Here is a 57671-nt window from a genome sequence, read left to right on the forward strand (position 1 = left end):
CAGCGACTTTCACTCTTCGTTCTAGTGCTTTGAAAGGGGGTAGCCATTCCTGCAGGACTACGCCTCGATTGAAAGTCGCTGGTGTTCTCTGAGTGACTAATTGATAAGATGAATTGGTATTAAAGTAAAATAAACACCACACAACCTATAACGCCCAATAAATTTGGGCGTTTTCCATAAGATGTTGGCTTAGGTTGTGACTTTAAATCAAAACTATTTGAGCTATAGCTCGTTAATCTACCAGTAACCTATGAGTGTAAATTGAGCTTTCTATATGCTGTGTTTGCAACCAATTAGTAAGCTTGGTTTGGGTGAGTTGTTGTGGTTTGGGCATGGTTTCGCGGTAAAGCCTTAACGATTCGATTTTTTCTTCACTAAGGGCATCAGCAAGTGTCACCAAAAAATAATTGCGGTTAGATAAGCGGTGTTTGGGTAGAGGGATTCGCCAACCTTTAGTTGTTTGAAAAAGTGGTAATACAGTGTAGGCATCTTGCGCTATAAGCAGCACCTGAACCTGAGATGGTGGTGCAACTAGGTACAATTCACAGAGCTGTTTTAATTCTAAATTAGCAAAGCTTTTATTAGAGGAAGGCAGTGTTTTGCTGGTGGTTGTTTCACAGCTTTTATTCTGTCTGAGCAAGGCTTGCAATTGTATTTGGAGAGAGTTTGTTCCTCGGGATGTCTGTGCGAGGTTAATGGTATCTTGATGTTGGGTATCTTCAGGCAATATGACTGCTTTGAATCCGTATAACAAAACACAAAATAAAATTATGCTTAAAATTATAATAGTATGTCGATAGTAGGTACTTACTAATTTTTTTGTGCTTGTAGTGGGTTTCGATTGTGGTGTTGCGGTACTAGGCAGAGCTAAGGCTGCATCTTCGAGATTGTTTACAACCATTGTATAGTCATTTTTACCCAGTTGCTCTTGATTCCCTTGGGGCACTAAAAATTGTACTTTGGCTCCTAATGCCTTCCATTGTTGTAACTCGGGTAATGCTAGCTTAAATTTAAGTGCGACTTTGTTAACGGCTAATACTTGATGGTTAGTTGTATTCACTTCACCCGTTGCACAAATGACGTTGTCGCCAGATGCCACTTCGCCATTGCCAAGCATACCTTTTGACTGCGCTAAATGACCTAAATACATGGCCAATTGCCAACTATTTCCTTGGTCGATACGGGCACTGATATCAACACGGTAACTACATGCACCGAACGTTTGTTGAATTATCCCCACTCCTTTTTTCACAAAGTTGTGATAACTGCTGCTGATATTGGCTGTGGTAGAGGTGCCATTAATCGATACCACTGAACTGATATCTTCATCATCAATGGCGGCGATATTTTGTATGGCCACTAAGCCTTGGGTAGTTGCAATAAAAACGTGAGTTTTCATCTAAGGCGCGCCCATGTCATCACTATAGAAACAAAGCGTAAAGATGTTGCAACGCTAAAATTGGGGTTATGAAAGGTATATCGCAAACTCAGTATCAAACATGTTTATAAATTTCTGGTCTGATTCTTCCATTAATAGCTGCGTTTTACCATCCACAATAGGAGGGAAGTGTAACGACGAGATTAATTTTTCAGAGCAACAATTGACGCGTACTCCCTTATTGTGGTGATTTTGGGCTGAATGAGGAATTTTAAGAATCACATATACTTGCCCAGAAAATTGTTTGTCGCGTTTAAAAAGCAGCTCAAATTGTGGCGTTTTACGGCTACTGATTTGGGTATCGGAACTGGCAGCTGCTTGCACTGGGCTGATGGCAAACGCAATGCTTTGCAGTAATAGCATATATTGACGTCGCAAAGTCAGAGACTGATTAACTTGACGCATTATCGATTTTTCATCAATCTTAGGATTGCCTTGGGCGAGCTGCACAAGATCGTTAAATACCAATGAGTTAGTTTCTTGATTAACTTCTGATAAAGGCTGATGTAACTCACGATACAAGTTTTTGGCAGTAAATATTTGCTCCTTTAGGTGATCGAGATGTTCAGGCATTAGACGCTCCATAAATTTGCTTAAATCTATTACTGAATATGCATAGGTCAGAGCGAAAAATCGCCTCGAGTTCAGTATTTTTGTGATTTAATTTTTCTAATCTCAATAAATAACCAGCCACTATCTGTTGGCACTGTTGTAGCGCGTCGCTGCCGTCTTGGTAGGTTTCTAATTCAGTTTTAGAGGGCAGTGTTTTAAATCCGTCCTTGTTATTAAGGGTAAATGCTCTGTTTGCCTCAGCTAACCATGTCTGAGTACTTCCGTATTGAGATAACCAATGTTGGATCTCAGTAAACATATTGCCCTTGAAGTTATCTGATTCTTGGATTTTTTCTCGCATCCAAATTTTGAGTATTTGTTGCAGTTCTACCGGTATTTGTTTCAACATGATACCAACAAACAACGGGCTTTTTAGCGCGTAAAATATATGGCCTATGGCTTTTTGTACTTGTTTACATTGGGTTTCAGAATCATTTAATTGTTCGACAAAAGTTTGATAATCATGCTCGGGGCGTTGCTCTAATTTGTCTGCCAACACCTGAGGGGATTTTCGTTTGGCTTGCACTAGCACCGACTGCCATCCAGAAAATACCTTTAACCGTAAAAATGATAAAGGTAACTGCCTTGCTAACTTACTATGACTCAAAATTGCACTCATAGCGTGATATTGTGCCAATGATAAAAATTTGGGGGATTGGCACAACCAACTTAAATCTGTGTCACTTTGAGTCTGTTCAAACACAGTGTTTTGCACCCAATCTGCGGGAATTTCTCCAGACTCACCATTAGAATCATTAACTAAGCTCAACCCATGCTCTGCATTAAAGGCGTTTTCTACCACTTCCATGGCGCTGATAGCATCGAGTAAGTCATCTAATACTGTGGAAAACTTGATATAGCTAGGCTGTTCTGGAGGATGTAGCCAAAAATTGAGTACGTCTTGATCGGATATATTTTTGGTGCTTAAACCATGCTGTTTTAACCAACTGCTTATTGCCCGAAAACGTTCTTGGGTACTGGCTTCAGGTAGATGCTGTTTTAAGTAGGCGTATATGAGTCTTTGTAACTTAGACGATATCTTTTTTACGGTTTGTGCGTTGGCATTCAACAAGTTTTTTTCAATATTATCCAACTGGGCCGGATCAATGCTGGCGATCAATTCTAACATCACCGCTAATACACCTACTCGGGTAGGGGAAATGCTAAATTCTATGTCGCCTAGTTGCAGCGTTAAATACTCCTTACCCATAGAGGCTTTACCTGAAGTTGTTTGCAACGGCTCTGCAAATGCTTGCCGGAAACGTTTAGGTTGGATGTTTTCTTGTAACCAAAAAAAGCTCAGTAGGGGAGAAGAAGAATATTGTGGATGGTTGACAACTGCCCAACAAAGAAAGCTCAGTTCGTAACACACTGAGCCATAGTTGCGACAAATAATATGTCTGGAAAGTAGCTCAACATCTTTATGATGATATTTGTAGCCGTTAAGGCCCGGGGTTTCTTTTAGTTGTGCAAATAGCGCCTTTAAGGTTTCACTAATTCCATAGTTAATAATACTGGTCATTCGGCCTGACTAAGGTTGCTACTGATATAGTTATGAGGCTAATTTAACGGATTAGCAGACTCTAATCTAGATAAATAGATTCCCACTGTCTGACCTTGGCTATTTTTGCATCGCGAGAAACATCATTACGCTGAGAATTGACTGACCCAGTGTTTTTTTTGTATCTCGGAGTGTTTGTTTTACTTTGGTAGTTGCGGGTTATGTTGTGCAATCGTAATGCCCGTAAGGTTTCAATTTGTGGATTTTCGGTAGGCGTATCAGCCATAGACAGGTCCATTGCTACATTAGTATCGAATAATTCAGATTTTACATAACGAGAGCGTTCATCATCTATATAACTCGCTTCTAAAAACAACTGTGACTTGTCATAATTTAAAAATGATTGTTGGGTACTTAATACTTTTTCCACATAATTTTTTGTGGAGGGCATCACCCTTAGTTTGCCATCTCGGCTTTTTACACCAGAGCCACCATTGTAGTGCGATAGCGCAATGTCGACTCGATTTTCATAGCGATCCAGTAATTTTTTAATAAATTTAATCCCTAGCTTTATATTAATATCAGGTTCAAATAATCGCTCTCTGGATACTCCGAATGTTTGTTCCGCGGTACGTGGCATAATTTGCATGACACCTTTGGCTCCAGAGAGACTTAGTGCTTCAGGGTTAAAGTTCGACTCGACCTTAGCAATGGCTAAAACCAATGACGGCGCAATGTTTTGGTGTTTCGCTTCTGCAATGATCCGTTGCTGAATATCTTCGACGTGGTAGTCATAGCTCGCAAAAGCCTGTGGCGATAAAAATATCACTAAAAAGCTTAACAACTTAAAAATTACATAGGATTTCATTGCATTTTCTCCAACTGATTTTGCCAGCTTTGATTGAGCATAGTGATGGAAAGGTCAGGGTGATCGATTTGTTGGCGCAACGCCATAACTTGCATTAAGGGTAAGGTATCTTGCACGGCAAGTATCAATGGTTGCGTAGCTTCAAATCCAAGAAGTTGACGGTTAGCTAACGGATTGAGTTGCTGGTCGTAAAATTTTCCATTGAAATAAAAAGCATATTGCTGGTGTTGATTGGCAGCTGTTTTATTGGATGGTGCTTTACCGCTACTATTCGCCAGTTTCAGTTGTTGCTCGATGTCTAACGATAGTGGGGTTGGTTTCACCGCTTCGACCTTTTGTTGTTCGGGCAGACCAATAGAAAATAAAGCCAAAATTAACAAAGAAAAAAACGCCATTGAGAGCCCTAAGGCAACTTCTGTCATGGCTTGGGTGCTAGTGTCGTGATTGTTATGTTGATGCATAAATACCTCCACTAGAGGTTATGCAACACTTAGAGAGATTAAATGTTTAGTGCTTTAACATTTGCAAATTAATACGAGCGATTTGATTGCCTTGGTCTGCAGCTTGTTGGTATAGGCTTTTAGCTTTAGTTAAGTTTTTATTTACGCCTAAGCCTCTTTCATAGAGTTTACCTAAACTATTCTGCGCATCCGCGTCACCCTGGATAGCGGCTTTGTCATACCAGTACGCGGCTTGTTGATAGTTTTTTACTATGCCCTGGCCGTATGTATATTGATAAGCCAAATTGCGTTGTGCTTCCTTATGTCCTTGTTCTGCAGCTTTTTTGTACCAAAAGGCTGCCTGTGCATAATTCTGATTGATACCCTTACCTGTTGAGTACATCAACCCAAGAGTCGCTTGCGCTTTTATGTGGCCTTGCTCGCCCGCCAAAGCATACCAATTGGCTGCTTGGCGCAGGTTTTTTTGTGTACCTTTGGCATTTTCATACATTTTTCCTAATAAGTATTGTGAACTAGCGTCACCTAAGTTCGCCCCTTGTTCGTAGTAATATAGCGCCTCAGGATAATTTTGATGTTGATGATAATAATCATCTGCTAAGGCTTTGTTTTCTTGCTGTTTAAGGAGTAATTGTTGCCGTTGCCTTAGCCGCGTTAATTGCTGTTTCGCTTGGTTTCTATATTTGCCGTTGGGTTTGCCCCCTAGGTACTGCTGAAAACCTTGAATAGTGTTAAGAGTTAATGTTTGTTGCCAACTATTTTCATCATCTTGAAAGCCTTTAATGGCTGCCTGCGCTTCCATAAAGTGTTGTCCTTGAGGCCATAGATTCAGGTATTGTTGGTAACTTTCGAGGGTGTTGACTCCTTTGGCTTGGACCCACGTTTGTTGGTCTAGTCTCGCCTGTTTTTCCTCATCAGTTTCGAGCTGAGGTTCCTCTAGAGCATCGGGCTCTGCTTTAGCTGAGTCAGACTCAGGTAGTTGCGGCTCTTGCTGTGGTGGCTGATTAAACAGCCCACTGAAAAACTCATTGAGTGTATCCCATGAGTCAGAGTGCTCTTTAGGCGAGATAGTAAACTGGCGCTGCAGATTATTGTATTCAAACTGAAGTGCGAGGGTAGCGTGGTTATCTAAGTTAGCCAGTTGCGTTCCAAGTTCCGATGCGCTCAATTCAGAGGTATATTGGTAGGAGCGATTAATATTTAGAGCGACTTCTTGATTGAGGTCTTGGTTTTCACTGGGTATATCTCCTAATAAAACGTCAGCCACGTAACCCTGAAGATTTTTTAAATAATCATCGATTTGTTGCAACTGCGCACTAGTGAAGTGGTTTAGATTTAGCTGATAGTCAAATCGTCTTGGCAAAGCCGCTAGTTTTTCACTGAGTACCGCGCCAAGATCCTGCGCTAATAATCCTAAGTTTTGCTGCAACCAACTGCTTAGACAATCCGCAATACAGTTTTTAGCAGGAGTCATTACCCAAATATCCACCGCAAACGCATCCTGTTGTGCGCCACTTTGTAAGTCTAATAAACGTCCAGACAAACTAAAGTACCATTTTTGTGTTATTGCCTGACGTTGTTTAAATGCATTGAGTTGATATAACAAAGCGAGATTGACTTCTTTACCTGAACGTTTTGCACCTTGTCTGATGGCACGATCGGTTAAGGTGGAGCAGTCTTCTAACATACAATTAGGTAAGTCTAAATAATGTAAATTAAGCACATCAAAGTCAGCATTTCCAAGGGCGGTAGTCAGTGCCTGGGAAATTGTACTGTGAATATTAGCCGTTCTAGGTAATTCGGTCGGCGTATGGTAGGTTTTGTCGGGTAACACCACAATTTTCCAACGTTCAGCGGCAAAACTTGTCTGCCCACACAAGTACATAAGGCCAAAAACGTAACCTATCAGTGATTGTATTGTGCTTTTTTTAAAGAAGTTGGGCATAGGTGTTTTTTATTACTTATGTAAGCTAAGTTGTTTCAAATTGCTTTATTTTTGTCAGGCATAATTAAAGTAAAAATAAAGCAAATATCTTACCAACCTTCAGCAATATCTCGATTAGGGTTCTCACCTCTAAAAGTAATACGTTTTACGTTAAAGTTATTATCATAAAAATTAATGGTGGCGCGCATTGTTAATTCTTCAAGCAATTTTAGAATATTTCTACTCAGTTTTGCCGTGCCAGAAGTAGATCGATACAACAAGGTTGTGCGGGTATGGCGCTGTTGCGTGGGGCGATGCGATATGTAACCTGAAAAGAGTAATAAGTACTCTTCAATATTTGCCATGTCTTGAGGGCTAAAACCGTCAAATTCTAAATAGTAGTCATTCACTATTAGGGTGTCATCCGTTGTTTTTTGAACGGGCGTATCACCATTAATTAACCAGTTTAATTTTTCAGCTAAAACTAACCCTAGTTCGTCTCCTAACACTTTTGCTTCATCACCTATTTCTTCAAGGATACAACTTTGTTTATTACATGCGTAAGGAATGGACCAAGTGCGAGGGCTTTGCACTTCAAAATTATCTAAAAGCTGTCCAGACTTGGGGTTTAATATTTTAGCCGCGACCCGAGCCCGAGCATTCTTAGCATACTGGTTTGTTGTGACCGATGCATAAGTATTCAACACCACGACTAAGTCTATGGGAGGGCGAGTAATTGAGCGAGCAATATCGATAAGTTCAGCATCAGTTCGATACTTGCGACTCTGCTTAAGGTTGCCTAGGGTAAGGCTCGTTTCGTCATAAACATCAGCAACTTGATTGAGTTGCTGGCTAATGCTTGCATGGACTCGCTTATTAATTTGACTATTTCTGGGGATCGAATTTTTATCAGCGTCTTCTATCATTATCAACAGATTAACACTGTCTGCCCCTTGAGCACTGGCAAGCACGGCAAAGGTTAAACAAAACACCACAATTTTTAGTAACCCACTCATGGACAGTTCCTTGGTTTATAGCAGTTAACTATGATTGCTATAGGTTATGCAAAACTTTGGGATTGTTTTACAACGAATTCAGGAAAGAGTCTCATTTAAACATATTTTTAAAAATCGGTGTAATCCCAAAATACACCGGCTAGTGGTTGATGCTGTAGATTCAGGGATCTCAAAATGCTGTTTATTAGGCACTATGATTCACCGTTAGAGATCTAGCAACATAGTAAACTACAAAACTGGTTCTGAGTTGCGCCTTTGACATTGCCAAATATCAAACAAACCACTAACACAAATTTGTTTCACTTCAATATGTTGTGTCATTTGCTAAAGTAATCAAAATTTAATAACTGAGTCGTCATCATGAGTGCCTATTTGATAATCCAAGCGACGGTTCACGATTGGGAAAAGTTCACTGTGTACACCCAAGTCGTTCCACCTTTAATTAAAAAATTTGGTGGGGAATATATCGCTATGGGTGCGCCAGAGTTAATTGAAGGGGAGAGCGCGCCTAAGAGCCTAGTCATTTCACAATGGCCAAATACACAAGCAGCCCATGCGTTTTGGGATTCAGCTGAATACGCCGCCGCCAAAAAACATCGCGAAGGCACAGGCCAATTTAATATCATGCTTATTGACGGCATGACACAGACCCCTTTGGAGTAAATTATGTCAATAGCCTATACCGCAGTTGCACTGCAAACTCGTTGTTTTGCCGTTAATAAATTAAATGTAGCCGATGCTCGGCAAAAAATTTATGACAATATTCTCCGCATCGGTGGCCAAGTACAAGGCACTAAGGGGTTTGTAGGACCCAGTGTAAAAATGGTGGTATTGCCAGAATATTTTTTAACGAGTTTTCCTATGGGAGAATCGTTTGCTCAATGGAAAGAAAAAGCCGCGATAGCCCAAGACGGTAAAGAATATGAAATGCTCGGTGAAATTGCCCAGAAAAATCAAATTTATCTGTCTGGCAATGTCTACGAACTAGATCCGCATTTCAGTGATCTGTATTTTCAAACGTCTTTTATATTAGGTCCAAGTGGTGACTGCATTTTACGTTACCGACGTTTGGTATCGATGTTTGCACCTACGCCCCATGATGTATTGGATAAATATTTAGATGTATATGGAGCGGATTCTTTATTTCCTGTGGTTAAAACTGAGTTAGGTAATTTAGCCTGTGTGGCATCAGAAGAAATACTTTACCCAGAAATTAGTCGCTGTTTGGTGATGAATGGAGCAGAAGTGTTGTTACACAGTAGTTCTGAAGTGGGTTCAGTTGAATTAACCCCTAAGGACATAGCTAAACGCGCTCGCGCTATTGAAAATTTAGCGTATGTAGTTTCGGCCAACTCGGCTGGAATAGCCGATATCGATTTCCCCGCCGAGTCGACCGATGGCATGTCTAAGCTAGTAGATTTTAAGGGCCGCGTGATGGCTGAAGCTGGCATGGGAGAAACCATGGTGGCTAATGCCGAACTAGACATTACCGCACTGCGCCGCTATCGCAATAAACCTGGTATGGGCAATATATTATCGCGGCAACGTAATGAGTTATTCAGTGCTCATTACAATCAAACTGTGTATCCCGCCAATACTATGCTCAACGAAAACAAAGAGGTCAATTTGCCAGATCGTAGTCACTTTATTGCCACGCAAATGCAAACCATCAAGAACCTACAAACAACTGGGGTGATTGCAGCGGAGCAAAGCGATGAATAATTCTCAGCAAACTATGGCAATAGTTAATCCCCGCAACGGAATCGAAGATTTCGAATTAACACTTTCTAGTGCTTCACAAGTGACAGACTTAGCGTCAAGTTTGAAACAACAGCAAGCTCACTGGTGGGACATAGGTTTACAAAGCCGAATCGCGACTTTGCAAGAACTGGCAAACAGTATCGCACAACATAAACCCCAATTACTTGATGCTTTGGTAAATGATACGGGGCGCTACAATGAGTCTGAATTAGAAATTGATGTCACTATTAACAGTATTCATCGTTGGTGCAAGCAAGCACCAGATTTACTGACCAATAAGGAGGCGTGGAAAGCAGAAATTCCTTTCATCGAGTTGCAGCAGGATTACTTGCCTTACCCGCTCGTGGGCGTGATTAGTCCATGGAATTTTCCGTTATTGTTATCCTTAGTTGACGCAATACCCGCTCTTTTGGCTGGTAGCGCAGTATTGATTAAACCCAGTGAAGTCACGTCTCGTTTTGTTGTGCCTTTTAATCAGATACTTAAAACCGTACCGCAATTAGACAAGGTGTTGGCATTAGTCAGTGGGGCGGGTGAAACCGGCCAAGGGGTTATTAATGCGGTTGATTCATTATGTTTTACTGGCAGCGTGGCAACAGGGCGCCAAGTAGGACAACTATGTGCACAACGATTTATTCCTGCATTCTTAGAGTTGGGTGGTAAGGATGCAGCCCTGGTTTGCCAAGACGCAGATCCACAACTTGCCGCGAAATCCCTGTGTTGGGGCAGTATGGTCAACGCTGGGCAGTCCTGTATGTCAATAGAACGGGTATACGTGCATAGTGATATTGCCGCTGCGTTTTTAACCAAGTTGGTGGAAAACGTCAAGGAACTTGAACATAACTATCCGGATATTCAACAGGGCCAAATAGGTCCGATTATTTCTGCCAAACAAGTGACTATTGTAGAGACACAGCTACAAGATGCTAAAGACAAAGGAGCAAAAATTTTATGTGGTGGTGAAGTACTCAATTTAGGTGGTGGCCGCTATTGTATGCCTACAGTGTTGACCGATGTTACCGCTGACATGAAGATTATTAGCCAAGAAACCTTTGCCGCAATTTTGCCTGTGACTGTAGTCGACAGCGATGAGCAAGCTATTGCGCTGGCTAACGATTCAGAATTTGGTTTATCGGCAGCAGTATTCAGTCAAAATATTGAACACGCTCAAAAGGTTGCTAGCCGATTGGAAGCGGGGGCCATTAGCATTAATGATTCGTCGTTAACTGCGCTCATTCACGAAGCTGAGAAACAATCCTTTAAATATTCTGGATTAGGCGGTTCGCGTATGGGCGCAGAGTCAATTCGACGCTTTATTCGTAAAAAAGCTTATATCCGTAACACTGGCGTGCCGTCACCTTGGTGGTTCTAAAGCTTTCATTCTTTGGCTAACCGCCAAAGAATCTGGGGTCTAAAAAATACAAAACGAGTCTTTAGGGCTCGTTTCGTGTTTTAGGTGTGGGTTAATTTAAGTGTTTGGGAGATAACCAATGAATATCAACTGTGAGCTTATTTAAGTCATTTGCTTAAGATTTGCTATAGATGGAATAGACGGGTTGATATAGGTGACTGGCTATAACCGCCTTGATAAAAGCAAGGAGATACTGCACGCAGCCTTAATAACCCAAGGCTGCGTGTTAATGGGTATTAAACGTGTTTTTTCACTTGAGTTATTAGAACCACAGATAAGGTAACCAACACGCAGAATATTAAAAAGGCATTGTTGTAACTACCGTAGGCATCATAAATGGCACTAGTCGCCCAAATACCTAACCCACCACCAAAGGCATCTAATACCGTAATCGTACCCAGTAATTTGCCTGAGGCTTTTAAACCAAAGTTATTGACTGCATTGATTTGCAATAGGGTGTAAAAGCCGCCCCACATAAATCCAACTAATCCAATGGGAATGAGCACGTTGTCTTTGTCGGCGACTAACATGCCAGCTAAGCCTATTAACATCAGGATTAGGTTGCTGTACAACACACGTTTGCCTGAAATTTTATCGGCGATTAAACCAAACAAAAATTTGCCAATTAGTGCAGGAATAAACAACACGCTCAAGCCGGCTGCGGCAGATTGTAAGTCAAATCCTAGATCCATTAGGTGTAATACTAAATTGGCTTGAAAACCCATGATGGTATAAAACGTAAACATGGCGATAAAGGCAATTGACCAAAATGAGCGGGTTTTTATTGCTTGTTTATAGGTTAATCCATGTTGTGATAAATCAGCACTCGATTCTTCGGCGTTATCGTCAAATCCATAGGGTTTAAGTTTCATATCGGTAGGGCGATTGCGCAGTAAAAACAAGGCGAGTAAAAACAATACCGAGGGGATCACTGCCCCTAATTGCATGGCATCGCGCCAATCCATGCCGTCTGCTAACCAAGAGGCAAACAAAGGGGCTAACACAGCGCCACCTAGTGAGGTACCTACCACAGCAATACCTATAGCTGTACCTCGTAACTTTACAAACCAATTAGAAACTAAAATTACCGCCACATTAAGACCACAAGCGAGTAGCACAATTGCGAATGCTGCATGGATCATATACAGGTCAGAAAGATCATTGATATTGCCATAAGCATAAAAACTTACGCCAAGTACCACTGAGCCAACCACCACTAAAAATTTCACCCCAATTTTGTCAATTAATATGCCAAATAGGGGCGCCATTAATCCCGTAAGTGCAAGCGTAATTAATCCCCGCAGTTTTAAGTCTCCCCGAGACCAATCACTAAATTCTGCAAGTATTGCGCTGTCAAATGCGGTGATCCCGGTAATCACCATGCCGTTTGAAACTAACAAACACATCATGGCGATAAACACCGTTATCCAGTGCATAGGATGCCCCATATTTTTGCCCGCTTTGGATGCTGGGCTTTCACTTGTTGCTGATACTGATTGCATGGGGTACTCCTGGTTTTATTGTTGTTTTAGGAAAACTAATTAGAAGCTTGGGTAGGCCAATTTTTACCACCGACCCAACTTCCTGCGTAAGCGTTAAATTCAAATATGTCTATTGACGCCCAAATATTTGCTGTGTAATAAGGGTCACTGTGCAATAAGCTCTCTGCCTGTTTCACATCTTCGGCCTCAATAATGTAAAGAGAGCCAATGATTTTGGCGTTATCTTTAAGAGGCCCTGCCACACAAATATGTGTCATATGTTCTTCCACCCACGCTAGGTGCGCAGCCAAATGTTGCATTCGTACATCTTGCATACTGGGGTGTTTATCAAGGCAGTTAAATTGCACTAACATGACATTCCTGACTATTTACTGGGATACAAAACAGAGCTAAAACTAAAACGTTTGGCTGGATAAGTGCTTTCTGCAGCTAGGATCAAGTCGTCATCCTTGAGTCCAAAATAACGACGTGTAATCTTCATTGCCGCTGAATTAACCGGTGCGTCTAACTGAGCTGCCAAGGCTTCTGTGAGTAAGCAGGCTGATATCTGTTGTTCAATCTTGCCTATTTTTCTATCGTCAAGGGCTTCGATAACAGCGTAAATCGCAGTTTTGGTATCTTTAAGTTTTTCGTCTACCTCATCTTGGTGGGGCCGACGGTAAATATTGGAGTAACAAATCGTTTTTTTATCATGGGGTTCAAATCTTACTCCGCCTACGTGAATGCACTCTTGGCCTTTAGTGGCATTGAGTAATGCAGCGATTGATTCATCAGGGATGATCATATCGCTGACTTGCACTTCAAAACGAGTATTTTGTCCAAAGGCCAATAGATCTTTAACTGAGTTAATAAACTGATTAATTTGTTCTGGCATAGTGTTGCGTTTAACCAAGGTGCCAGACCCTTGTTTACGTTCTACTAAGCCTGTTTTATCCACATAACGCAGCGCTTCACGGGCGGTATGGCGACTAATTGAAAATTGTTCACATAACTGTTTTTCGGTCGGCAACAACGTATTGACTGCAAAATCACCAGATAGTATCTGGGTAATCAGCGTTTCACCAATGTCCTGATATTTAGGGAGCGGGTGTTTAGTTGATAACAATTTGATTTTAGTCATTTATGCTCAATGCTTAGTCGAATAACAGAAAAATACCTGTTATAAATATGTCCGGACAAATTAAAGAGTATAGGAATAAAGTTAAGTTGCCAACTAGTCATTCACTTACCAAACAGTTGTTAATTGACATTAATCAAATGCCTATTACCCAAGCTGACCTAACTCGCGCGGGCCAACATGTACTCGATTGGGTAGCCTGTGCTAGCGCGGCGAAATTATCAGAGGCAGAGCGTGCCTACCAAGCCTTGTTGTTGCTTGATGACGCAGGTAAATGTACTGCGATTGATGGCCAGAAAGTTAACATGCAAAACGCCGCTCAGTACAATGGTGCCCTAGGCAATGTGTTAGAGATGGACGATATACATCGTACCTCTATCTTACATCCAGGGCCTGTGGTGATCCCAGCGGCCTTGGCAGCGGCTGAGCAATCTGAGTGCTCTTTGGAAGCTTTTCTAACCGCAATCATCAAAGGTTATGAAGTCACTATTCGAATGGGGGAAGCGATTGGGCGTAGTCATTATCGCTATTTCCACAACACAGCAACTTGTGGGGTTTTAGGTTCAGCAATGGCCGCGGCGTCGGTGTTTGAGTTGTCACTGCAGCAAACAGTTTCGGCATTAGGCAACGCCGGTAGTACAACCGGTGGGCTATGGCAAATGCGTAACGAAAAAGTCTTAACCAAACAATGGCATAACGCAGAAGCCAGTCGCTCGGGTTTGATGGCGGCTTTTATGAGCAAACAAAACTTAACCGGGCCAGAATATATTCTAGAAGGGCCACAGGGCATATTTAACGCACTGTCAGACGACCCTTCAATTGAAAACTTTATTAAAGCACACCCTATCTGGCGTATTTACGATTGTAGTTTTAAACCTTGGCCGGCTTGTCGTCATGCCCATGGGGCCATGGATGTGTTGTTAGAAATACTAAACAAACATAGCATTGACGCAGATGACATCGAACGTATTGAAGTAGGGGTTTATCAAGATGCCCAATTGTTCTGTGATCGCGTCACACCAGAAACGAGTTTGGAGGCTAAATTTAGTATTCAACATGCTCTTGCCGCCATTTTACTTTGGGGCGAACCTCTACTCGAACACTACGCAGTGAATGCAATTGTAGAAGCCGCGTCTTTCGAGTTACGTCAACGTATTCATGTTTATATTGATGAGGATATCGAGTCTCAATACCCGCAACATTTTGGTGCTAAATGTTCAGTGGTGCTAAAAAACGGCCAGCGTATTGAACATCAGCAACAAGATACCTTAGGGGATCCAGAAAAACCTCTGTCTCAAAAACAACGGCATCATAAAGCGCAGATGTTGTTAAGACATGGAGGCATGAGCCAACACAAGATTGAGCAATTGTGTGCGTTTGATTGGTTGCAAACGGCACCTATTTCCACATTTTCAGGCTTACTTAGCCCAGAACTGAGCATTTAATTTATGAGTCATTCACCCGACGCCATCAAGTTGTTGATAGAACACATTGAAAATAGTACCTATGAAGGTTTACCCGAGTCGGCAGTGAGCGCTTGCAAAACCTTTATTCTTGATTCAATAGGCGTAGGCATCAGCGGTTCGCGCGTGCCCAATGTCGCTAAAATTAAACAAGCGATAAGTCAGTGGGGAGAAGCACATCAAGCCCAAGTTTGGGTAACCGGCGAATGGATGCCTGCAGTATCGGCTGCGGCGATAAACGGCTATCAAATACATAATCAAGAATGGGATTGTGTACACGAACCCGCCGTAGTGCACCCAATGGCAGTAATTTTGTCGTCTTTAGTCGCTTATGCCCAGCAACATAATTTATCGGGCCAGCAACTGATATTAGGAGTGGTGATTGCGGTGGATGTGGCGACGTTAATTGGTCAGTGTGTCACTTCTAGTTTAAAGTTTTTTCGGCCTTCAATTTGTGGCTGCTTAGGTGCAACCGCTGGTATATGTGCGATGCAATCAATACAAGGCGAAACCCTACACAACGCCTTAGGTATCGCCTATAGCCAACTTAGCGGCACCATGCAATCTCATGTAGAAGGATCGCCAATGTTAGCCATGCAAATAGGTATTAATTCCTCGGCGGGTATTCGCGCGGTAGATATGGCAGTAGCCGGCTTCGCTGGCCCTAAAGACATACTGCAAGGACCTTACGGTTATTTTCAGTTATTCGAAGACAGCTTTGATCTCACGCCATTAGTGCAAAAAATTGGTATTGAATATCAAATAGAACAAGTGAGCCATAAACCTTTTCCTACCGGTCGAGCCGGCCACGGCACGGTTGATGGTTTACAGCAATTGCAAACACAACATGGCTTTAGTGCGCAAGACATCGCCAGAATCGATGTGTATGCAACGCCATTAATCAATAAATTGGTAGGGCGGCCTATTAAAGACGACATGGACGCCAGTTATGCCAAGTTGTGCAATGGTTACATTGCAGCCAGTGTGTTGTTGGCAGGTAGTGTTGCAGTGGCTGATTTTGAACAGGAATTTTTAAGCGATAACACGCGCCTAGAACTGGGCGCTAAAGTGTTTACTCATTTAAATGATACTCAAGATTTGAATGCCCTAGCACCAGTGACTGTGATGGTTACCTTAAACTCAGGGGAAGAATTAACAGTTAATTTGCAACATGTCTTGGGCAGTCCACAAAATCCTCTTAGTCGCGAGGCACAACTTGCTAAGTTTAAAGCGGCTTATCACAGCGCAATTTTAGCATTTGATGAGTTTAACCTTGAGCATTTGATAAATAGCATAGACCAACTCGAGCAAATCCCGAATATTAATAGTCTAGTAGCAGCACTTGTCAGAAGTAGGTAAAACAATGGAAAATTTGGTCGATATGCCATCAAACACACCCAGTAAATCAAAAAAGACAACCACATACCCGACCTATTTCGAGTCCTTTGACTATGAGCAGATGTTAAAAGACTATCCATTAGGTGATGATGTATTTGAGCAGTTTGCGGGCATGAGCCGCAGAACCTTAGAAGAATTGCAGAATGTACGTTTTATGCAAGTCGTAAAACGAGCGTGGGACATTCCTTTCTATCAGCGTATCTGGGGTAAGGCTGGAGTCAAACCAGAAGATATTCAAAGCCTTAAGGATATTGAAAAACTGCCGTTGATTTCAAAGTCAGATATCATGGAAAGTGTTGAGCAATATCCACCCATAGGTGATTTTCACGGCCTTGACGGTATTCCACCTGAGCAACGCCCGCCTTTAGTGTTTCATACCACTAGTGGAACCACTGGCACGCCGCAACCCTTATTATTCGGTCCTAAAAGTCGCGAAGTACAATCCTTGCTGGTGGCGCGTTCGTATCGATTTATGGGGCTAAAACCTGCAGCGACTATTCAGTCTTGCTATGGCCACGGTATGATTAACGGTGGACATTATATTCGTGAAGCTGTGACTAAATATACTAACTCGATGTTTTTGTCGGCAGGTACTGGGGTAGAAACTCGCTCGGTGCAGCAAGTGAATTTGATGAAAACCTTTGGGGTTAATGTACTGGTTGGTTTTGTGGACTATATCAAGCGTCTTGCCGATGTTGCCAAAGAAGAAGGTTTAGTACCGGGTCAAGACATTAAAATCGATATGATCATTGGTCACTTAGGCATGGAAAGCCGCGAAAGCATTGCCAAAACCTGGGGTAATCCAGAATTATTCGATTGGTATGGCGTAGGTGATACCGGCACCATTGCCGCTGAAGGCCCCGACCATAATGGCATGTATGTATGGGAAGACGCACAATTTTTAGAATTACTGGATACCGATACTAACGAACGAGTCACTCCCGGAACCACAGGAAATATGGTGGTGACCTGTTTATACAAAGATGATGTGTACCCGATTATTCGTTTTAACACCCATGATATTAGCCAAGAAGTGTTAGGCGACAATTCCCTAAATATGCCTTTTAAACGTATCAAAGGTTTTATGGGGCGTTCTGACAACATGGTCAAACTCCGCGGCATCAACATTTATCCTCAAGGAATCGGTCCTATGCTCGACGAGCGCAGCGAATTCTTGGGTGAATTTATCTGTGAAGCGGTGCGCGAAGCAAACGGACGCGACGAAATGATAGTGCGGGTCGAAGTATCAACACCAGAAGCAGATCGCGATAACTTGTTACCAGCCTATATCGAATTGTTAAAACGTAAGATAGGCATAGAAGTTAAAGTGGTGTTGGTGGGTGAAGGTGAATTAACACCTTTGACACAAGTAGACATTAGGCAGAAACCAATTCGCTTGATAGACAAAAGGTTTAAATAATGGATATCGCGCTGCTAAGCCAAGATGTGAGCACACATATTGCGCTAATTAAGGATAAACAAATTTCGGCTAAAGAGTTGGCTACTGAGCAATTTGCATTGATTGAATCGCTCAATCCGACAATTAATGCTTTTATTGAATACCAAATGCCAGCGTTTTCATCTAAGGAATCTTTTTCGGGGTCTACCACATCTTTAAAGTCGTTGTTCCAAGGAATATGTTTTGGAGTCAAAGACAATATTGATGTATTGGGGTTTGCTACCACCGCAGGCATGGCCACCCGAGTAGGACGCCAAGCGGTTCAGGACGCATTTGTGGTTAACCGTTTGCGCCAGACTGGGGCGCAGTTTATGGGTAAACTCAATATGCACGAAGGTGCACTGGGTGCCACCAATCAAAATGAACATTTTGGTAATTGCCATAATCCATATAAACAAGGATTTACCCCAGGAGGTTCATCCGGCGGATCAGCGGCCGCGGTTGCCTCGGGTATGGTAGGTTTGGCGCTAGGTACCGATACTATGGGCTCGGTTCGTATTCCGGCCGCATATTGCGGTATTTTTGGTTTCAAACCCAGCCGAGGAGCAGTGAGTAATAGCGGTTCGGTCACTTGTAGTCGCGTTATGGACTGTATTGGTCCAATGGCCCGCTCGGCAAAAGATTTAACCTTAGCCATGAATGTACTGAAGGCATTTGACCAAGACTCGGCTGCTTCATTCGATTTTGGTGTCTTTGATAGTTATTCCTACCCAGATAATAAAATACTCTTGGTACCACGAAATTTAGAACAGTTAGGCGTAGCGGCAGATATAGTCGCTGACTTTAATGCCAATTTAAGTGCGTTTACAGACCTTGGTTTTACATTGCAGTATTTTGATTTTTCCGAGTACAACTTTGCTGCGGCGCGGCGCGCGGGATTATTACTATGTGAAGCCGATATGCGTATTGAGCACCAAGCTGACTGGCAAGATAACCAGCATTTATTCTCGGACTATATGCGCGGTATGTTGTCGTATATCGAACGTAAATCCCCTATGGATATTATGGGATCCGAACGCGTATTGGATAAGGCCAAAGTGTTAGCGCGGCAGCTATTTAAGCAAGGTAATGCGATTCTTATGCCCACTAACTTACAGCGGGCATTTTCTTTTGATGATCCAGTACCAGCCAACCAAGCTGACTTAACAAGTTTTGCCAATCAAGCAGGATTACCAGCAGTGTCATTACCGATGTTAAGCACTCAGTCGTTACCAGCAGGTATGCAAATTGTTGGACCCTTAGGCAGCGATAACTACTTATTAGATTTAGCAGAAAGTTGGCAACAACACACTGAGTTTAAATGTGAGTTGCCAAAGAGCATGCTCTAACACTGCATCTGCATCTGCATCTGCATCCATACAGTTAATTTCCCGACCCCCTTCGAGCTAGATACTCTTTTTCAATAGCAAAAAAGAGTATCTAGACAATGCCGCTCGCCAATGCTCTTTATAGGAAATTATCTGAGAATTTAAACTTTTATCTGACATTTATACTCACTTCGATCATAACCCTAAGTTACACCTGATACCTGAAAAACTACAAATGCTTACCGGTCGCATTTAATCCCAGGGTAGGTGTTTATAACATTGAAAATACTTTGGGCCTAGTTTGTCTCAAGTGAATTTATCGGATAATCCCTATTAATATTGTGCGTCTGGCAAGGTACCAAGTTTAGGTTTTGTGGTGTAGACAACGATTACAGGCAAATAGGGGCAAAAAGCTGCGTATTGTTGATTATGGTTGGCGAGTATTTCAGATACTGAACTACGACTAATTACCCCACAAATTTAGTTCTACATAGACATGTTAGATATTAAGTTATTTGCCACCACACAAGCCAAAATTGAATGAAGCGATAAATAAAGTGTGATACTGCTATGCCAATTAATATAACCATCGACTTTAAAGCGCTGAGCAATATGGTGTTTTGGTACATTTGAACTTGAAAAAAAAAGCTATAAACATAATAACTTGTCAGTAACAGGCCTAAACCAGTGATCCCAAACGGCGATAAATCAATGGACGACCAACTAAGTAGCGACATAATTCCGCCGAGTATAATTGGCCAAACTAAAACAAATGAGTATAAATAAAGAGCGCTGACACAGTGATCTAGTAGGTAATACTTTCTACTTGGATTAACGATCCATATAAAAGGAACCAAAAACGGAATGCTCAGTATGACCAATGATTTCGCCAATGCTGAGCTAATCGCATCATACTGTATGGCCAGTTTTTCAAAGGTTATTTCTGTATTGGCTAGATAGCTATCAATAGTTGGCTGAACCCACTCACTATAAGGTTGCATCGCTTGATTATGCAGTGGCAAAGCAAAATCGGTCATGGGTGAAAAAAGAAAATAAATGACGTTGATGATTAAGAAAAAAGACACTGGCGACATATAAGACATGCGCACACCACGCCAATGTTGATATGCTAAATAGCCAGGTTTAGTTATAAACAGCCGAATTGACGTTAAGAGTTTACCGTCGACATTGAAGAGTGATTCGATAAGGTTTGTGGCTAACACCGAAATCTGCCGCTGTTTATTGTCAAATAATCGTTCGCCACACCAATTGCAATAATAGCCTTGATATTGTTTACCGCAATTTTGGCATGTATGAATCTGTGACATGAGACTTTGCTAAGATGTAAAACTTATCATTAGCATAGGATTTTCATTTGCCTACGTCCACGGCAAACATAGTCAAATAACTGGTTAATCTATTAATGTATGGGTAACTTTTTCCTATGGAGACTATCTGATTTTGTTCTCCAACAGGTTATAAGGGGCTACCAAAATAAACTAGCGCTCCCTACTTTTGTTCAAATTGCCATCGCCATTGCTTTGATGCTGGTGGATTTAAAGTACATAACATCTACAAATTGATATTCATCATTCTGCATTAAAAGACCCTAGCGTAAAGTTTTACTCAGGGTGGTAATCAAGTACCAAGCAGGTAAACAGGTAGCGATTACCCCAGCTAAAAATAATTAAATATAACAAGGGTCAATTTATGTCTTTTATTGAAATGTATCAGTTACCCATTCTAAGGTGGTTGCACATTGTGGCAATGGTGTATTGGTTAGGTGGTGAGTGGGGAGTGTTTCAAACTTCGTTCAATGTTATCAACCGAAAATTGTCGATGGATGAACGTCGACGCCACATGGAAACGGCGTATCGTATCGATATTCTGGCACGTACTGGCATCATCATGTTATTGCCGCTTGGCTTACACATGGGGCACTTTTGGGGAGTTCAACCCCTTGGCGGAAACTGGTTAGTTGGTATGTGGATTGTATTCGCTATGTGGTTAGGCTTGTGTTGGTCTGCTTATTATTATCGCGATACAGAAAAGGGTATTCGTTTAACTAAGTTCGACGAGAGTATTCGTTTTGTCGTGATACCTGCATTGTTAATCACTAGCCTTTGGTCATTATTTGGTGATGGACCTTTGATGGCTGAAACCGGACAAAAATGGTTTTCAATTAAGATGTTCTTTTATGGTTGTACCTTGATGATTGGCCTTAAGTTGCGCTTTATCATGCGAGAGTGGAGTGAGTTGTTTATTGTTTTGGCAAAAGGAGAAAATGCTGAGGTGGAAGCCACATTGGATCGCTCAATTCGTTTCGGGCGTAAACTTGCTTACCTATACTGGGTATTGATTCTAACTGTTGCTTTCTTTGGGGCAGTTAAACCATTGTAATTTACCGAAAGGTTGATTGAATCAAAAGAAAACGCCATTTTAAATGGCGTTTTTTTATGGAACGCCAGTCAGTCTATTTAACATTGGATTCCCGATAAAAACATTCGGGAATGACAAGAGGGACTACGGTCATTCCGGCAGCCGTTACTGCCATCCCTCAGCTTCGTCATTCCGGCGATCTTTTGGCCGGAATCCACTTTTATTGTTTTACATCAATAGATTACCAATCGAGTATTAAAAGTTTTCTCTACTAATTGGCATTGACTTTAAATGGCGTTTTTTTATGGAACGCCAGTCAGTCTATTTAACATTGGATTCCCGATAAAAGCATTCGGGAATGACAAGAGGGACTACGGTCATTCCGGCAGCCGTTACTGCCATCCCTCAGCTTCGTCATTCCGGCGATCTTTTGGCCGGAATCCACTTTTATTGTTTTACATCAATAAATTACCAATCGAGTATTAAAAGTTTTCTCTACTAATTGGCATGGATTTTAAATGGCGTTTTTTTATGTAACGCCAGTCAGTCTATTTAACATTGGATTCCCAATAAAAGCATTCGGGAATGACAAGGGGGATTACGGTCATTCCGGCAGCCCTTACTGCCATCCCTCTGCTTCGTCATTCCGGCGATCTTTTGGCCGGAACCCACTTTTATTGTTTTACATCAATAAATTACCAATCGAGTATTAAAAGTTTTCTCTACTAATTGGCATGGATTTTAAATGGCGTTTTTTTATGGGGTCTTTTCTCTAAAAATCAGTCTAGATTAACAGTTAACACTTTAAAAAAAGCGCTTTAAGTAAGCAATTAACCTGCGGAATCTGGCGTTAAGTCCATGCGATATTGGAAACGGTCGGGGTGATACAAAGCGTTTAAATAATCAACTAAGTTTTCGTTTTCATCATAAGACTGGCGCGTTAGGTTAAGCAGCGGAAAGCCCACATCAACTCCCAACTCTTTGGCTACTTCAGGTGTGGCCGCTGATGCACTGAGTATTTGTTTTACATGTTTGATTTCGATACCGTTTTCACGAAATATTTCGAGCCTAGTAAGGGATTCGATACTGGCTTTATCATTGAGCTTATGTAGTCCTTTACTCCAGCTTGAGTAATATCCAAATGCCTCATGTTGACGACTACGCACGCGGGTCATCTTTAATAAAGTTTCACCCTCACCTAAATCAAATTCCTTAGCAATGTTTGCGGGAGGTCGAGTGTTGAGTAATTCAATTACTTTAGCATCAGAATGCTGACCCATAAATTCCAGTTCTTGCAACATGCCAACAAGGGGGGCTTTTATCGGATTAGGCTGATATTGGTGGGTAACATGTGTTCCTTTGGCTCTACGTCTTGCTACTAGCCCATCGGCAGCTAATTCGTCTAGGGCGCGTTTCGCGGTTATCCGTGAAATGTTAAATGTCTCGGATAAATTGAGCTCAGTTGGGAGTTGCGATCCATCCTCTAGACTTCCGTTCAAGATATTTTTTTTGAGCAAACTGTATAGCTGGAAATATAGAGGAGTAGGGGAGCCATTATCTAATTGAGATTGTGCCAAAGACGCGAATTGAGAATCAAATGACATGATTTATCCTTCTCAGTTTTGTATTGCTATGGTTTTCCAAAATGATATATCAATATGGCATAAGCCGCAAAGAATCAATTGTCGTGAATTCAATTCGATGTTATAAAGACTTATTGATAGGTCATTAGTGTTTTGGTGGCATTTACATTAACTTAATGCGCATTTTGTAAAAAGTGCTAAGGAAATGACATTGGATAAAAATATACATTCTAAACAAGACGTATTGACTGCTATGGAAGCGGTTTTGGGTAAAGATAATGTCTTGGTCGACGATTATTCTACCAGTCTGTTTGCACAGGATGTGTTTACCAAAGACATTCCAGCACAGATAGTGGTGAGTCCCGATAACAAACAACAGTTGAGCGAAATTCTAAAAATTGCCGCCGCATTTGATATGTTTGTGGTGCCTCGCGGTGGTGGCATGTCTTACACAAAAGGTTATGTACCTGCTAAAAAGAACAGTGTTTTGGTAGATTTGAGCCGTATGAATAGAGTGCTCGAAATTAACATTCAAGATATGTACGTAACAGTTGAATGTGGCTGTAGCTGGAAAAAACTGCATGAGTCCCTGAAAGGCTCGGGGTTTCGTACTCCGTATTGGGGAACACTTTCAGGCAGCAAAGCCACGGTTGGCGGAGGTCTGTCGCAAAATTCGATTTTTTGGGGATCGGGGCAATTTGGCACTGCAGTCGACTCAGTATTGGGTTTAGAAGTGGCCTTAGGTGATGGTACCTTAGTGACCACAGGCTCAGCTGCACAAGTGAATAGCACGCCGTTTTTTCGCCATTATGGTCCTGATCTTACCGGCCTTTTTACCTGTGACAATGGTGCGTTTGGCTTTAAGGCAACAGCCACGTTTCGCTTAATACCTGAATTACCCGCTAAAGGCTTTTTAGCTTTCGATTTCAAACAAGCAGATGATTGTATAGCTGCCATGAGCGAGATTTCACGGCAAGGTTTAGCCATGGAATGTTTTGGTTTTGACCCTTTTTTACAAGCGCAACGTCTAAAAAGAGAAAGCTTAGGTAAAGATGTCAAAGCCTTAGCTGGCGTGATGAAATCTTCAGGTTCAATTCTCGGAGCCATTAAAGATGGTGCGAAACTGGCGATGGCAGGGCGCAGCTATATGAAAGACGTGGCTTATTCGGTGCAAATCATTGTGGAAGATCGTATCGACGCAGCGGTCGATGCGCGCATCAGTGATATTCGTGCAATCGCAAAACAATTCAACGGTAACGAAATTGAAAATAGTATTCCAAAAATAACCCGCTCTAATCCATTTGGACCGGTCAATAATATGCTGGGTCCACAAGGTGAGCGTTGGGTACCTGTGCACGGTTTATTTTCCCATTCAAAAATTAAACAAGCCCATGACGGGGTGGAAGCCATTTTTGCCAAACATGCTGCCGACATGGAAAAATTTGAGATAGGCGTGGGTTATTTATTTGCCACCGTCGCCACTAATTGTTTTGTATTAGAGCCGGTTTTTTTCTGGCCTGATGCTTATACCGAAATCCATGAAAAAAGTGTAGAAGCTGACTATCTGGCAAAAATCACTAAGTTTGAAGAAAACTTGCCAGCTAGAGAAAAAGTCCATGAAATCCGCAGCGAGCTCAGTACCTTCTTCAAGGATCTAGGCGGGGTGCATTTACAGATTGGCAAAGCATATTCTTTCAAAGAGGGCTTACAGACAGATACCTATAAAATCATTCAAGGTATTAAGGCGTTAGTGGATCCCGAAGCGCGGGTTAATCCACAAACGTTAGGTTTGGAGTAGCCGTCATGTCCAGTATGCCAGTTCTTAAACATTATGTGACTTTGGGTGACGCTACACCCTGGCAAATTCATTATCGCAGCCAAGGCCAAAGAGAGCTGCCCACTGTTATTTTGTTGCATGCTTCACCTATGTCATCCGCCATGATGGTGCCTATGATGAACGCGTTATCCGACTCGTTTCACGTGATTGCCATAGATACCCCGGGCTACGGCCAGTCTGATCCTTTACCTCAAAGTGATAATGATTCAGAGCAACAACCCAACACCAGTTTGCAGCCTTATGTTGCAGCCTTGCATGCTTTTATAGAAAAGCTTGAGGTCCACAAACCGATAATTTATGGCTCAGCTACCGGAGCTCAAATTGCCATAGAGTTTGCTAAAGTTTACCCAACCGTTATCAAGGGGATTGTGCTAGAAAACGCCGCGTGGTTTAAAGACCAAGAACGTGATGCCATAGTGAAACACTATTTTCCAGACATTAAACCCAAAAAAGATGGTTCACATTTAACACTGGTATGGAAAATGGCGAGTCAGCTATTTCATTACTTCCCGTGGTTTGATACCACGGAACAAGCCAGAGTGAGCCAAGCCGAAATCCCACCTGAAGCAGTGCACGATACGTTAATGGCTTATTTCAATGCCGGAGAAAATTACCACTTAGCCTATAGGGCCGCCTTTATGAATGAGCGCCCCGAACAGTTGCGCCCAGTCACTGTGCCCACTCATATCATTCGCTGGTCTTCCAGTGTTTTAAAGCAATATGTGGACAGACTAGACGACGCAAATTTACCAGAAAACATCCAGATGTGTGTTGCCCAAAACGGTATAGAAGGGCGTTTCGCAGCGATTAAGGCGTCGATGCGAAGTCTTAGTCAAACAGGAAGTGAGTAAATATTGTGCAAAGAACATTATTTGAAAAAATTTGGCAGCGGCACTTAGTGACTGAATTAGACGATGGTGCTGCATTGATTTATATCGATAGGGTATTTTTACACGAACGTACCGGCTCTATCGCCCTCAAAAGTTTGCAAGCCGATGGCAGAGCGGTAGTGTCGCCAGAACATGTGTTTTGTACTATGGACCACATAGTAGACACCGTTATTGGTAGAGATGACAACACTAAAGTGCCAAGCGGCAAGGACTTTATTTTGGCCACGCGGCAAGCTTGTGTGGATGCCAATATCAAACTATTTGATGTGAATGATCCACAGCAAGGCATAGTACATGTCGTTTCTCCGGAACTCGGAATAGTGCAACCCGGCGCTACTTTAGTGTGTCCCGATAGTCATACCTGCTCTCAAGGTGCGCTGGGAGCATTAGCTTGGGGCATAGGTTCAAGTGAGGCAGAACATGCACTGGCTACCAAAACACTTCGGGTAAGCAAACCTAAAACCATGAAGGTCAATTTTAATGGTGAACTAGGGTTTGGTGTGAGCGCAAAAGATATGATTTTACACCTTATCGGCGCTTATGGAGCGGCGGGTGGTGCAGGTTATGTTATCGAATTTAGTGGCAGCGCCGTGACTGATTTAGAGATTGAAGGGCGTTTAACCTTGTGCAACATGGCGGTTGAGTTTTCGGCGTTTACAGGCTTAGTTGCGCCTGATGCGAAGGCCATAGAATACCTGCAAGGGCGAGAATATTCTCCTAAGGGCGAGTTGTGGGATCAAGCGGTTAATTCTTGGCAAACTCTGTTTAGTGATGAACAAGCCGAATTTGACAAAATTATTGATATCGATTGCGCCGATATTAGCCCAACCATAACTTGGGGAAACAGCCCGCAACATGCTTGTGGCGTGGACTCGGTGGTACCTGAAATACACAATAGCGCCACCGAAAACCAAGTTAAAGCCATGAGTCGTGCCTTCGAATATATGGATTTGCAACCGGGTACAGCCTTAAAAGGTTTGCCGATTGGCGCAGCGTTTATTGGGTCATGCACCAACAGCCGATTGTCGGATTTACGCTTAGCGGCAAAGGTACTAAAAGGACGTAAAGTAGCAGCGGGTATTAACGCTATATGTGTACCCGGTTCGTCAACAGTTAAACGTGAAGCTGAAGCCGAAGGTCTCGACAAAATTTTTATCGATGCCGGTTTCCAGTGGCGTGAATCAGGTTGTTCGATGTGTTTTTTTGCGGGTGGTGAAAGTTTTGGATATCAGCAAAGAGTAGTGACTAGCACCAATCGCAACTTTGAAAGCCGTCAAGGCCCAGAAACCCGTTCACATTTAGCCAGTCCAGCCACCGTTGCCGCTTCGGCCATTGCTGGGTGTATCGCTGATGTGAGGGAGTATTTGTAATGGAAAAGTTCACTATTCATCAAGGTGTGGCAGCACCTATGCTGCAAATAAATATCGATACAGACGCGATCATCCCTTCACGGGAAATGAAACTGGTCTCAAAACAAGGCCTAGGCGAAGGGCTCTTTGCAGGGTGGCGCTATACGTTGCCTAATGGCCGCGAGCCTAATCCTGAGTTTGTACTGAATCAACCTCAGTACTCTCGCACCAGTATTTTGTTGGCAGGGGATAATTTTGGCTGTGGTTCGTCTCGTGAACACGCGGTTTGGGCTTTAAAAGAATATGGCATTAAAGCGGTTATTGCGCCGGGTTTTGGTTCGATTTTTTATCATAATTGTATTAGAAATGGCATCTTGCCCGTGGTCTTAGAAAACCAACAGGTGTTGATGTTAGCAAAACATGTACAGCAAGATCCTCAGAACCATCAGCTCAACATCAATTTGCTCGAATCGTATGTCAGCGCCGTTTCATTAAACGACAATCTTGAAATCCAGCGTTTTGAATTTACTATTTTAGCGGCGCAACAAGCGATGTTACTAGAAGGATTAGATGGCATAGCTTTGACCCTTAAATCTCAATCGAAAATAGAGACGTTTAAAGAGTGTTATCAAGCTCAATATCCATGGTTAACTTAGGATGGAATCCGCGCTGAGTTAGTGTTGAGTCAGCCCGAGACTGAATTAAGCCGAACTTCAGGGAGTTTCAAGAGAGTATTGTGACTTTAAAATAGATTGACGAAAAAAGCCGCTTGTTATTAACCGTAACAGCGGCTTTTTTCGTAGAGGTAACACTATGAGGCTAGTGCTCTCTAAGCGTCGATAATGCCTAGCGACAGTAATTTTTGAATGTCGTCTTCACTAAATCCAGCAGCCTGTAAGGTCGCGACCGAGTTACCTTGGTCTTTTGGAATGTCGTGGCGCAGTGGCATACGTTGGTTATTCATTTCCAGAGGTAATCCAGGTAATTTGGTTTTAGTGCCATCTGGTAAGGTTACCTCTACTAAACCACCGGCGTTTAAGTGAGGATCGTCAAATAAGTCAGAAGGTTTATTGATAGGGGCGAACGGCAAGCCGGATTTTTCTAATTTAGCCATAAGTTGTTCTTTGCTCAGTGTTGCAAAGACTTCATTAATGACAGGTAAAATACGCTCTCGCTGTGCAACCCGACCGTTGTTGAGTGCTAAGCTTTGGTCTTGTGCAAAGTCTTCAAGCCCAAATGCGTCACAAAAAATACGCCATTGGCTATCGCTTACTACACCAATGAATACTTGTTCATTGTTAGCACAATGAAAAATATCGTAAATTGCCCACGCTGAGCGGCGCACCGACATTGGAGGTGGTGCTTCTCCTGTGACTACCTGCTGCGCCATATGTTGGCCCACCATAAAGGCAGTGGTTTCGTATAATGAGCAAGTGACATTTTTACCTTGTTGAGTGCGGTGACGTTCTTCAAGCGCTGCCATAATGCCGATTACACCGAACATGCCACCGGTAATATCAATCACCGATGATCCAGCGCGCATCGGTTTGTCGGGTAATCCTGTCATGTAGGCTAATCCACCCATCATTTGCGTGACTTCATCGAGTGCGGTGCGGTGCGCATAAGGTCCACTTAAAAAACCTTTGAGAGAACAGTAGATTAAACGTGGATTCAGAGTGTTAAGTTGTTCGTATCCTAGGCCTAATTTCTCCATCGCCCCAGGTCGAAAGTTTTCAAGTAATATGTCTGCTTCTTTTATTAGAGACTTCGCCACATCTTTGCCTTCAGCAGATTTAATATCGATAAACACACTTTGTTTGTTGCGGTTATACATAGAAAAATAACCCGAGCCTGAACCTTTTAAGCGCCGAGTGTTGTCGCCCCCTAAGGGTTCAATTTTAATCACTTCAGCCCCTAAGTCAGCCAGAATTACTCCTGCTGTTGGCCCCATGACCATGTGCGTAAATTCAATCACTTTTATGCCACTTAAGGGCAGACGTTCTGAATTTGTCATTAAATTTTGTTCCCTGTATTTCTGAAAGCTTGCAATGTAATTTTGTGAAAAGACTACTTTTTGTCTTTATGTTATAATATTATAACAATAGAGTTTGAATGTAAAAGTAGCGAATTAACATTTGTCAATTTGAGGGCAGTGTTGCCATCAAACAGCATTGCATGAGATGGCTGATGACGTGTATTTTATTTTTCGTCTTTGGATCTCAAGATACTAATGAGATCTCGTTATTTCGCCTTATGAATTCGCAAGGCATAAATTTGGAAAAAACATGGCAAAATTTGACATAGAAATCAGCGAAGTTGGCCCCAGAGATGGTCTGCAAAGCATTAGTACTATTATGCCCACGGCTGATAAGTTGCGGTGGATTGATGCGTTAGCTGCGGCTGGCATTCCTGAAATAGAGGTGGGCTCCTTTGTACCAGCCAAAGTCTTACCACAACTTGCAGATACCGCAGAAGTTGCCCGTTATGCTAAAGAAATTGCGGGTTTATCAATTGCAGTCTTGGTACCTAATTTACGCGGTGCACAAAATGCGATTGAAGTGGGTCCAACCAAAATGAGTATTCCTTTTTCAGTGAGTGAAACCCATAGCGTACGAAACGTAAAGCGTACTCATCAGCAAATGTTGGAAGAAGTAAAACGAATTGCAGAACTACTAAAAACCCTACCTCAGGGGCAACGCCCTAAATTTGAAGGCGGTTTAGCTACTGCATTTGGTTGCACCATTGAAGGAGCAATTAGCGAAGATAAAGTGGTAGAGCTGGCAGTCGCATTAATGGAAGCAGGTTGCGATGAAGTGGGGCTATCGGATACCACAGGCTCGGGCAACCCGGCTCAAGTGAAACGTTTAGTTAAAAAAGTGTGGGCCGCTGTGGGTAAAGAAAACCTCACAGGCATTCATTTACATAATACTCGAGGTCAAGGTTTGGCTAACGCTTTGGCTGCGGTAGAAGTGGGTATCACTACAGTTGATTCTTCTATGGGAGGCATTGGCGGTTGCCCTGCAGCTCCAGGGGCCAGTGGTAACATAGTCACAGAAGATTTGGTGTTTATGTTAGAAGCTATGGGCTTAAAAACCGGAATTGATTTTGAACGAATGTTTGAGGCCCGCAAGATTTTGGCTAGTTTACTACCAAATGAACCCTTATACGGATTTACTCCGGATGCGGGGGTTCCTAAAGGCTTTCAACGAGCCTAGTAACTATAATCGTCCTAAAGGATAACTGATGTCGCGACTTTCCGCTTTACCCATAGATTCATTGCCTGATGAGCTTCAAAGCATTATGGCGCAAGGTGAAAACATCATGGGGTTTACTCCGAACGATGGACTGATCATGGCGCGCTCGCCGCAGGTGCTCAATGCGTTTTTAGCTTTGGTGCAGTCTATCTATCAACCAAGTGAGCTGGATAACGAACTTAAAAAACTCTTAGGTTTGATGACCAGCAGCGCCAGCAGTTGCCAATATTGCCAAGCGCATACCCAATACGGGGCGTTAAAGCATGGTATTACCGAGCAAAAAATCGCTGCGATTTGGGAGTATCAAAGTAGCGACTTGTTTAGCCCTGCTGAACGAGAAGCCTTAGATGTTGCACGTAACGCGGCTCTGGTGCCTAACGCGGTCACAGACCAACAATTCACCCGGCTCAAAACCTATTTTAGCGAAGTACAGATAGTAGAAATTGTGGCAGTGATTTCACTATTTGGTTTTCTAAACCGTTGGAATGCCACCTTTAAAACCGATATTGAAGCGGCACCTGCCATGGCCAGTGCCAAGTTTGCCGGCAATGTTGAATGACAGTGATAAAAGGTAAGCGATAAAAGATAAGTGAGGGGCTGCGATCTGCAACATTAGTGTTTGGGCTAGCAAGCTGGCAATTCATGGGCAATTACAAAAAGTGAAATTACGATGCAATTAATCAATCTAGATCATTCTCCTTACGCCACCCGAGTGCGTATATTGATCCGTAAAAAGAAGTTAGAAGTCGAGTTTGTTGCCCCTACGCTAGCACTAAAAACGCCAGAGTTTTTGGCACGTTTTCCATTAGGTAAAATTCCATTGTTAGCCCTTGATAATGGCCAATACCTAGCGGAATCAGTGGCAATAATGGAGTATCTAGAAGACTGTTATCCAGAGCAGCCGTTTAGACCTAAAGCTCCTTTAGAGGCAGCTAATTCTAGGGTTATGGCGAGCTTTACCGATACCCATTTAGCGCCAGCTTTGCTGCCGTACTTTAAAGCAATGATGCTGCCTGATTTTAAATTTGACCAAAATGAGCAACAGCAGCTAGTTAGAACTGTACTCGAAAAACTCGATCGCTGGCTTAGTTGCAATATTGAACTTGATAATCATCAGTTAACTTTAGGCGATATTATACTTGCTCCAACTTTTTGGTGGGTAGATGTCACTGTTGGTTCAGATGCCAATAGTAAAATAACCGAAGGCTTGCATACACTGAATCAATGGTGGGATTGGGTGCGCAGCGACACAGAAGTGCAACTTGGTATCGATGAAATGGCCAGTGCATTTGCTGCGTTTCAACAGCAGCAGTCGTAAGCGAATTTTATTGAACCGACGAATAGATAAATAGACGAAAAGACAAATAAATAAGCAAACAAATAAATAAGAATGGGAAAGGTAAATATGAAAGATAATATGCAGGTTCAACTAGTCTCAACCCCAGAATCAGAACCGCAACCAGAAAACTTTACCTTGGTAAAAGGCCCAATGCCTGTAGCCAAAAACCAACAAGTGTTATGTGAAACGCAATACTTATCCCTTGACCCGTATATGCGCAGTCAGATAGCTGGGCGGCATTTGTCTGGGTCGGTTAATCCAGGAGATGTGCTACGGGGTGAAACCGTAAGTAAGGTGATTGAGTCAAATCATTCTGACTTTCAGCCTGGAGACCTTGTGCGCTGTTTTGGAGGTTGGCAAAATTATTCAGTACATGATGGTGACGAAATCTTCAAAGTACAAAAAGAAATTGGAAATCCTTCATATGCACTATCAGCGCTAGGTATGCCAGGGTTAACCGCATACGCCGGTCTAATTTGGCAGGCGCAACCTAAAGCCGGTGATGTGGTGGTGATCCCGGCAGCAATTGGTGGAGTAGGCTCTGTCGCGGGGCAGTTAGCAAAAATACACGGTTGCACCGTGATTGGAATTGCTGGCTCTGACGAAAAATGTGAGTACGCAGTAGCAAATTTGGGGTACGACGCCTGTATCAACCGAAAGAACGGTAACTTAGCTGAACAATTAGACGAACTTTGCCCCAATGGAATTGATATCTTTTTTGATTTGGTAGGTGGCGACATGCTGAACACCGTTTCAGAGCGGCTAGCAGTGGGCGCACGGGTAATCTTATGTGGTTTGATGGCTGATTATAATAAAACCACTCGTAGCATGGGGCCACCGCCTGCTATGTGGATCAAAGCCAGAGCCATAGTATATGGTTTGGTAGTTTATGATTTTGAACCACGGCGCGCTGAATTTGTAGAGGCTTGTTTGGAGTACCTCAAACAAGGCAAACTTGTTGTACGTGAAGATGTTGCCCAAGGCTTAGCTGCGGCACCTGAAGCATTTTGTCGTTTAATGCGCGGCGAAAATATGGGTAAATCAGTAGTAAAAGTGTAAACAAGGTGAATGAATAAAATGGGAAGTGTTGCTTCTCCAAATATTCATAAACCGCAAGAAACTATGAACCCGTGTAACAGCGGGTTTTGTTTTTTACGCAACTGAATATGTAAATAGTAATGTTGGTAACGCTTGCATTTTTACTGATAGGTGAATATTTAAAGATAGAATTTTTACACTTAAAAATCCCCCAACTCAAATCAACACCCCATTTCAATAGATCTAAGTTGTCTTAAAAACCTACAAGTCCTCGATATTTAATCTTAAAAAAGTGTGACTAATAATCGCCTTCTTTTCTTACCGGTTAGTCGCTAATAGCCAATTAAGTTTATATAAAACATATGGTTAGGTTTTTTCTTTGCGGCCTATTCTTTGACCAATTCATCTCTTGACTTTGTTTAATGTTATAATAATATGTCATTAAAACGATATAACATTAATTTAAAGTTTATTCATCTTTAAGGGGAAATCCATGAGTACGTTTTTTAAGAAGCAGAAACTAGCTACTTTAATAAGTGGAGTGTTGGCGTTATCCGTGGCTCCAGCAATGGCACAGGACGCCGAACAGGATGAAAGTGCTAAGCAAAAAGAAGTAGAAAAAATCCTAGTTACTGCACAAAGACGTGTTCAGTCTATTCAAGAAGTCCCTGTGGCTGTTACTTCAATTGGTGCCGCTGATTTGGAATTAAAACAAGTCAGTAATGTGTTAGATCTACAATACGAAATCCCCAATATCAGTATTGCCACAAACACCGGCACAGCAAGTGGTGCGCGTTTATTCTTGCGTGGTGTAGGTGAAGATGAATCACGAGTGTCGGCGGACCCTGCTGTGGGAGTCTATGTTGACGGTGTGTATGTAGGACGTCAAGTGGGTGCCCTTTTCGATTTGGTAGATTTAGAACGAGTAGAAGTATTACGTGGCCCTCAAGGTACACTTTATGGACGTAACTCTAACGGCGGAGCGATTAAACTGATCAGCAAGGCCCCTGAAGTAAACGAAAACTACGGCGTGGTGAAAGCCACTATGGGTAGTGACGGCCGCTTAGATGCAAGATTAACCGGTAATGTTGGGATTTCGGATTCATCAGCAATTCGAGCAACCGTTTTAACTAAATCACGTGACGGATTGCATACCGTTAATCCAAATGGGGATTTCGCTAGTCAGGCAGGTACTGAAGCTGGTGAGAAAGACACCAAGGCCTTACGTATCGCTTTATTCACAGAGTTCAACGATGACTGGACCATGAACTTAGCGATTGATTACACCAAGGATAACTCAGATCCGGTGCCAGACAGTGTCGCACTAGAAGAAGATGCAGACGACAATTTATTCACCATTGAGCCTGTGCCTGGAGTCACCTGTTCGGCTGCAACACCTGCCACATTTCTAAGCATTGGTTGTTTTAATGATTATCATAGTCAAGTTGAAACCAGTGGTATTACGTTAAATATTCAAGGCAGCATCGATGAGTATGATCTTAGTTTCTTAAGTGGCTATCGAGAGCTGGAGGATGATTTGTCGAGTCGTATTGGCTTTCCTTACACTCAGCAAACTGATCAAGACCAATTCAGTCAAGAAATTACCTTATCTTCAAATTATGACGGTGCATTTAACTTTGTATCAGGCTTGTATTACTTCAACGAAAACGTACAAATGGACTCGGTGTTTGTTTTTCCTGGTGAGTTAGGTATTGAAACTGAAGCCTATGCAGCGTTTGTGCAGAGCACTTACGACTTTAATGAATCGTTGACCTTAACCACTGGACTTAGGTTTACTGACGAAACTAAAGAAATCGATGGTTTTATACCGGGCACTGGTAATGGTCGTAACGAAGAACTCGGCTTCGACAATACCACTTATAACATAGCGTTAAACAATCAATTCACCAAAGATGTCATGGCGTATGTGTCATATTCTACGGGATTCAAGAGTGGTGGTTGGTCACCAGATTGTTTCTCTGAAGCGGCGTGTTTTGTGGCAGTTGATGAAGAAGAGCTTGATGCCTTTGAGATCGGGGTACGAAGTGATTTATTGGATAACAGCCTGCGATTAAATGCGACGTACTTTTACAATATGTATGACAACCTACAAATTGCTTCAACTGTACCAGGGTTAGGTTTTACCCGTTTTAATGTCGATGAAACCGAAATCAGTGGTATTGAGTTAGAAGCAATATACCAAGTGTCTGATAGTCTGACGATTAATATTACCCTTGGCACTATAGACGGTGAATATACTGAATTAACGCTGGCGCAAGCTGGTGGTTTAACTAACAACGGTGTCAGCCCAGGTTGCAATGACGTAGTGTCGATAGAGTGCGCCAAAGATTTACAATTGAAAAATGCGCCAGATTACAAAGGTACGATAGGTTTTACTCATAGAATGGCGTTGGGAGACGGTGAGTTAACGAGTCGTATTGATTTTTCATCTGAGGGTGACTCTTATAGCTTAGTGGCGAATGCACCCACACACTCGCTTACTTCAGTAGACACTCTTGTTAATGCGCGCATTGCTTATGAGCCTAATAATGGCAAATGGGCGCTAGCGCTGTGGGGTAAAAACCTCACTGATGAACACTACGCGCGCGCCGCTGCAGCCGCTGATTTTTCCCAGTATGCTGCCGATCCGTTAATGTGGGGTGTTGACGCCGAATATCGCTTTTAGTTGGCGCTATTATGAACCCTATTATCGTGACACGACATTTTACTGACGGCGAATTCGGGCAACTCCATTATCGCATAGCAGGTGAGGCATCGGCCAAACCTGCCATTGTGTGTTTACATATGGTGTCTAAATCTAGCCGCTCATTTCAGCATATTTTGCCCATACTCGGCCAAGATAGATTGGCTATTGCCATTGATTACCCTGGTTATGGCGAGTCATCGCCTCCGTTTAGTGAATCTCAAGCAAACATCGAAAATTATGCAACCGCTGTGTGGCAAGTGTTAATACATTTGGGGATCACTAAGGTTGATTTTGTGGGTTATCATACTGGATGTATGGTGTCGGTTTGTGCGGCGCACCAGCAACCCCAGTGGGTCAATAAAGTGATCAATATCGCCGCTCCAATATTTCTACCCAGCGAAGTACAAACATTCTGCGATATGTTTGCACCTATTCCCCTTGATGAACAAGGGAATAGGTTTCGAATTATGTGGGAGCGTATCATTCACCACCGTGGCCCTGGAATGACCTTAGAAATGTGCGCTGATTCTATGGCTGAAAACTTGCGGGCAGGTGATGCCTACGAGTGGGGGCATATGGCGGCGTTTAATCACGCTTCTCAATATATTGAAGACATCAAAACCTTATCACATCGACTCTTAGTGATGAACTTAGACGATGATATGCGTGAACAAAGTGAGCGGGTGGATAGGTATTTGAATAACGGGTTGCGCAAAGACTATTTTCAGTGGGCCGCAGGTTTTTTAGATGCCTTTCCTGAAGATGTAGCTGCTGAACTGTTAAGTTTTTTTGATGCGTAGTCTCCTTTTTATTTGGCACACCTAATTTTATGACATCTAAATTGCAGTTATTGATGCCGGCGGTTCTAGAGCATGCAGGCACTTGGCAAGGTACCTATCGACATATAGATAATCAGGGTGAAACCCTTGATTGCCATCAAAGCTTGGTTGAATGTGTTTTCCCAGTTGAAGGCCCTGTTGTGTATACCCAGCGTAATCAGTTTAGCTGGGATGATGGGCGTGTTTTCAAAGTGGCATTTGACGGTATTATTCAAAACAACAAAATTTATTGGGATACAGAAACCTTCAAAGGTTACGGTTGGGTCGCCAGCCCATCCATATTTTTACTGGAACTAGAACGCAAAGATGATCCAGGTGCATGGTTTTATGAAAGCATTGTGATGGGCCCAGACAAGAAACACCGCGCCAGAACTTGGCATTGGTTCAAAAATGGCGAGTGTTTTAAGCGTACATTATGCGACGAACGTTTAATCTCATAATCGCTGCTATTGATTAGATTGTTCAACCAGCTCTAGCAGTTCACCAGATGGCCCTTTAGCTAAAATTACTTTTTGACCGGGGTAGTAGTGGTCACTTGTGTGGCTTACTGTTGTATTAAGTTGTTTCGCAGCGGCGTCAATGTCTTCGACAACACAAGTGATCATTGCAATGCCAGAGGGCAGAGAGCCTGAATTGACAATATTCGACTGGGCATCGGGAACTTGATCAATTTCGAACAAACAGTTGCCTGCCAATTGTAATGTCGCTACTGGGTATTGATGTTCAATATCCTTACCCCAGGCGTTGTTGAGTACTGTTACTTTGGTTTCAAACTTTAATCCGCCATGCTGGTTTAAGGTCTCGTAAAATGCCAGGCTAGTATCGCGATTTTGGGTGCACAGTACCGGAATAAACAAACTACCAGTACGTGATTGGGTCATAGGTAGATTAAATGGAGGCACGGCTTTGTCTACTTGGGTGATGTAACTGACTTCGTTACACGGACCTATGACTTGCATCGCTTTAATTGCATCACTGATTTGCAAATACGCTGGCTCACCTATGATTTTGAACACGTCGACGTCGATTTCATTGCGTATTAAGTCGACATCGGCCACATTCACCTCAAGTGCCATCCAGCCTTGGGTTTTAAGAGGTATGACGCTGCTACAATTGCAGTCTTCTACAATTCGTAACCAAGCATGGCCATTGGCTGCAGCTAAAATATGCATAGGGTTGTTAAGTAGATTAGGAGTATTCCACAAATCACAAAGTGCTTGGCTTACCACATTGTCACTAATTAAGGTGTAACCCATGCTAGCTTGATAGGATTTACTGGCAAATTTAAGGTTGTTTGTTAACAGCGTAGCGCCGACTATTGGACCTAAAAAGGGGTCGCTCATATTGTTTTCTCTGTTAGATTGCTAAATCGCAATTTAAAATTGGGATGAATAGCTGATAATTTGGCGCATCACACCTCACAACGCAACCTAGTGCTAAACCGACACCGGAGCTTATTGATTTATGTCAACGATCATCTTGAATATTAAGGGAAAAGTCGCCTATCTGCGCATCAACAGGCCAGAAAAATACAATGCGTTAACCCAAGATATGTGGCAAGCCATCGCTGACGCTTGCGATACTTTAGCTGACCACAAAACTGTGCGAGTGTTAGTGCTAAGTGCCACAGGTGAAAAAGCCTTTTGCGCAGGTGCAGATATAAACGAATTGCATGAAATGATTAGTCATCCCGACAGGTTCGCCGCAAGCAATGAAATAGTGCAACTGGCTCAAAAAAAATTAGCGGCGCTGCCTTTTGCCACTATCGCGCAAATAAACGGTGTCTGTGTAGGTGGTGGTATGGGATTGATGATGTGTTGTGATTTTAGAGTAACGGTTAAGCAAGCGAGTTTTGCGATTACACCATCGAAATTGGGTTTGTTATATAGCCTAGAAGACACCAAAAGGTTAGTTGGCTTAGTAGGATTAGCTCGCGCCAAAGAATTGCTTTATTTAGGTAGAAAAATTGACGCTGCCACCGCTGAGCGCTGGGCTTTGGTTAATCAAATTGTGGCACCAGAGGAATTGCAAGCGGCCGTAGACTCCTTAGTGCAATCGATACTCAGTGTCAGTGGTTATTCGGTTAGCGGCACTAAACGTTCTTTGGCACACCTAAGCGAAGTGATGCCCAGCGAAGCTGACACTTTGGCAATTCAAGGCTTATTTGATGAAGCGTTTCACGGTGATGACTTTAAAGAAGGCGCCGCAGCCTTTACCGAAAAACGACCTGGGAGATTTGTATAATGGTAAAAGCACCGGCAAGCACCAATGCAGAGCTTCACTTTGATAGCAGTTTTACTCAATGTGAAAAGCAGCAGGGGTTTTCACAGCATATTGGGCCATTTTTTGAAAAAAACGTTAATGGTGTGATGCATCGTGCGTTAGAAATCAAAGCTCACCACCTTAATCCCGAAGGGGTAGTGCACGGTGGTGTCACTTTGTCATTTGCCGACTACATAATTTATCGCGGCATTGGTGATGAAATAGGCCATGATATTCGTTTTGCCACCATCAACTTAAACAGCAATTTAATTGCTGCGGCTAAGGAGGGCGACGTGCTGTTTGGAACAGGTAACATAGTCCGCAAAACTAAAAGTGTGATTTTTGCTGAGGGGCGAATTTTCACCACTAAACATACGATTTTACAAGCTAGCGGAGTCTGGAAAATCTTGGGTGTTAATTGATAATTCTCAATGCACCCTAACTGCATTCATCTAGTCTAGATACGGTCAATAATAAGAGAATAAATATATGATAAAACTTAAACTTGCGTCACTGTTACTACTTGCTAGTACTTCAGTTGGCAGCGCATTTGCGGCCGCTGAGCTGGATTTAAACACCCCTGAAGGTGCCAAAGAGGCTTCACGAAAAATCCAATGTTCTACTGTAGATGGTGAGCCTGTCTATTATTGGTGGAAAGGGCAGGCGTATTCTCGCAGACAAGGTGAGCCAGATATGCGTTTATTTAATGTTGAAGGAATGAATGTTAGAACCTGCGTCACAATTGATGGTGGAATACAGGGCAAATCTTACCGAATAATCTCACGTGAAATTTTATTATATACCGATAAAAAGACGGGGAAACCCTTGGAAAAATGGACAAATCCTTGGACTGACGAGGAGCTAGAAGTGCATCATGTATTAAATGATCCGGTCAATAATACCTCTGGTTTCCCTTTTGACAAAAACGGTAAGGCCTTTCCTTGGACTAAGAGTTTTGGTGGGCAAATCTCAGATAATATGTGGTCGACGTCATTTGCCATTCCTTTGTTTTATCACAATGTCTTAGCTGGCGATTATCAAAAGCAAGTAGGCGGCGTTTATCACGCCACAGAAATGTTTACGTGGTCTGGAAGTGTGGACAATTTAGTGAGTTCTGACACCAAAACCGCAGACGCTCATATCGGTTGGGTTCGTATCTCTGATTGGTTGCCTTGGATGATGATGTCAGGCAGAGAAGGTTCAATCTATTTTAATACATCAGGTTTTAAAGTCGCTGGGTTTGATGACATGGGTGAAGTGATGAAAGAGTATATTAATACTCATGCTCCTCTTTATAAAAATCCACCTCCTTTAGATGATAAACGTGCAAATGAAACCAGCTGGATTGGTTATAAAAATGACGTGGAAGGCGGTAAATTCAGTAAAAATAAGAGCCATTAGTTGCTAAAGCTATCTCCCTAAAGGGCGGCCCAGAGGCCGCCCTTTTTTATAAAAGCCGTAATTATGCTTAGTCAATTTTTACTGAACACCCTAAATCGGTTAAGGCAACTTATTGACAGCACTTTTTAGATGTAATGAAGTTTTTGATGAAACTGTTTAAAGCTGTGACCCTTTGCTTTGTTCACGCATTAATTCCAGTTGCAAATATCACCACGGGAAGTCGGTTAACAACTGAACTGTACCAGGAAATGGTACTTTAAGGGTAGAAGGCTAAAATAAGGGGTCCAAAAACTTGGCTAAATCTGATGCTAAGGAGTATATGATTTAAGCCAATCTAGATGTGTATGTTTCATTTTGCTAGCGAGAATCTTGGGTGGTTAAGTCAGGTTGTTTTCTACCTATCCACGCTATAGCAAATGCTAAGACAAAAGGTACCACTCTTTCTAAAACGTCACCCGGTGTGTTTTCTAACCAATTGAATATTACCGTTAGGGTAAAACCGCTAAGAATGGCGGCAAAGCGATACGGCCCATTGACGTTATATCCCATTAACATCACGATCAGTAGCGGAGCAAATGCTGAACCAATTGCAGCCCATGCAAATAGCACTCTTGAGAATATAGCCTGCGGGGCATACAGTGCAATAAGCAAAGAAATCGAACACATCACAAATACGCTAAAACGAGAAAAGAGTAAGCTCTTTTTTTGTGATAATGTTTTGTTGAGGTCGTATGATAACGATGAGGCGGATACTAACAATTGACTATCAGCAGTAGACATAATGGCTGATAACACCGCTGCGATAATCACGCCTGCAACTATAGGGTGAAACAACCTATTGGTGACTTCAAACAATACTTTCTCATTGTCTTCGCTACTAGGCATCAATACTCTGGCACATAATCCTAAAATTAACATACCGCCGTACACAATCACCGGCCAGGCAATGCCAATATACTTACCAATCCTCATTGAGCGTTCATCTTTGATCGCCATAAAGCGATTGACAACATGCGGTTGGCCGGGGTTTCCAAGGCCTACACCCAAAAGGCCAATTACAAAAGCCACTGCAGAATAGCCAAAAAATGAACTGGATATGGAGAGTTGATCTTGGTCGAATACCTGAGTCATACTTTCTACGAGCTCAGCTGGACCGCCAACCTCATATAGTGCGGCAGCGGGTAAGACAATAGCAACAACCGCCATCAACATACCTTGTATAGTATCTGTCACACTGACAGCCCAAAATCCACCGAGCAAAGTATAAATTAGGATAATAGCGGTACCTGTGATGATGGCATTTTCTACAGAAATACCAAAACTACTGGAAAAGGTACTACCAGCAGCCTGAAATTGAGCGGCAATATAGAACGCGAATGAAAACACAATGGCAAAACTACAGATAAACACTATTAGCCGAGTCCAATTGTCTTTGCCTGCTAATAATTCGGTCAATGTCACCGCGCCTGATTTGTTCCCTCTATTGCGAATTCGCGGAGCAAGCCACAACCAGTTGAAGACGTAACCTCCCACTACTGCTGGAAAAAGTAACAATGAAGATAACCCCATAGCGCAGGCTGCACCGCTGACACCTAACAAACTCCATGCCGACGATGCACTGGCCGATGAACTTACTGCGGCAACCCACGGACCGAGAGTCTTCCCTCCAATAAAGAAATCTTCGGTAGTTTGTGTGCGACGACTTGCCCAAAAACCAATCCCAATAAGTATCAACTTATACGCAACTAGTGTAACCAGTATCACAGACTCTCGACTCACTTCGCTCCCTTATATTTTTCCTAGTCACTAATATTAAGCATTTTGTTGTGCCTTAAATGTCGACAAAATATTGCCTGCAGAAGCGCTCCATACATCTTGCGCCATTACATATTCAAGCACACGCTCTAAAGCGGCAATACGATGAGGTTGGCCTAACATCCAAGGATGAATATTTAAGCTTAGAATCCGTCCACCTTGTTCGTTGGCCTCTTTAAGTAAATAATCACATGCATCAATGATTTGATCGGCGTATGAGTCTTCACTGTGTAAGTTATTGAGCATAATAAAGGCGTCATCTAACTCGTTAGATAGCGGCATCGCCCATAAGTTACCTTGCTGGGTTTTGAAGGTGTAGGGCATGTCGTCATTTACCCAATCACAGCAATATTCGATGCCGTTGTTGACTAATAACTCTGGGGTATTTTCGCTTTCGTTACGCCCCGGACTTAACCAACCTGTCACTTTTTGCCCCGTTAAGTCTCGTAATTGATTTAACGAATCTTGTACTAATTGGGATTCAACTTGTTTGTCTTGCCCTCCAAAGTGCAACGCATCCATGTGCATGCCATGACAAATCACTTCGTTGCCACGCTCTTTAATGGTGTTGAGTAGATAAGGGGTGCGTTTTGCCAGTTCGGTGTTCATGGCAAAGGTGGGTGTCACGCCGTATTTATCAAAGGCTTTCAAAAAGCGATAAATGCCCACGCGGTTTCCGTAATCTCGTAAGCTAAAATGCCTTAAATCTGGGTAGGGCATAGTCATGCCACCTTGAATTTTAAAAGGCTCTCCTTTTTGGTCGAGTGGAAAAAACTGCAAAGGTACATTGACCCATAAAGCTAACTTTTTGCCACCGGGCCAGGTTACTTGAGGCCGGTCGGTCAACATTGACCAATCGTATCTGTCATGATCCATACCATACTGACGTTTGGTATATTCTAAGTAAGATTTATCAAGTGCCATTATTTGTCACTCCCTATCAGTGCCGCGCTTTTTTGTGCAATATCCACTTTGGCTTGCTCGTAATAGTGTTCAAGGTAGTATTCAGCAATTTCTTTACCTGTGGTCACCCAAACATCATCGTGACTAGTAATGTAATCAAGGGCTTCTTCGAAGGCTTTCATTCGATGAGGGCAAGACACCTGATAATTATGGGTGGGAATACACATGATAGTGCCAGACTCGTCACCTTCAGCGTAGAGGCGGTCAAAGTTGTTTTTTAACATTTGACCATAACGTCTCGGCTCAATTTTATTGACTACATAAGCGATAGTGTCATTCATTTCTAGTGAATACGGGATTGATACAAAGGGTTTATTACTGCGAGTGTGGATTGGGGTCGGCTGATCATCATGAAATAAATCACAGGTGTAAATACCGCCTTCGTTACCAAATAGTTCAGTGCCCACTTCTGCGAATAGGTCTAAGGTTAGTTCGGAATGGGACAAAGCGGGTGCTAAATAACCGCCACATTTTTGGCCGGTGTGCTGATAAATAGTTTCCATAGAATCTTTTATCATGTCGCGTTCTTGCTGTTCAGACATGCCATAGGTATAGCGCGTATTGTAAATGCCGTGGCTGAAAAATTCCCAATTGCGCTCTTTACACATTTGAATGATTTCAGGGTGGTGTTCACAAAGCGCTGTCGACAAAGAAATCGAACCACGAATGCCGTATTTATCCAGCAAATCCATTTGACGTTTGTGTCCCACACGGTTGCCGTAATCGCGGATACTGTACCCTTGAGTCGCAGGGTAGGGTTGCGGCCACGCTTTGCGAGAAGGATTCGCTGGTGGATTGAGCTCATAAAATTCTATATTGGGCGCTACCCAGAAAGCCATTTTTTTGCCACCGGGCCAGCGAATTTTGGGACGATTTTCATAGGGCCAATAATCGTAAAAACCAGGATCACTTTTCATTTAACCTTACCTTTTTGATGCTGTTGATTGTTTAGCGTTACTTAACGTTACGTAGGATTGTGTTGGGATAACCATTGATTGACTTCATCAAGGCTAAGAACATCAGCATATTTCAAAGATAAATCCGTTAAATTGGCATAGTGATAACTTTCATGTTTGTCCGCCACACATTCTTCCGGAACAATAGTGCGATAGCCACGAGATAAAGAATCCACAGCTGTAGCTCGAATACACCCAGAAGTAGATCCACCGGTGAGGATAACTGTATCGACCTGGTGCCATACCAACAATGATTGTAATTGGGTTTCAAAAAATGCTGACGGCATCTTTTTCAAATACACCACGTCTTTGACGTAGTCGATTTCTAAGCGGTCATCAAATTCACTGCGTCGTGAGTCAAATTTGATATTTTGTAAAGAGTCAGGTGTATCGGTACGGGTTCCCCAAATTCCGGCGTCTTCGGCGCTTTCCATGTAAGCAACATGAGTCCAAACCACTGGCCAACCTAGTGCACGAAAGGACTTTGACATCTCGTTAATATATTCCATCTGACGGGGATCAGTTTCATAGGCTGTCGCAAATTCGTCGGTGCAGGTATAGGCTTTTTGTGGATCGATATTAACTAACACTGCCTTGTTACCAAATCCAAAACGCTTTCGAGCTGGATTGTTTTTTATGTCGTAATAAATTTCTTTTGCGGTTTTAGAGCTTGTTTGCATGGGTTTTCCTTCAAATCTTTGATAATTGTCATAGGTTTTTTGTTGGATTGTGATCACAATTTAACCTAGAAATTTCTTAACTTTTACGGCAATTGATTATTAATGTTCTATTGATATAACAATTTAGTTATATCCTAGTTTTAGCATAGCTTGCAAATAAAAATAGCGACAATTTGCTTAATGTTAATTTGCCGACAAAAGCCAAACGATTATAAGAGATTGGCAAGACCCACATTTAAGATACAGATAAGGCGGTCAACTAAATGAAGCACAGAACTATCCGCGGCGTAATTCAATACACCAGTAAAAAACCAGAAAGATTTGGTATGGAAAGAGGTCGTGAGTTTTTCACTCTGACCACTCAATCAGATGGAATACAGGTGATGCATGCTCATTGCGAAATTGACGATGAACCGAATGTAATTCGGGATGTGGTGCAATCCATGCGTCAAGATTGTAGTCCCATTGATTGCAGCGTGCGTTTAAGTGTGGGCGATAAATACGAAGGCAGTGGTTGGATCCGTTTTACTGATAGTTATGCAGAATGTGAAACCCATAACCAGCGAGATGGTCGCATTACCCAGCGGATTGAAATAGAGCAACCTGTTAAGTGGTTACAAGCTCATCCCATAGTCGGTGATGGCTTATTGATGAAACTTTATGATTTATCAAACGGGCCGGGTAAAACTTTCTTCCCAGACATTATGCTTACCTCACCCGACCATCGCGGTGCCACTGGACCGTTATTATTCAAAATGAATGGTTTAGGCATTCAATATGTAGGTGAAGAGGAAATTGAAGTACAAGCAGGTAAATTCCATTCACGGCATTTTCAGGTAGTGGATACTGCGGGTAATTTACCTGAAGAACACCCTCCTTATAATCTATGGGTCACCGCTGATGACGATTATCTTTTGCTAAAAGCGGGTGTCGACGGTTATATGCAAACCCATTACGAATTAACTGAATATCAAATCATTGGAGATGAGTCATGAGTAATAGTAACGCTTTACCATCATGGGATGTTCTCACTAAACACGACGTTTTTCCGGTGGCTAATCATGATGAATTGGCCCGCTTAAATTTTTTAACTCATTTAAATGTGCATTTAAGTAGTCAAATATTACCTGGCGTAAAGACGGCTTACGAAACACAAGTCAAGCCTGAAATTATGGCTGAAACGGGAAAAGACCCCAGTTCTCGTCACCAAGTGCGCCAACATATGTTAAACAATGGTTATTTTCAAATGTGGAGTGCGCTGCGTCGTAATACCATGGAAATGCGTCATCAAGCCGCTCGCGCTCAAGTGTTGGGGCAAATTGAAAATATAGTAGATAAGGTCGATAAGGCCTGCCACAACGACGCTAATCTACAACTTGATGATAATGTTGTGGTGCCACCTAATGTTGCAATGGTAGACATTCATTGTCAGCCAGGTTGTTATTATCAAGAGTACTTCGAAAATGATGTGACTGTTGCGGCAAGCTATGATTTGGGATTGTTTGTTACCACAGCCGGTTTGCTCGGTGCCCTCAGTGATGGTGGTGGTCAAGGTATTGCCAATTGGCTGAAAACCCAACATCCAGATTTTAAACCAAAACGTATTTTGGATATTGGTTGTACTGTGGGTCACAATGCTTTGCCTTTGGCAGAACATTTCCCTGATGCCCAAGTGATAGCTGTAGATGTGGCGCGCCCTAGTTTGCGATATGCTCATGCGCGGGCTAAGTCATTGGGATTAACCAATATTCAGTTCGTTCAAGCCAATGCCGAAGACCTGAGACAATATGAAGATGGTTCGTTTGATTTAATCACTACTTCGATGTTTTTGCATGAACTGTCCCACCAATCGATGCCAAAAATCCTTAAAAATATTAACCGGTTGTTAGCTGACGGTGGTCTTAACTTACACCTAGAGCAGCCACAATACGCAGGAATGGATGTATACCAGCAGTTCATTCGAGATTGGGATACCTACTTCAACAATGAACCCTATTGGGGGCCGATGCATGAACTCGAGCTAAAGCAAGTATTTGCGGATTGTGGTTTTGATCCTCAAGACATGTTTGATGTGGGAGTGGTATCCAAAGTAGATGAGAAAATATTTGGTAAACCTAAGAGTGAAGGCGAAGACTACGGTCGTTCACCGGTTTGGAATGCCCTAGGTTTATGGAAAGGGCAAAACGCAAAAATAAGTGAGAAAGTGGCATGAGTGAACTAAACACACAGCTATCTGATGCTGAAAAAATTAATTTAGCAGGTACTAAGGCGAAAGGGCAACGGCCGTATTTTTTAGCTGATAAACAAACCGAGCAGGCCTTATCTGTGGCTATGACTTTGGCTATGGAACTGTCGGTTACCAAAGAACGTTTGGCATCACTTGAATGTCTCTTGGTCGATAAAGGGGTGATTGCGAAGGGCGAGATAGATAATTACCAACCAAGTAAAGAAGAAGTGGCAAAACGCAGTTTGGACACGCAAGCTTATTTAGCAAGAGTGTTGCGCATTATGCAGCAAGATAAAGAAGAGTTAGAAGCTAATGATCCTGACATGCAAAGTGTTCAGGATGAGTTGACCAAAAGTTAATGTTAGCTATGCAGTTTACTGCATAGCTATAGGGTTGTTGCCAGTGTTAATAAGGAAAACCTTGAACATTGAGCTTAGCGCTGTAAATGCCGGCACTTTGACAAACTGTGTCACCACATAAGCGTGGTTTGTCACCATCCATTGGAGCGGTTAAACCTGTTACAAATAAGGTGCGACCGCCTTGTGCGCCAAAGGCGATGTTAGTGACTATATGGATCCCCGGCACTTCCAATGCACCAATTTCTTGATATTGCTTATCCAAAATCACTACAAATTGTCCATCATTTCGACTGGCTGATTTACGAGAGGTCGTAACATAAATATTGCCCGTACAATCCTTGCCTAAACCGTCGATTGGGGTATTGAGGATTTGTTTGGGGTTTGCTACTCGCCCAGAGCTAAGTTCAAATGCCCACAGTCCGGCTAGGCCGCCCACTAGCAGTTGCGTTTGATCCAATGACAAAGCAATGCCATTAGGCTTATCCCGCAAAGCGGGCACGAGTTCAGTGACTAAGGTGGGGTAGACTTTTCCATCAGCACTGACCCGATAAATCCGCTGGCCTGGCGTTTGCGAGCCAGGATTTCCGCCACCTTGTGTGGTCGCCGGGTCAATATTGGATGGCACATTCCAGTTAGGATCAGTGAAATATATGCTGTTGTCAGAAGCAATAGTTAAGTCATTAGGTGAGTTAAAACGTTTATCTTCATATTGACTCACTATGGTGGTAAGTTTTTTAGTGTGCCAATCTATATTCACAAGTGAACCATCAAGCTGCCGCGTTGCTACTAAATATCCGTTGTTATCGACAGCTAAACCATTGGTTCCTGCTACAGTATCATCTAACCAAATTTCAGGTTTTGTGCCCGGAACCCAACGCCAAATAGTGGTTTGGTTCGTTAACACAAAACCTTGTTCGTCGGCTTGATGTGAGCCCATATTGGTATAGAACAATGCGCCGTCATGCCACAAAGGTCCTTCGACATTATTTGCTCCTTGATACATCAGTGGAATACCAGATTCACGTTTTAAGGTAACGTTAGTCAAATCAAGTTGTGCTTGTTTGGGCGTTTGTGAACAATACTTAGCATTAATTAACGCTGTTTTATTTTCATCGGCTGCAACACTTGGTACCACTAAAAGCAAAGTTAGTAAGGATGATAATGCCAATCTGGTGTTGTAAAACAGGCCTAAACTGGCTGTGGTTTTCCTTGGCCTTGACTGATTATGGAGTCTACAGATTTCCATTCAATTTCCTTCAATAATGTTTATCTTAATATGTGGTGTAAAGCTACCGCGTTGACCAACATATGACCAGTTCAATTAAAAAAATAGTAACGGCAAGCTAAAATTTAAGAATCACTCTTAAGGTGTTAATCCACAAAACAGTCTCGATTTTATTGCTTTTCTGCTGCTTGTGTCTAACCCAAATTGCTTTTTGTCAAATACCTCAGAGCTAATTTCGGCAATGATTGACTTGTGATATGAGGCACTCTAAATTTGTCCGTACAAATTAATTGAGTCGAGCCAATCTAATGACCACTATAGTTGTATTATTTAATCTACAAGCCGGTGTTGACGAAAGTGTGTATCAACAATGGGCCACAGAAACTGATATCCCAACCGCTGGCGGACTTGCGTCGGTTGATTCCTTTGACGTGTTAAAAGCTGAGGGGATATTGATGAGTGAGGCGACGCCGCCCTATCAATATATCGAAATACTCAAAATCAATGACATGGATAAGTTTGGTCAAGAGGTAGCCAGCGAAACAATGCAAAAAGTGGCCATTGAGTTTCAAAAGTTTGCTGACAACCCTACCTTCATTATGACTTCAAAACTCTAGAGGATCCTATGTCTCAATATCCAGAACTAAAAGGCAAAGTGGCAGTGATTACCGGAGCTGGGCGACAAGCTGGGCTGGGTGAAGCAATGGCAAAACGCCTAGCTGCGGAAGGTTGTAAAGTTATCATAACCGATATTGGTAAATCCGTTAGCGAACATACGCCTGATGACGCCATTGGTCACACTGATGAAATGCATCAAATAGTGGAAGACATCAAAAAAGCAGGTGGCGAGGCCAGTGCTTTTGTGTGCAACGTTTTAAATGAACATGAAGTCCAAGGCGCGGTGGATTTTGCAGTAGCCACATACGGCTCAGTGGATATCTGGGTTAACAATGCCGGTATTGGATATTTGATGAAGTCTATCTTAGAAATGCAAGTGGACGAATGGGACGCCGTACTTGGCGTCAACCTACGTGGTGCGTTTTTGGGGGTGAAATACGCCGCCGCTCAAATGGTGAAACAAGGTCAAGGTGGCAAAATTATCAATATCGGCTCCCAAGCTTCTAAGTCAGCCTTTGGTCATGCTTCTGCTTACACCACTTCAAAACACGGTATGAACGGTCTTACCCGTGTTGCCGCAATTGAGCTGGGCAGTCATAAAATTAACGTTAATGAAATTTGTCCCAACCACGTCACAACAGGTTTAGGCGCTTGGCAAAATGCGCATTTTTCAGAGGTAACAGGTAAAGGTTACGAACAATATATGCAGGATATGCGCGATCGTATCCCCATGGGGCGACCGGGCTTACAAGAAGACATAGCCAAAGCCTGCGCTTTCTTATGCTCAGAACAAGCCAGTTACATCACGGGCGAGTGTATGAACGTGTCTGGCGGCGAAGAATATCATTAAAGTTAAGAGAGCAAATTGATGTCAAATTATAAGTGGCCACAAGATAAAAGACTTGCCATGTCCATAGTGGTAAATGTCGAAGAAGGCTCAGAGTACAGCATAAAAGAAGGCGACAAAGGCATGGAGCCTGTGGACGAATTACAAGTTCACTTAAAAAAGCCAATGCGTAACTACGGTAACGAGTCTAATTACCAATATGGCATAAACGAAGGCGCGCCGCGCATTATTAAGTTGCTCGATAAATACCAAATGCCAGCTACATGGACAGCGGCAGCGTTGAGTCTAGAACGCGCGCCACAAATAGCTGAAGCGATCCGCCGTCGAAATGATGAAACCTGTTCTCATGGTTATCGCTGGGTATTTCAATTTCGAATGGATGAAACAGAAGAACGTCAGTTTATAAAAGATGCGGTTACCAGTATTCAAAAAACGACAGGTAAACGACCTCTAGGTTGGTTGTCTCGTTATTTACTGACCGAAAATACGCGCCGTTTGCTGCAAGAAGAAGGCTTTTTGTACCACATGGACGACTATAGCGCAGATGCGCCATTTTGGGATGCAGTTACCGGATCAGATGAACCTATGGTTATCGTACCTTATGCGCTGGATTCAAATGATATGAAAATGTGGGTCGCACCCTCACTGACGCCTGATGCATGGCTAAAATATGCCATCGACACCTTTGATGTTTTATACGAGGAAGGCGCAGAGCAACCGCGAATGATGAGCTTAGGCTTGCACCTTCGCATTATTGGTCGTCCGGGTCGAATTGGCGCGCTTGAGGCTTTTCTTAAGTATGTCAGTGAAAAGCCTGGTGTCTGGTTTACTACTCGCCAAGCCATTGCTGAAACCTTCCAAGACCAAGTTCCAGCCTCAGATTTTGTCTCTGCAAGCAGTGAAGGTGAATGATCTTAATGAATGTTTTACGCTCTTTACTGTTTGTTCCGGGATCAAGGCCTGAACGTTTCGAGAAAGCCTTGGCAGCCGGCGCAGATTTGGTCTGTATCGATTTAGAAGATGCCGTGCTACCACAAGATAAAGATACCGCCCGAGAGGCAGTACTAGCTTGCTTACAAAGCAATAAAAATCTCTGCGTACGAATCAATCCAGTGGCGACTGAGGTAGGGGAAAAAGACTTACAAACCTTTGCAAATGCTTCAGCAGTTCCTGACGTTATTATGCTCGCCAAATGTGAGTCAGCCGCAGATGTATTGCATGCGCAACGCGTAATTGACAAGCCAGATACCCGATTTATTCCACTAATCGAAACGCTGACTGGGCTTGAAAATGCCTATCAAATAGCCAGCGCCTGTGAACAAGTTGAGCACATTATGTTTGGCGGGGCTGATATGGCGGCTGAACTACGCTGCGAATTTAGTTATGAACCCCTGCTATTTGTGCGCAGCCAGTTGGTATTTGCCGCTGCAAAAGCCAATGTTGGCTTAATCGATGTGCCCTTTGTGGATATTAAAAACGAGGCGGGTTTACTCGATGAAACAAGTAAAGTTAAAGCGTTAGGTTTTAGTGGGAAAGCGGCCATTCATCCTGTTCAAATTGCAGCTATTCACCAAACCTTTATGCCCACAGATGAACAAGTTGCCTATGCGCAAGCAGTGATGGCAATGGTCGATAGCCCCGATGCGGGCGTAGTAGTAGTCAACAATAAAATGGTCGATCGGCCTATTATTTTAGCTTGTCAGCGCATTCTAGCGCTAGTCAAAAGTACGTCTTCAAATCCATAACCGAGAGAGAATACTTATGGTACAAAATGTAAAAAAAGTCGGTGAAAACCGTTATCGCGAAACCTTCGGTAGATGTTTTGAAGAGTTCACTGTGGGTGACATATACGAACATCGCCCGGGACGCACCATTACAAAAACCGATAATACCTGGTTTACCTTATTAACCATGAATACTCATCCCATGCATTTTGATGACGAATACGCTAAAGCCAGTGAATTTGGTAAATGTATTGTGTGCTCACCTTTTACTGTTGCCTTAATGGTGGGGATGAGTGTGACTGATGTGAGTCAAAAAGCCATTGCCAATTTAGGTTGGGAAGACATCAAGATGACCTACCCACTATTTGAAGATGACACTTTGTATGCCGAGTCAGAAGTGCTCGACAAACGTGAATCTAAATCTCGTCCGGGTGCCGGAATAGTGACAGTGAAAACCTTAGGATATAACCAAGACGGCAAAATGGTGTGTAGTTTTGTGCGTAAAATGTTGATCGCCAAGATAGGCCATTCGGTCGAAGAAAAAGTTAATTATTAATCATTAGAGGTTTGTTATGTCTGACGTCTGGTCAAAAGAAGATGAGATGGCGATCATAGATATGATCGATAAATGGGTAGAGAACGATGTTCGCCCTATTGCCAAAGAATATGATCAAGAAGACAAATACCCCCATGCACTTGCTGAGCAAATGAAAGAGCTGGGACTATTTGGTGCAACTATAGGCCAAGAGTTTGGTGGCTTAGGCCTACCAGCTTCTATTTACGCCAAAATTGTCATGAAAGTCGCCTCTGCATGGATGGCACCAAGTGGCATATTTAACTCTCATTTGATTCAAGCATCAGCAATCGAGCGCTGTGGCACTGAGCAGCAAAAGAAACGTTTTTTACCACGCATGGCAATAGGTGAATTGCGCGGAGGTGTGGCGTTAACCGAACCTAATGCTGGTACCGATTTACAAGCGATTCGAACCACTGCGGTGCGAGACGGTGACGATTATATTATCAATGGTGCCAAGACCTGGATCACTAACTCCTTAAACGGTAATTCACTTGCGGTTCTGGTCAAAACTGACCTCAATGCGGTTCCGGCCCATAGAGGTACTAGTATGTTCATCGTTGAAACGAAAGATGAAAACGGTGAGTTCAAACCAGGCATCAGTGTGTCCAAAATGAAAAAGCTCGGTTACCGCTCAATCGATACCTGCGAAGTAGTATTCGAAAACGTGCGGGTGCCTGCGGCTAATTTAGTGGGTGAAAAAGAGGGCTCTGGTTTTATACATGCTATTGGCGGACTCGAGTTAGGACGCATTAACGTGGCCGCTCGTGGTGCTGGCATAGCAAGAGGTGCAACTGAACTTGCAGTGCGCTACGCCCAAGAGCGTGAAACCTTTGGTAAAGCTATCTGTGAGCATCAGGCCATTCAGCTCAAAATCGGTGAAATGGCGACTCAAGTAGAAGCCGCGCGTCTATTAATTGAACAAGCCGCCGCTAAATACGATGCCAACGAACGTTGCGACATGGAAGCGGGTATGGCGAAGTATTTTGGCTCAGAAGCCGGGGTATTTTGTGCCAACGAAGCCATGCGTATATTCGGCGGTTACAGTTATTCGGTGGAGTACGATATTGAGCGTTATTACCGAGATGCCATGCTGATGTGTATTGGTGAAGGTACCAACGAAATGCAGCGCATCATTATCTCAAAACAAGTTATCGAAAAAAATAAAATTTAATTCACTGCTAAGCCTGCAAAGGTTTAGCAGCAAGACAAAAAGGACACAGCCATGGCACATCTTCCTCTTGATGGCGTTCGCATTATTGCAGTTGAACAATATGGAGCCGGTCCGTATGGATCGATGTATTTGGCCGACTTAGGCGCCGAAGTGATTAAAATTGAAAACCCTGCAATAGGTGGGGATGTGTCTCGACAAACTGGGCCTTTTTTCTTGGGCGAAAACGACAGTTATTTTTATCAAACTTTTAACGTAAATAAAAAAAGTTTGACCTTAAATCTAAAATCTCCCGAAGGGCGTGAAGTTTTTGAAAAACTGGTAAAAACCGCTGATGCGGTAACCAATAATTTACGCGGTGATCAGCCTAAAAAGTTAGGCATTACCTATGAGCAACTCAAACACATTAATCCCAAGATAGTATGTGGTCACTTATCTGCCTACGGTAGAGACAATGACCGCGCTAGCTGGCCCGGTTATGACTATTTAATGCAAGCCGAAGCAGGGTTAATGTCATTAACCGGCGAGCCTGATCAAGCGCCGACTCGATTTGGGGTATCCATGGTTGACTTCATGACAGGCGCAGTTGCTTCGTTAGGGTTAACTGCTGCTATGTTAGGTGCTCATCGTACCGGTCAAGGCCGAGATGTAGATGTATCTTTGTTTGATGTGGCACTGCATCAATTGTCGTATCCCGCCACTTGGTATTTAAACGAAAAGCACGTAGTTGAGCGTGTGGCACGTTCGGCTCACCCGGCAACTGTACCCTGCCAACTATATAAAACCCAAGATAGTTTTGTGTTTCTTATGGCCATGACAGACAAGTTTTGGGATGTGTTAGTAGACATTCTCGATGATGAGGTTTTAAAAGAATCGCGCTTTGCAAAAGTAGCGGGTCGCCGGGAAAATCGAGACTTGTTGACTCAAGAAATTGACAGAGTGTTAGCGGCACACCCAACTGCTCATTGGCTAGAAGTACTCAAGGGACGCATTCCTTGTGCACCGGTTTATGATCTGCCAGAAGCCCTTAATAATCAATATATCCGTGATATTGGGATGGTGCAAAATGTGCCTCATCCAGATAACAAAGAAATGGAAATATTAGCTAATCCGATAAAGCTTGATGGTAAACGCCTGCAAGGTAAATCAGCGGTTCCTATGGGAACGGATACCCAAAATATTCTAAAAGAACTAGGCTACAACGAAGCGCAAATTGCTGATCTAAATGCCAGCAAAGCGGTGTGATTTTGGTGGTGTTTAGATTGCAGAATATTAGGGGGATGGAATGAAACTAGACGGAATTCGAGTGCTGGACCTGTCGCTTTTTTTACCCGGCCCACACTTTACTATGATGATGGCAGACCACGGCGCTGAGGTCATCAGTTTAGAACCGCCAACCGGCGAGCCAGTGCGTGAGATTGGCCTCAAACAAAATGGCCAATCCGTATGGTTTAGGAACGTATTTCGCGGTAAAAAAAGTATCAACCTAAACTTAAAAAGCGCTGCGGGTAAAGAAGCATTTTACAAGTTGTGTGAAACCGTTGATGTAGTGGTTGAAGCCTTTCGCCCCGGCGTAGTGAGCCGTTTAGGTATCGACTACGACAGTATCAAAAAAATCAATCCAAAGATTGTTTATTGTTCGATTTCCGCTTACGGGCAAACCGGACCTAAACGTTTAAATCCTGCCCACGATTTAAGTATTCAAGCTGACTCTGGGGCACTGCAGATTAATCAAGGTAAAGACGGTCAACCTGCGCAACCCGCTATGCCAGTAGCCGACATGGCAGGCAGCTTAATGGCATTTTCAGGTGTATTAATGGCACTATTGCGTAGCCAAAAAACTGGTCAAGGTGATTATATCGATATATCGATGCAAGATTCACTGGTTGCCTGGTATGCCAATGTAATGGGGCCTCCTTTTGCTGAGAATCGTTCACCTGTGCCGCAGCAAGAACGTAGCTGGGGCGGGGCGGCAATGTATAACATTTATCAAACCAGTGATGGTCAACATCTAACACTTGGTGGCAGCGAAATTAAATTTGCCAAAAACCTTCTTACAGCACTGGACCGCGAAGACCTAATCACCCTTTGCCAGCAACCTCCAGGGCAAGCTCAACTGCCAGTTAAAGCCTTTTTTGAGACTACCTTTGCTTCACAAACCTTGGAATATTGGTGTGGATTTTTAGCCAATATTGATGTGTGTTGGTCACCGGTGCGCAGCTTAAATGACGCAATCCATGATGAACACTTGATGCAGCGAGATATGTTACTAACAGACGATGATGGCAATTTGCATTTAGGGGTGCCAGTAAAATATCAGCAAGAGCCCGCTCAACCGAAATTTAGGTTACCCAAATTTAGCGAAGATACTGAAACGCTATTACGTGAGTTGGGGTACAGCGAGCAACAAATTACAACCATGCGCAAAGACAATGCGTTTATCTAACCTAATAGAGAGTGATATGAAAAAAATAATCGCAGCCTTATGTGTAACGGCTAGCTTGGCAGGGTGCGCCAATCAAAATAATACAACTCAAGCATCAACCCCTAAAGTAGACACCATTCAGGAAGCGCTATTTCATAAGTGGTTTGCTGCTGAGTTTGATAATCACGAACAACACTGGCAAGACAATATCGAAAAAGAAAAGAACCCAGATATACAAGTACACGAACATATTCACCATGTGTTTGCACCTTTGGCCACCCCTGCGCTTGAAGGTACGACTTATTTTGTGAAGCAATATATGGATGGCGACCCAAGCAAGGTGTACCGTCAACGCTTGTATCAATTTGTTCAAAATCAAGAAAAAGGCGCATTACAACTTAATATTTATCGCTTTAACGATGATGCCAAATATGCCGATGCCCACTTACAACCAGAACTTTATCAAAATCTAAAAAAAGAAGAACTTACTACCTACCCAGGATGTGAAGTGTATTGGACCTTCAATGGTGAATATTTCGACGGCAACATGGGTATTAACACTTGCAGCATAGTCTCAAAACGCAGTGGTAAAAAAATATTCTTTAATGACACTTTACGTTTAACAGACAATGAAATTTGGATTGCCGATAAAGCCTCAGATGAAGATGGCAATTATATCTTTGGCAACAAAGCGGGCATCCCACATATCAATCGCAAAGTGGTGTATTTTACTGGTTGGGGCGGTGCTCGTATTGGCGGTAAAGACGCTCCTGAAGATGCGAAGTGGGCTTTTAGCCGAGATTTGTTATTACACAATGAAGGGCAAATCGTCGCACTACAAGATGCCAAAACCGGCGAAAAATCAGGCTACTCAATTCAGCTTGCGTTGTTAACCTATCAAAATACCTCAGACCCGATTTTTAAACTCGGTTTGATTGATGATGCCACCGGTAAAACCATTACCTATATTTGGAGTGATCGCACTAATCCAACCACAGGAATGAATCTACGTTGGATGCAAGCAGGCTTAAAAGTGAAACAAACCCAACCACACTTTGGTTTTTAATCTGGCGGTAGTGCGAATCAAAAAACAAAGGCGGGTTAATTATTAATCCGCCTTTTTTATTACCTATGAAGTAAGTCAAATTTATCTCAATAAAAAGAATCCGATTTGTGTGACAACAAATCCACTAACACCCCGACACATTGACATTTATCAATCAAAATCCCTTGATAAATGTCAATCGTGGAATTCTTGGACAAATTTGTCCGTGCAAATTTGGATAGAGTGATATCTGTCAACTCGATACATTAATGTTTTCGGGGATGCACAAAAACCCAATTATTATAATAATGTTAGAGGGAACAACCATGAACATGCATTACAGTCCCAACAAATTAGCAAAAATGATTAAGTTAGCCTTAGTTGCACCTTTTTTACTAACGCCAATAAGTACTTTTGCACAACAGGCCGAGTCGGATTCTAAAACTGAATTAGACAAAGAGGCCATCGAGTTAATTGAGGTGACCTCTCGTTACCGTAAAGAAACCTTAAACAAAATTCCAATTTCAGTGACTACCTTTGATTCTAAAGATATTGAGAAAGCTGGGTTACAAAATATTAATGATATCGCTACTAGTGCAGTTGGCATGTCGATGGAGAAAACCTTTGGTCGTCAATCGGATATTCCGGTTATTCGTGGTGTGTCTTGGATCCCTGGATTTGGTTCACAAAAAGCCTCGTATTTTATAGACGGCGTTTATTTTGGCGGGTCGATTCAAAGTTTACCGCTCGACTTAGTTGAGCGTGTAGAAATAGTGAAAGGACCTCAAAGTGCTCAGTACGGTCGTCGAACCTTTTCTGGTGCAATCAACTTTATTTCTCGTAAACCTACAGATGAATTAACTGGTTATGTCAATTTGACTCTAGGTCAATACGGTAACCGTAAAATCGCTGCTGGTGCATCAAGCAAG

Annotated in this window: 54 protein-coding genes (1 of these 54 running past the window's edge); 35 read left to right on the forward strand and 19 right to left on the reverse strand. The window is 42.7% G+C overall.

Features of this window, described 5'->3' with window-relative positions; genetic code table 11:
- Positions 1-232: 232 nt before the first annotated feature.
- The 7 genes from ABJK37_RS00730 to ABJK37_RS00760 all read right to left on the reverse strand — a co-directional run bounded on the left by ABJK37_RS00730 (position 233) and on the right by ABJK37_RS00760 (position 7817).
- Entirely contained in the window at positions 233-1399 is a 1167-nt protein-coding gene (locus ABJK37_RS00730) for a hypothetical protein (protein ID WP_348349076.1), read from the reverse strand.
- A gap of 66 nt (positions 1400-1465) precedes the next feature.
- Positions 1466-2011, reverse strand: a complete 546-nt coding sequence (locus tag ABJK37_RS00735) for a hypothetical protein (RefSeq protein ID WP_348349078.1) — start codon at positions 2009-2011, stop codon at positions 1466-1468.
- A complete protein-coding gene (locus ABJK37_RS00740; RefSeq protein WP_348349080.1) occupies positions 2004-3572 on the reverse strand; it encodes a hypothetical protein in 1569 nt (522 codons plus the stop codon). The genes ABJK37_RS00735 and ABJK37_RS00740 overlap by 8 nt, the downstream gene beginning before the upstream one ends.
- A 61-nt stretch (positions 3573-3633) precedes the next feature.
- Positions 3634-4419, reverse strand: a complete 786-nt coding sequence (locus ABJK37_RS00745; RefSeq protein ID WP_348349082.1) for a lytic transglycosylase domain-containing protein — start codon at positions 4417-4419, stop codon at positions 3634-3636.
- Complete coding sequence (locus ABJK37_RS00750) at positions 4416-4880, reverse strand: hypothetical protein (protein WP_348349084.1); 465 nt, start codon at positions 4878-4880, stop codon at positions 4416-4418. The genes ABJK37_RS00745 and ABJK37_RS00750 overlap by 4 nt, the downstream gene beginning before the upstream one ends.
- A gap of 46 nt (positions 4881-4926) precedes the next feature.
- A complete protein-coding gene (locus ABJK37_RS00755; RefSeq protein WP_348349087.1) occupies positions 4927-6762 on the reverse strand; it encodes a tetratricopeptide repeat protein in 1836 nt (611 codons plus the stop codon).
- Positions 6763-6911: 149 nt separating this feature from the next.
- Positions 6912-7817 (reverse strand): hypothetical protein, encoded by a 906-nt coding sequence (locus tag ABJK37_RS00760; RefSeq protein WP_348349089.1) that lies wholly within the window; start codon positions 7815-7817, stop codon positions 6912-6914.
- Between the two features lie 360 nt (positions 7818-8177).
- Between ABJK37_RS00760 and ABJK37_RS00765 the strand changes: the two genes are divergently transcribed.
- The 3 genes from ABJK37_RS00765 to ABJK37_RS00775 are packed head-to-tail and all read left to right on the forward strand — an operon-like array spanning position 8178 to position 10950.
- Positions 8178-8480, forward strand: a complete 303-nt coding sequence (locus ABJK37_RS00765) for a DUF1330 domain-containing protein (protein ID WP_348349091.1) — start codon at positions 8178-8180, stop codon at positions 8478-8480.
- Positions 8481-8483: 3 nt separating this feature from the next.
- Entirely contained in the window at positions 8484-9539 is a 1056-nt protein-coding gene (locus ABJK37_RS00770; protein ID WP_348349093.1) for a nitrilase-related carbon-nitrogen hydrolase, read from the forward strand.
- Positions 9532-10950 (forward strand): aldehyde dehydrogenase family protein, encoded by a 1419-nt coding sequence (locus ABJK37_RS00775; protein ID WP_348349095.1) that lies wholly within the window; start codon positions 9532-9534, stop codon positions 10948-10950. The genes ABJK37_RS00770 and ABJK37_RS00775 overlap by 8 nt, the downstream gene beginning before the upstream one ends.
- A 275-nt stretch (positions 10951-11225) precedes the next feature.
- On the opposite strand, the gene ABJK37_RS00780 is transcribed toward ABJK37_RS00775, so the two are convergent.
- The 3 genes from ABJK37_RS00780 to ABJK37_RS00790 are packed head-to-tail and all read right to left on the reverse strand — an operon-like array spanning position 11226 to position 13611.
- The gene (locus ABJK37_RS00780) at positions 11226-12491 is read right to left on the reverse strand and encodes an MFS transporter (protein WP_348349097.1); all 1266 of its coding nucleotides are present in this window, start codon (positions 12489-12491) and stop codon (positions 11226-11228) included.
- Positions 12492-12526: 35 nt separating this feature from the next.
- Complete coding sequence (locus tag ABJK37_RS00785; protein WP_348349099.1) at positions 12527-12844, reverse strand: YciI family protein; 318 nt, start codon at positions 12842-12844, stop codon at positions 12527-12529.
- Between the two features lie 11 nt (positions 12845-12855).
- Entirely contained in the window at positions 12856-13611 is a 756-nt protein-coding gene (locus ABJK37_RS00790; protein WP_348349101.1) for a GntR family transcriptional regulator, read from the reverse strand.
- 86 nt (positions 13612-13697) lie between these two features.
- On the opposite strand from ABJK37_RS00790, the gene ABJK37_RS00795 reads away from it, so the two are divergent.
- Genes ABJK37_RS00795 through ABJK37_RS00810 form a run of 4 tightly spaced genes read left to right on the forward strand, consistent with a single transcriptional unit; the run spans position 13698 to position 19256 of the window.
- Positions 13698-15053 (forward strand): MmgE/PrpD family protein, encoded by a 1356-nt coding sequence (locus ABJK37_RS00795; RefSeq protein WP_348349103.1) that lies wholly within the window; start codon positions 13698-13700, stop codon positions 15051-15053.
- 3 nt (positions 15054-15056) lie between these two features.
- Complete coding sequence (locus tag ABJK37_RS00800) at positions 15057-16430, forward strand: MmgE/PrpD family protein (protein ID WP_348349105.1); 1374 nt, start codon at positions 15057-15059, stop codon at positions 16428-16430.
- A gap of 4 nt (positions 16431-16434) precedes the next feature.
- Complete coding sequence (locus ABJK37_RS00805; RefSeq protein ID WP_348349107.1) at positions 16435-17889, forward strand: phenylacetate--CoA ligase family protein; 1455 nt, start codon at positions 16435-16437, stop codon at positions 17887-17889.
- Complete coding sequence (locus ABJK37_RS00810) at positions 17889-19256, forward strand: amidase (protein ID WP_348349109.1); 1368 nt, start codon at positions 17889-17891, stop codon at positions 19254-19256. Before ABJK37_RS00805 ends, ABJK37_RS00810 begins: the two co-directional genes overlap by 1 nt.
- A gap of 485 nt (positions 19257-19741) precedes the next feature.
- Here ABJK37_RS00810 and ABJK37_RS00815 read toward each other — a convergent pair whose 3' ends face one another.
- Entirely contained in the window at positions 19742-20563 is an 822-nt protein-coding gene (locus ABJK37_RS00815) for a DUF3667 domain-containing protein (protein WP_348349111.1), read from the reverse strand.
- A gap of 382 nt (positions 20564-20945) precedes the next feature.
- Here ABJK37_RS00815 and ABJK37_RS00820 point away from each other — a divergent pair, with 382 nt between their 5' ends.
- Entirely contained in the window at positions 20946-21635 is a 690-nt protein-coding gene (locus ABJK37_RS00820; protein WP_348349113.1) for a hypothetical protein, read from the forward strand.
- An 809-nt stretch (positions 21636-22444) separates the two neighbouring features.
- Here ABJK37_RS00820 and ABJK37_RS00825 read toward each other — a convergent pair.
- Positions 22445-23218: a GntR family transcriptional regulator gene (locus ABJK37_RS00825; RefSeq protein WP_348349115.1), complete on the reverse strand. Its 774-nt coding sequence runs from the start codon at positions 23216-23218 to the stop codon at positions 22445-22447.
- Positions 23219-23408: 190 nt separating this feature from the next.
- On the opposite strand from ABJK37_RS00825, the gene ABJK37_RS00830 reads away from it, so the two are divergent.
- From ABJK37_RS00830 to leuD, 4 genes are read left to right on the forward strand one after another with little or no spacing between them, the layout of a single operon-like run.
- Positions 23409-24995 (forward strand): FAD-binding oxidoreductase, encoded by a 1587-nt coding sequence (locus tag ABJK37_RS00830; protein WP_348349117.1) that lies wholly within the window; start codon positions 23409-23411, stop codon positions 24993-24995.
- A 5-nt stretch (positions 24996-25000) separates the two neighbouring features.
- Complete coding sequence (locus tag ABJK37_RS00835) at positions 25001-25885, forward strand: alpha/beta hydrolase (protein WP_348349119.1); 885 nt, start codon at positions 25001-25003, stop codon at positions 25883-25885.
- Between the two features lie 5 nt (positions 25886-25890).
- The gene (locus tag ABJK37_RS00840) at positions 25891-27294 is read left to right on the forward strand and encodes a 3-isopropylmalate dehydratase large subunit (RefSeq protein WP_348349121.1); all 1404 of its coding nucleotides are present in this window, start codon (positions 25891-25893) and stop codon (positions 27292-27294) included.
- Positions 27294-27929 carry a 3-isopropylmalate dehydratase small subunit gene (leuD, locus tag ABJK37_RS00845; protein WP_348349123.1) on the forward strand — a complete coding sequence of 212 codons (636 nt, stop codon included), beginning with the start codon at positions 27294-27296 and terminating at the stop codon, positions 27927-27929. Before ABJK37_RS00840 ends, leuD begins: the two co-directional genes overlap by 1 nt.
- Positions 27930-28102: 173 nt before the next feature.
- On the opposite strand, the gene ABJK37_RS00850 is transcribed toward leuD, so the two are convergent.
- Positions 28103-29287: a CoA transferase gene (locus tag ABJK37_RS00850; protein WP_348349125.1), complete on the reverse strand. Its 1185-nt coding sequence runs from the start codon at positions 29285-29287 to the stop codon at positions 28103-28105.
- Between the two features lie 271 nt (positions 29288-29558).
- Here ABJK37_RS00850 and ABJK37_RS00855 point away from each other — a divergent pair, with 271 nt between their 5' ends.
- The 7 genes from ABJK37_RS00855 (at position 29559) to ABJK37_RS00885 (ending at position 36890) form a co-directional block, all read left to right on the forward strand.
- Positions 29559-30488, forward strand: a complete 930-nt coding sequence (locus ABJK37_RS00855; RefSeq protein ID WP_348349127.1) for a hydroxymethylglutaryl-CoA lyase — start codon at positions 29559-29561, stop codon at positions 30486-30488.
- Positions 30489-30516: 28 nt separating this feature from the next.
- Positions 30517-31086 carry a carboxymuconolactone decarboxylase family protein gene (locus ABJK37_RS00860; protein ID WP_348349129.1) on the forward strand — a complete coding sequence of 190 codons (570 nt, stop codon included), beginning with the start codon at positions 30517-30519 and terminating at the stop codon, positions 31084-31086.
- Between the two features lie 111 nt (positions 31087-31197).
- The gene (locus ABJK37_RS00865; protein ID WP_348349131.1) at positions 31198-31845 is read left to right on the forward strand and encodes a glutathione S-transferase family protein; all 648 of its coding nucleotides are present in this window, start codon (positions 31198-31200) and stop codon (positions 31843-31845) included.
- 87 nt (positions 31846-31932) lie between these two features.
- Positions 31933-32925, forward strand: a complete 993-nt coding sequence (locus ABJK37_RS00870) for an NADP-dependent oxidoreductase (RefSeq protein ID WP_348349133.1) — start codon at positions 31933-31935, stop codon at positions 32923-32925.
- A gap of 472 nt (positions 32926-33397) precedes the next feature.
- Positions 33398-35590 carry a TonB-dependent receptor gene (locus tag ABJK37_RS00875; protein WP_348349135.1) on the forward strand — a complete coding sequence of 731 codons (2193 nt, stop codon included), beginning with the start codon at positions 33398-33400 and terminating at the stop codon, positions 35588-35590.
- An 11-nt stretch (positions 35591-35601) separates the two neighbouring features.
- Positions 35602-36411 (forward strand): alpha/beta hydrolase, encoded by an 810-nt coding sequence (locus ABJK37_RS00880; protein ID WP_348349137.1) that lies wholly within the window; start codon positions 35602-35604, stop codon positions 36409-36411.
- Between the two features lie 29 nt (positions 36412-36440).
- Positions 36441-36890 (forward strand): hypothetical protein, encoded by a 450-nt coding sequence (locus ABJK37_RS00885; RefSeq protein ID WP_348349139.1) that lies wholly within the window; start codon positions 36441-36443, stop codon positions 36888-36890.
- Positions 36891-36896: 6 nt separating this feature from the next.
- Here ABJK37_RS00885 and ABJK37_RS00890 read toward each other — a convergent pair whose 3' ends face one another.
- On the reverse strand, positions 36897-37793 hold the full coding sequence (locus tag ABJK37_RS00890; protein WP_348349141.1) for a hypothetical protein: 897 nt from the start codon (positions 37791-37793) through the stop codon (positions 36897-36899).
- Positions 37794-37914: 121 nt separating this feature from the next.
- Here ABJK37_RS00890 and ABJK37_RS00895 point away from each other — a divergent pair, with 121 nt between their 5' ends.
- The 3 genes from ABJK37_RS00895 to ABJK37_RS00905 all read left to right on the forward strand — a co-directional run bounded on the left by ABJK37_RS00895 (position 37915) and on the right by ABJK37_RS00905 (position 40113).
- On the forward strand, positions 37915-38694 hold the full coding sequence (locus tag ABJK37_RS00895) for an enoyl-CoA hydratase-related protein (protein ID WP_348349143.1): 780 nt from the start codon (positions 37915-37917) through the stop codon (positions 38692-38694).
- Positions 38694-39134 carry a PaaI family thioesterase gene (locus ABJK37_RS00900; RefSeq protein ID WP_348349145.1) on the forward strand — a complete coding sequence of 147 codons (441 nt, stop codon included), beginning with the start codon at positions 38694-38696 and terminating at the stop codon, positions 39132-39134. The genes ABJK37_RS00895 and ABJK37_RS00900 overlap by 1 nt, the downstream gene beginning before the upstream one ends.
- A gap of 67 nt (positions 39135-39201) precedes the next feature.
- The gene (locus ABJK37_RS00905; RefSeq protein ID WP_348349147.1) at positions 39202-40113 is read left to right on the forward strand and encodes a DUF1838 family protein; all 912 of its coding nucleotides are present in this window, start codon (positions 39202-39204) and stop codon (positions 40111-40113) included.
- Between the two features lie 357 nt (positions 40114-40470).
- Here the strand turns inward: ABJK37_RS00905 and ABJK37_RS00910 are convergent, their stop codons facing one another.
- The 4 genes from ABJK37_RS00910 to ABJK37_RS00925 are packed head-to-tail and all read right to left on the reverse strand — an operon-like array spanning position 40471 to position 44527.
- Positions 40471-41892, reverse strand: coding sequence for a sodium/proline symporter (locus ABJK37_RS00910; RefSeq protein WP_348349149.1), 1422 nt, complete (start codon positions 41890-41892; stop codon positions 40471-40473).
- Positions 41893-41925: 33 nt separating this feature from the next.
- Positions 41926-42852: a polysaccharide deacetylase family protein gene (locus ABJK37_RS00915; protein ID WP_348349150.1), complete on the reverse strand. Its 927-nt coding sequence runs from the start codon at positions 42850-42852 to the stop codon at positions 41926-41928.
- A complete protein-coding gene (locus tag ABJK37_RS00920) occupies positions 42852-43808 on the reverse strand; it encodes a polysaccharide deacetylase family protein (RefSeq protein ID WP_348349152.1) in 957 nt (318 codons plus the stop codon). Before ABJK37_RS00920 ends, ABJK37_RS00915 begins: the two co-directional genes overlap by 1 nt.
- A 47-nt stretch (positions 43809-43855) precedes the next feature.
- A complete protein-coding gene (locus ABJK37_RS00925; RefSeq protein WP_348349154.1) occupies positions 43856-44527 on the reverse strand; it encodes an isochorismatase family protein in 672 nt (223 codons plus the stop codon).
- Positions 44528-44790: 263 nt separating this feature from the next.
- Here ABJK37_RS00925 and ABJK37_RS00930 point away from each other — a divergent pair, with 263 nt between their 5' ends.
- The 3 genes from ABJK37_RS00930 to ABJK37_RS00940 are packed head-to-tail and all read left to right on the forward strand — an operon-like array spanning position 44791 to position 47113.
- Positions 44791-45522, forward strand: a complete 732-nt coding sequence (locus tag ABJK37_RS00930) for a hypothetical protein (RefSeq protein WP_348349156.1) — start codon at positions 44791-44793, stop codon at positions 45520-45522.
- Positions 45519-46739, forward strand: coding sequence for a class I SAM-dependent methyltransferase (locus ABJK37_RS00935; protein WP_348349158.1), 1221 nt, complete (start codon positions 45519-45521; stop codon positions 46737-46739). The genes ABJK37_RS00930 and ABJK37_RS00935 overlap by 4 nt, the downstream gene beginning before the upstream one ends.
- Positions 46736-47113 (forward strand): hypothetical protein, encoded by a 378-nt coding sequence (locus ABJK37_RS00940; protein ID WP_348349160.1) that lies wholly within the window; start codon positions 46736-46738, stop codon positions 47111-47113. Before ABJK37_RS00935 ends, ABJK37_RS00940 begins: the two co-directional genes overlap by 4 nt.
- Positions 47114-47159: 46 nt before the next feature.
- On the opposite strand, the gene ABJK37_RS00945 is transcribed toward ABJK37_RS00940, so the two are convergent.
- Positions 47160-48359 (reverse strand): SMP-30/gluconolactonase/LRE family protein, encoded by a 1200-nt coding sequence (locus ABJK37_RS00945; RefSeq protein WP_348349162.1) that lies wholly within the window; start codon positions 48357-48359, stop codon positions 47160-47162.
- Positions 48360-48646: 287 nt separating this feature from the next.
- Between ABJK37_RS00945 and ABJK37_RS00950 the strand changes: the two genes are divergently transcribed.
- The 10 genes from ABJK37_RS00950 to ABJK37_RS00995 all read left to right on the forward strand — a co-directional run.
- Entirely contained in the window at positions 48647-48955 is a 309-nt protein-coding gene (locus ABJK37_RS00950) for an REDY-like protein HapK (RefSeq protein WP_348349164.1), read from the forward strand.
- Positions 48956-48963: 8 nt separating this feature from the next.
- A complete protein-coding gene (locus ABJK37_RS00955; protein ID WP_348349166.1) occupies positions 48964-49806 on the forward strand; it encodes an SDR family NAD(P)-dependent oxidoreductase in 843 nt (280 codons plus the stop codon).
- Between the two features lie 18 nt (positions 49807-49824).
- Complete coding sequence (locus tag ABJK37_RS00960; protein ID WP_348349168.1) at positions 49825-50715, forward strand: polysaccharide deacetylase family protein; 891 nt, start codon at positions 49825-49827, stop codon at positions 50713-50715.
- Positions 50712-51548, forward strand: coding sequence for a CoA ester lyase (locus tag ABJK37_RS00965; protein WP_348349170.1), 837 nt, complete (start codon positions 50712-50714; stop codon positions 51546-51548). Before ABJK37_RS00960 ends, ABJK37_RS00965 begins: the two co-directional genes overlap by 4 nt.
- 16 nt (positions 51549-51564) lie before the next feature.
- The gene (locus ABJK37_RS00970) at positions 51565-52083 is read left to right on the forward strand and encodes a MaoC family dehydratase (protein ID WP_348349172.1); all 519 of its coding nucleotides are present in this window, start codon (positions 51565-51567) and stop codon (positions 52081-52083) included.
- 16 nt (positions 52084-52099) lie between these two features.
- Entirely contained in the window at positions 52100-53275 is a 1176-nt protein-coding gene (locus tag ABJK37_RS00975) for an acyl-CoA dehydrogenase family protein (RefSeq protein ID WP_348349174.1), read from the forward strand.
- Positions 53276-53326: 51 nt separating this feature from the next.
- The gene (locus tag ABJK37_RS00980) at positions 53327-54517 is read left to right on the forward strand and encodes a CoA transferase (protein ID WP_348349176.1); all 1191 of its coding nucleotides are present in this window, start codon (positions 53327-53329) and stop codon (positions 54515-54517) included.
- A gap of 40 nt (positions 54518-54557) precedes the next feature.
- A complete protein-coding gene (locus ABJK37_RS00985) occupies positions 54558-55718 on the forward strand; it encodes a CoA transferase (RefSeq protein ID WP_348349178.1) in 1161 nt (386 codons plus the stop codon).
- A 16-nt stretch (positions 55719-55734) separates the two neighbouring features.
- The gene (locus tag ABJK37_RS00990) at positions 55735-56763 is read left to right on the forward strand and encodes a chromophore lyase CpcT/CpeT (RefSeq protein ID WP_348349180.1); all 1029 of its coding nucleotides are present in this window, start codon (positions 55735-55737) and stop codon (positions 56761-56763) included.
- 305 nt (positions 56764-57068) lie between these two features.
- Positions 57069-57671, forward strand: the beginning of a protein-coding gene (locus ABJK37_RS00995) for a TonB-dependent receptor (protein ID WP_348349182.1). 1686 nt of this gene lie beyond the right edge of the window; only the first 603 of its 2289 coding nucleotides appear in the window; the start codon lies at positions 57069-57071; its stop codon lies beyond the right edge, outside the window.

This window comes from Paraglaciecola sp., from assembly GCF_039964565.1.
Classification (GTDB): Bacteria; Pseudomonadota; Gammaproteobacteria; order Enterobacterales; family Alteromonadaceae; genus Paraglaciecola.

Excerpts from the sequence above, each read along its gene's own strand:
- ABJK37_RS00865 (WP_348349131.1), top strand. The coding sequence starts at position 31,198 with ATGCAATTAATCAATCTAGATCATTCTCCTTACGCCACCCGAGTGCGT.
- ABJK37_RS00745 (WP_348349082.1), bottom strand. The coding sequence starts at position 4,419 with ATGAAATCCTATGTAATTTTTAAGTTGTTAAGCTTTTTAGTGATATTT.
- ABJK37_RS00810 (WP_348349109.1), top strand. The coding sequence starts at position 17,889 with ATGGATATCGCGCTGCTAAGCCAAGATGTGAGCACACATATTGCGCTA.
- ABJK37_RS00855 (WP_348349127.1), top strand. The coding sequence starts at position 29,559 with ATGGCAAAATTTGACATAGAAATCAGCGAAGTTGGCCCCAGAGATGGT.
- ABJK37_RS00930 (WP_348349156.1), top strand. The coding sequence starts at position 44,791 with ATGAAGCACAGAACTATCCGCGGCGTAATTCAATACACCAGTAAAAAA.
- ABJK37_RS00980 (WP_348349176.1), top strand. The coding sequence starts at position 53,327 with ATGGCACATCTTCCTCTTGATGGCGTTCGCATTATTGCAGTTGAACAA.
- ABJK37_RS00880 (WP_348349137.1), top strand. The coding sequence starts at position 35,602 with ATGAACCCTATTATCGTGACACGACATTTTACTGACGGCGAATTCGGG.
- ABJK37_RS00920 (WP_348349152.1), bottom strand. The coding sequence starts at position 43,808 with ATGAAAAGTGATCCTGGTTTTTACGATTATTGGCCCTATGAAAATCGT.
- ABJK37_RS00755 (WP_348349087.1), bottom strand. The coding sequence starts at position 6,762 with ATGTACTTGTGTGGGCAGACAAGTTTTGCCGCTGAACGTTGGAAAATT.
- ABJK37_RS00970 (WP_348349172.1), top strand. The coding sequence starts at position 51,565 with ATGGTACAAAATGTAAAAAAAGTCGGTGAAAACCGTTATCGCGAAACC.
- ABJK37_RS00735 (WP_348349078.1), bottom strand. The coding sequence starts at position 2,011 with ATGCCTGAACATCTCGATCACCTAAAGGAGCAAATATTTACTGCCAAA.
- ABJK37_RS00900 (WP_348349145.1), top strand. The coding sequence starts at position 38,694 with ATGGTAAAAGCACCGGCAAGCACCAATGCAGAGCTTCACTTTGATAGC.
- ABJK37_RS00875 (WP_348349135.1), top strand. The coding sequence starts at position 33,398 with ATGAGTACGTTTTTTAAGAAGCAGAAACTAGCTACTTTAATAAGTGGA.
- leuD (WP_348349123.1), top strand. The coding sequence starts at position 27,294 with ATGGAAAAGTTCACTATTCATCAAGGTGTGGCAGCACCTATGCTGCAA.
- ABJK37_RS00835 (WP_348349119.1), top strand. The coding sequence starts at position 25,001 with ATGTCCAGTATGCCAGTTCTTAAACATTATGTGACTTTGGGTGACGCT.
- ABJK37_RS00945 (WP_348349162.1), bottom strand. The coding sequence starts at position 48,359 with ATGGAAATCTGTAGACTCCATAATCAGTCAAGGCCAAGGAAAACCACA.
- ABJK37_RS00825 (WP_348349115.1), bottom strand. The coding sequence starts at position 23,218 with ATGTCATTTGATTCTCAATTCGCGTCTTTGGCACAATCTCAATTAGAT.
- ABJK37_RS00730 (WP_348349076.1), bottom strand. The coding sequence starts at position 1,399 with ATGAAAACTCACGTTTTTATTGCAACTACCCAAGGCTTAGTGGCCATA.
- ABJK37_RS00750 (WP_348349084.1), bottom strand. The coding sequence starts at position 4,880 with ATGCATCAACATAACAATCACGACACTAGCACCCAAGCCATGACAGAA.
- ABJK37_RS00820 (WP_348349113.1), top strand. The coding sequence starts at position 20,946 with ATGTCTTTTATTGAAATGTATCAGTTACCCATTCTAAGGTGGTTGCAC.
- ABJK37_RS00870 (WP_348349133.1), top strand. The coding sequence starts at position 31,933 with ATGAAAGATAATATGCAGGTTCAACTAGTCTCAACCCCAGAATCAGAA.
- ABJK37_RS00765 (WP_348349091.1), top strand. The coding sequence starts at position 8,178 with ATGAGTGCCTATTTGATAATCCAAGCGACGGTTCACGATTGGGAAAAG.
- ABJK37_RS00965 (WP_348349170.1), top strand. The coding sequence starts at position 50,712 with ATGATCTTAATGAATGTTTTACGCTCTTTACTGTTTGTTCCGGGATCA.
- ABJK37_RS00785 (WP_348349099.1), bottom strand. The coding sequence starts at position 12,844 with ATGTTAGTGCAATTTAACTGCCTTGATAAACACCCCAGTATGCAAGAT.
- ABJK37_RS00955 (WP_348349166.1), top strand. The coding sequence starts at position 48,964 with ATGTCTCAATATCCAGAACTAAAAGGCAAAGTGGCAGTGATTACCGGA.
- ABJK37_RS00895 (WP_348349143.1), top strand. The coding sequence starts at position 37,915 with ATGTCAACGATCATCTTGAATATTAAGGGAAAAGTCGCCTATCTGCGC.
- ABJK37_RS00805 (WP_348349107.1), top strand. The coding sequence starts at position 16,435 with ATGGAAAATTTGGTCGATATGCCATCAAACACACCCAGTAAATCAAAA.
- ABJK37_RS00940 (WP_348349160.1), top strand. The coding sequence starts at position 46,736 with ATGAGTGAACTAAACACACAGCTATCTGATGCTGAAAAAATTAATTTA.
- ABJK37_RS00815 (WP_348349111.1), bottom strand. The coding sequence starts at position 20,563 with ATGTCACAGATTCATACATGCCAAAATTGCGGTAAACAATATCAAGGC.
- ABJK37_RS00860 (WP_348349129.1), top strand. The coding sequence starts at position 30,517 with ATGTCGCGACTTTCCGCTTTACCCATAGATTCATTGCCTGATGAGCTT.
- ABJK37_RS00925 (WP_348349154.1), bottom strand. The coding sequence starts at position 44,527 with ATGCAAACAAGCTCTAAAACCGCAAAAGAAATTTATTACGACATAAAA.
- ABJK37_RS00800 (WP_348349105.1), top strand. The coding sequence starts at position 15,057 with ATGAGTCATTCACCCGACGCCATCAAGTTGTTGATAGAACACATTGAA.
- ABJK37_RS00935 (WP_348349158.1), top strand. The coding sequence starts at position 45,519 with ATGAGTAATAGTAACGCTTTACCATCATGGGATGTTCTCACTAAACAC.
- ABJK37_RS00790 (WP_348349101.1), bottom strand. The coding sequence starts at position 13,611 with ATGACTAAAATCAAATTGTTATCAACTAAACACCCGCTCCCTAAATAT.
- ABJK37_RS00960 (WP_348349168.1), top strand. The coding sequence starts at position 49,825 with ATGTCAAATTATAAGTGGCCACAAGATAAAAGACTTGCCATGTCCATA.
- ABJK37_RS00770 (WP_348349093.1), top strand. The coding sequence starts at position 8,484 with ATGTCAATAGCCTATACCGCAGTTGCACTGCAAACTCGTTGTTTTGCC.
- ABJK37_RS00850 (WP_348349125.1), bottom strand. The coding sequence starts at position 29,287 with ATGACAAATTCAGAACGTCTGCCCTTAAGTGGCATAAAAGTGATTGAA.
- ABJK37_RS00985 (WP_348349178.1), top strand. The coding sequence starts at position 54,558 with ATGAAACTAGACGGAATTCGAGTGCTGGACCTGTCGCTTTTTTTACCC.
- ABJK37_RS00740 (WP_348349080.1), bottom strand. The coding sequence starts at position 3,572 with ATGACCAGTATTATTAACTATGGAATTAGTGAAACCTTAAAGGCGCTA.
- ABJK37_RS00775 (WP_348349095.1), top strand. The coding sequence starts at position 9,532 with ATGAATAATTCTCAGCAAACTATGGCAATAGTTAATCCCCGCAACGGA.
- ABJK37_RS00890 (WP_348349141.1), bottom strand. The coding sequence starts at position 37,793 with ATGAGCGACCCCTTTTTAGGTCCAATAGTCGGCGCTACGCTGTTAACA.
- ABJK37_RS00990 (WP_348349180.1), top strand. The coding sequence starts at position 55,735 with ATGAAAAAAATAATCGCAGCCTTATGTGTAACGGCTAGCTTGGCAGGG.
- ABJK37_RS00950 (WP_348349164.1), top strand. The coding sequence starts at position 48,647 with ATGACCACTATAGTTGTATTATTTAATCTACAAGCCGGTGTTGACGAA.
- ABJK37_RS00905 (WP_348349147.1), top strand. The coding sequence starts at position 39,202 with ATGATAAAACTTAAACTTGCGTCACTGTTACTACTTGCTAGTACTTCA.
- ABJK37_RS00975 (WP_348349174.1), top strand. The coding sequence starts at position 52,100 with ATGTCTGACGTCTGGTCAAAAGAAGATGAGATGGCGATCATAGATATG.
- ABJK37_RS00885 (WP_348349139.1), top strand. The coding sequence starts at position 36,441 with ATGACATCTAAATTGCAGTTATTGATGCCGGCGGTTCTAGAGCATGCA.
- ABJK37_RS00760 (WP_348349089.1), bottom strand. The coding sequence starts at position 7,817 with ATGAGTGGGTTACTAAAAATTGTGGTGTTTTGTTTAACCTTTGCCGTG.
- ABJK37_RS00915 (WP_348349150.1), bottom strand. The coding sequence starts at position 42,852 with ATGGCACTTGATAAATCTTACTTAGAATATACCAAACGTCAGTATGGT.
- ABJK37_RS00780 (WP_348349097.1), bottom strand. The coding sequence starts at position 12,491 with ATGCAATCAGTATCAGCAACAAGTGAAAGCCCAGCATCCAAAGCGGGC.